This is a genomic window from Paenibacillus sp. YAE3 (assembly GCF_057546105.1).
Genome location: NZ_BAAIYF010000017.1, coordinates 57,672 through 115,342, shown reverse-complemented (window position 1 = coordinate 115,342; position 57,671 = coordinate 57,672). Strand labels below are relative to the sequence as shown.

Genomic DNA, 57,671 nt, shown 5'->3' with positions numbered 1-57,671 from the left:
ATGACCAGTCGTCCCGCTGCACGATCGAATCCATGTGCGTATGGCCGTTGAAATAAATGCCGATGCCTTTTTTGCGGTTCAGGATGTTCCACATGTCGATGCCCGGATGAATCGAGCCCTTTTCCCGCTCCGAACCGGCCGTCGTTCGGTATACCGGGTGATGGCCGAACACAAGCAGCGGCTTTTCCCCGGACGCTTCCACCTTGTCTTCCAGCCATGCCAGCTGTTCGAAATCAAGCCACCCTCCCCAGTCGTTGAAATCCAATTCTTTGGCCGTATCCAGAAAAACCAGCATAGCTTCCTCGGTATCGAGCACGTGATAACGCTGCTGTCCGGTAATCTTCAGCACGTCCTCCCTCGTTTGCCCGTAGAGGTCATGATTGCCGAGCACGTGGACGAATGGTTTATCGGGCCGGCGAAGCATCGCGTACACCTCCTCCAACTCCGACGTTAGTCCAAAGTTGGTCAGGTCTCCAAGCGAGACGTACAAATCCGCATCCAAATTCAAAAACTTATCCAGCACATGCCGATAAAACGCGTCCCGGGCCTCCGCAAGCCCCGGAATCGACCGGTCGATCTCGTGATAGTGCAAATCCCCAAGCAATGCCAATCTCATATGGATCGCTCCCTCCGTTGATCAGGTTCAAGTATTTCTTCCCACTATATTACCGGCCAAGTGTTATGGATCCATTAAGTTCACGCCCATGGTTTGTAAAAGACAACGGAAGCCTCCGCGAAACAAGTCATTAAATCGTAATCGTTACGTATAAATAAACGAACCTATTTTTTTGCATCCGATCCATGGATCCGTCATATTCATAGAATCGAAAGAGGTGGACGCTTATGCAAACGCCCGTCATCCTGCTCAGCGGTTTTCTCGGAAGCGGCAAAACGACCCTGCTGCTGTCCCTCATCCAAGAAAGCAAACGAAGGGGCCTTCGACCGGGCATCCTGATGAACGAACTGGGGAAACGCGACGTCGACGGCACCATCCTGGAAGAGCATGCCGACATACAAGTGGAGAAGCTTTTGGACGGATGCGTATGCTGCAGCCGCAAAAGCGAGCTTCCGGACAGCCTCGCTCTCCTGCTGGATCAGCAGCCGGACGTGATCTATATCGAACTTACCGGGGTCGCCGATCCGGACGAAATCAAGACGGCATTGCACGGCCCGGAATTTAGGAATTGCTTGAAGCTGCATCATACGATTACGCTGCTGGACGCAGAAAACGCCCTTGAATACGCCAGCCGGTTTTCGGCGGATAAACAGCTCGTTCGAACGCTTCGCAAACAGCTGGAAACGGCGGATCTCATTACGGTGAACAAAAGCGACCTGGTATCCCGGGACATGCTCGCCAAAATCGAAAACATGGTCCGAAAGCATAACATGACCGCCAAATTGACGTTTACGACGTACAGCCGGATTCCTCTGCCGGATCTTTTGCAAGGGATATCGCCCAAGAAATCGAATTCGCATGCCCCAACGGTCGCCGGCGCCGTCTCCAAGCCTGTGCAGGTTCACTCGGCGCATCCGGACGGACATCGCCATGGCTCCTCGGAAACCTCCGGATCGTTTTCGCGCGTCGGCACGGTCACGTTGACTTTTCCTCGGCAATACCCCGAGCGCAAGTTGTCCCGGGAGCGTTTGGAATCCTTTTTTCAAAGCTGGGGGGACAGCCTCATGAGAGCCAAAGGGCACGTCGCCTTGGATCAAGGCGGGCCGGTCCGGCTCGTTCAGTATGCGGGAGGCCGCACGTCGTGGGAGGATTCGCGTTATCCCGGTTCTCCCTATCTGGTATGCATCGGCATGGATTTAAACGAAACGCAGTTGAAAGAAACATGGGCCGCATTATTCCGTTAAAACTGACAGGAAGGAGCTTTGATCCATGACCGCACTCTCTCCCATGAAAATCATTCCCTTGCTTCTTCCTGCCGCCCTGCTGATCATCCTTGTCGTCATGTGGCTGCCGGAATATCAAGGACTGCTGAACAACGAATACGTCCATACGTTCAAAACGGGTTTCATCGGCATTTTATTGGAGGCCTTGCCGTTTATATTGGCCGGCGCGCTGTTGTCCTCCCTGCTTCAAGTTTTTGTTCCCGATGAGGTCATTTCCCGCTGGATTCCAAAAAGGGCGATTCCCGGCATCTTGTTCGCGTGCGCGCTCGGGATCGTGTTCCCGGTTTGCGAATGCGGCATGATTCCGCTCGTGCGCCGCTTGATCCAAAAAGGCATGCCCGTCTATGTCGCGATCGTGTTCATTTTGTCGGGGCCGATTCTAAACCCGGTCGTATACGGAGCAACCTTCATTGCTTTCCGCAATCACCCGGAATTGGCCTACGCCCGGATGGGACTGGCCTTCGCGGCAGCGTTTCTGATCGGGCTGATCGTCTATTGTACGATAAAAAAATCGCCCATGCGCTGGTCGGCACAACGCGAAACGGGCGATATGGCGCACTCCCATGCCGTACGGGGAGGCAGATTGACGTCGGTATTCGTGCATACGTCGGAAGAGTTTTTTGAAATGGGAAAATATCTTCTGATCGGCTGTTTGCTCACCGCGGCGTTGCAGACGTTTATGGTCAGGGACAGCCTTGCCGCCATCGGCGGGCAGCCGCTGGGTTCTTATCTGTTCATGATGGGACTGGCTTTTGCGCTTTCCCTCTGCTCGACTTCGGACGCTTTCGTCGCTTCCACCTTTTTGCATACGTTCCCGACGGGCTCCCTCGTTGCGTTTATGGTGTTCGGGCCGATGCTTGACTTTAAAAACGCGATGATGCTGATGGCGCTTTTCAAAACCAAATTTGCGCTGTACCTGTTTTTCCTCATCTTCGCCTGCGTGTTTATCGGCTCCGTTTTGTTATCGCCCTGGTTATAAGCTTCAAAAAAGGAGGTGGTCCCGTGAACGATTCCAAAAGCATCCGCCTGCATTACCTGTTTCGGGCAGCGGTTCTGCTGGCGTTCGCCTATTATATATGGCATTTGACGAACGAAAACGCGCTCTCTTATTACGTTGCCCCCGCGCTTGCGCGCTGGATCAAGCTGTGTCCGATCCCCCTGGGCTTGATGGCGCTTAGCCTGATCATCCAGGCCGTGCTGGGCAAAAGCGCCATGCTTTGCAATTGCGACCACCGGCTGCCGGCTTCGCCTCTTGCAAGCGGCGCTTTATACGGATTGTTCCTGTTCCCGCTCATCCTCGGATTCGTCCTTCCCGACCGGGCCTTGGGGAGCGCCGCCGCCGTAAAAAAGGGCATGTCCTTTTCCTATAGCGCCGTCGAGCCTGAAAAATCCGTTCGCTTCGAATCGAAGGATCCTTATGCCCAAGAATTTACGGAGCTTGCGAAAATTTTGTACGAACTGCCGGTTATCCCCGTTTATCCCGCCATTTTCTCCGAGACGTTCGGCGCCATCGACATGTACAAAAAACAGTTTGAAGGCAAGGAAATCGCCGTATCCGGCTTCGTGTACCGGGATCAAGCGGGCGAGGACACCGGTCCGTTCGCGGTGAGCCGTTTCCTCGTCCAATGCTGCACGGCGGATGCGACTCCCTTGGGCATTCTGGTCGATCCGGTTCGGCAGCAGCACCTCCCGGCAGATACTTGGGTGAAGGTGCAGGGGAAAATCCGCGTGGTTCCGCAGGACGGAAAAGAACTCATCCGGATCGAGGCTTCTTCCATCACGCCGATCGCCCAGCCGGACGCGCCTTATATCTACACCAGCGCCGATTCCGTCGAAACTTGGCACGAGCTGCAAAAGTTTGCGAATAAGGAGAAGTGACTCCGCTATTTCATGGCCTTTCATTCAAGATGGACAAAATAAAAAACGGCTTTCGCCGTTTTTTTAAGCTCTTAGAAGCGCATGCTGGCAAGCCGTCTGCAGATCCCGCCATGCGCGGTTGATTTCCGTGTCCTCCATGCAGGCCGCCAGTCCCAGCAGCGGGAACAGCCGCAGGCCGCAGCCAACCGAAGCTTTGGCCGCCGTGATGCACTCGATGGAGATTCGCTGTTCCATTTCGGGCGTCAGTTTGCCTTTTTGCCCCAGCTCTTCCCAAGATTTGTCCAGCACTCTGTAAAAGGCGTCCTTTTGATGGGCGAATTCCTCTTTCTGCTCCTCCAATTCGCTTAAGACGCGGTCATTGCCCCGCGCTTGCAGGTAGGATTCGGCCGCTTCCAGAAAATGATCCGCGAGCCCCATCGCAACCCCGGCAAACGACGTTTGCGCAAACGGCAAAAACGGATATTTGTACAAAAGCTCGTCCTCATGGGACCGGATCTCGGTGAACGAAAACGTCATTTCGTCCGGAACGAAAGCATCCTCCGCGATCATGCTGTGGCTGCCGGTCGCTTTCAGGCCGAACGTATTCCAATCCTTTTCGATTCGAACCTGGTCGGGACGCATGATCAGGGTAACGATCTCCGGCGCTTCGCCGGAATCCGCCGCCTGCTCCCGCTCAAGCACCGCATTCGCCGTAAAGGTCGTGGCGTACATGGAACCGCTGCAATATTTCCATCTCCCGTTCACGATGTAACCGCCATCCACCTTTCGTGCCGTCCCCGTCGTCGCGCCGCTGCCTGCAATGACGGCATCGGGTCTCGCGTACACGTTCCGGCCGATTTCGTCCGTCATGAACGGCACGAAATAACCGCCGCCCGCTCCGATCGTGACAAGCCAGCCGAAGCTGCCGTCAATGCGGGCGCATTCCTGAAAAATTCGGATCGCTTCCGGAAGCGGTGTCATTTTCCCCTCCAAATCATCCGCCACGAACAAATGAAACAGCTTTTTATCATATATGTACTGAAGCGCTTCCGGCGTCATGCCGCCTTCCTGCTCCATCCGGTACGATTGCTCGCGGATGCGGCTAATCTCCTGCTGTGTAAATCCCATGCTTCCACCACTTTCGTATGAATGATATCTATTCTATTTTACCATGAACTCCAATTTGAAGCTGTTAAAAAAAGACGGGGAGCCCCCGTCCTCAAAAACAGCCGAACTTCTCTTTTTTGGCCTTCGGCCATCGAAACTTCGGAACATGCCGTACCATCGAGTCAAAAACGATCCCCCATTGATGCTCGGATAAAGACGCCACCGGCAGGTCGCCTGTTGCCCCCAGACTCCGTTTGACATGCTTGATTTGGGGGGCCGTAAATAGGCCTCGCAATGCCAAATCGACGGATAATCCCGGGTTTTTCAGCACATGTTCCGCCATTCCCCAAAAGATTGGATAGTCCTTCATCGGCACGATCGGCTTTGCTTTCCTGCTGATCGCCACCAAAGCGGAATCCACCTTGGGAGGCGGAGCGAAACTTTGTCTTGGAATATCTTTCACGTACCGGATGTCAAACCACATTTTCCAAGCGACGTTATACGGATCTTTGGCCGTTTTTGCCGTAAATCTTTTGGCCGCGCCTTTTTCCATCACGATCACGCCTCTTTGGAATCCGCTCGAAGGTTTGCTGAGAAGTTTCTTCAAGATCGGCGTCGTAATGGAGTACGGAATATTCGAAACGACGATAAAGGGTTCCTTGGGCAGCCGCATGTTCAAAATGTCTTCATGAATGACTTTCGTATTTGGATAGGGGAGGGTTTTTCGCTTCAAAATTTCGACGAACCTGCGATCGATTTCCACGGCCAAAACTTTTCCGGCCTTTTGGTTCAACATAGCCGTCAAAGCTCCCTTTCCTGCGCCTAAATCCAATACCGTATCCTGTTTGCCGATCTTGGCTGCATCTACGATATCCTGAATCGTTTTTTTGTGATGCAGCAAATGCTGCCCGGAAAAATTAGGCGTCTCCCCACTGCATATGTTTATCCTGCTTTTATCGTTTTTCGAGATCATTAGGCATCTTCCCTTCTTCATGAAAATCACGGGCTTCCGCCTGCGATTCGAAGTAAAGGGATAACACCCGTCCTTTTTGGACGACGGATCCATTGAAGCCGTCAGCAAATAAGGCCTGCCTCTGGTTTCCAAAAAGAAGGAATGCATGCATAAAAAAAGAAAGGCAGAGCGACCCGCCTTTCTTTGCATTACATATTCAAGAATATGGAATGAAGATTATTAAAAAAGGACAGACTGATCCCGTTTACTCCGTTTCACAAAACAGAGCCTTTGAACGTATTTAATTAACGGTTCAAAGTTGGGATGCGAAGTCTCATGTAATGCGTCATTTTTTAATAATCCTCCTGATTTGTTAAAATTCTTCATTATCGTAACATTTCTTATGAAGTCCGGTCAAACCCGCGGGTTCGTAAAAAACGGTTTAAAAAATAAAATACGGCCGGTCCCCTCCCGATCAAGGGGGAAAGCGGCCGCGTTTCCAACGGAACAACATTCCGGACTTAAGCCAGCAATGCCGTTATTTCTTTAAAATGGTCGGCGAACCCGACAAACACCTGATCGTCGATCACGATCGTCGGGACCGTCTGCATCCCGGTGAGTCTCCGTACTTCCTCGGCATATTCTAGATTGTCTTCGCAGTTATATTCGATAAAATCGATCTGGTGATCCTTAAAATACCGCTTCGCTTGGTGGCAGTCGCTGCACGTGGAAATCGTATAAATTTGGACTGATTTTGCCATTTCCATTCACTCCTTGTCAGGCGTTTGGTGATACCGCAAATCCCGCGGCTTCCCGGATTTTTTCAAGCGTCATGCGGCGGACGAACTTGGCGAATTTTTCTTTTCCCTTGGCATTGGTCTTATAGAAGTCGATCACCTTCATGATCGCAGGGATGATCTGTTCTTCTTTCAGTCCTTCCGCTAACGGCTCGGCGATGGCGGTTTTGATTCCTTTCGGCTCTCCGCCCACATAAATGCTGAACGTGTCCTTCATTTTAACGACCCCGATGTCTTTCAGCAGCGGTTCGCTCGTGCCAAGGGCGCAGCCGGCATAAGCAACCTTGATCGGAACCGGCGCCGCCATTCCGGCGATCGCTTGATGAATGGCTTGGGCCGTCGCCAGCCCGGCGTCTTCGGCCCCTTTGCAAAATTGGCAGGCGATCAAACCCTTGACGACGGCTCCCGCGGGATACACTTGAAGTCCGGCCTGCTGCAGCTGCTCCGTCACCTTTTCTTTTTCCTCCGCCGCTATTTCAACGTAAATCTGCCGGAAAGGCGTGATTTCAATATGCGCTTCGGGGCCTGCAGCCGATGCAATCACCGTAAGCTGCTCCGGCGTAATGACGTTTCCGCCGACTTGGATCGGCGTGGATACGGCGATTTTCGTTTTCCCCGGCGTTTCTTTCGTCTCCATCATATTTGCTGCTCTCCCTTGCTATCCGCTTCGTTTTTATTTTGCTTCCACGACAAAAGGGACCGTCAAAACTTCGCCTTTGTGTTGAAATTGCCCCCAGATTTTATAGATGCCCGGATGCGGGAACATCGTTTTGAATTCGGCCGCCGGTCCCGTCGCTCCTTCATCCACGGGATGGACGTGAAGGTACTGTTCCGCATCGGCCGATAAGATGACCACGTGCCCGGCTGCGCCGAGGTATGGTTCCAGATCGTCGATGCCCTTCTTTGTATTCGCGTCGCGGACCGTGTAGGTTAACACGGTGTCGCTTTGCGCAAGATCGCTGCTGAGCGAAAGCTCAAACTCCCTGCCGTTCACTTCCCGTACCCTTTCGCTGTCCGGCACTAGCTTGCGGTGACCGGCAGGCGCGCCGTCCACCTCTACCCAGTCGCTCAAATTAACGGCAGCGTCGTCCTCCGTAACAAAATCGACGATCCATTTATATTTGCCGCCATCCGGGAAAGTCGTTCTGACCCTGAATATCCCATGGCCTTCATACTCGGGATGGACATGGGCAAAAAACGACAGGTCCTGGTTGACGATGATCAAATGGATCCGTTTTTCATGGCTTACTTTAAAGCGGCTTACCGGATTCCCGTCCCGATCCGTCGTTACGATTTGGATCTCCGTCTCCTCGCTGGCGTTTGGCGCGCCGTTCGGAAACTCCAAGCGCGCCTTATAATGCCCCGCCATGTTTTGGTGATGGCCGTGACCGCCGTGCTGATGGCCATGGGCTCCATGACTTTTATGCGCCCCGTTGCCGTGATGGTCATGCTGCTGATGCCGGCTGTTTTCATGATTCATGGCATGTTGTTCGCTCATCTTCAATCGCTCCTTTGTATTCGGATGGTTTGCATCATGGGAACTCGCTGCGAATCACGATTTATGCTTATCAGTGGCGGATTTTCACCCGCTGCAGCCGGAGCGCGTTCAGCACGACCGACACGGAACTAAGCGCCATCGCCGCACCCGCAATCCAAGGAGCAAGCAGGCCGAGAGCAGCCACCGGAATGCCCAGCGTATTGTACCCGAGTGCCCAGAACAGATTTTGCTTGATGTTGCCCATCGTTTTGCGGCTCATATAAATCGCGTCCGGAATGCTGGACAAATCTCCGCGCATCAGCGTGACGTCCGCGGCTTCCATGGCAACGTCGGTGCCTGTGCCGATCGCCATGCCGATATCCGCCGTCGCAAGCGCCGGAGCGTCATTGATGCCGTCGCCGACCATCGCCACTTTTTTGCCTTGGGCTTGCAGCTTTTTGACCTCTTCGGCTTTTCCTTCCGGAAGGACTTCGGCACGGACGTGATCGATGCCGACTTCCGCCGCGATGGCTTTGGCTGTCCGTTCGTTGTCGCCGGTGATCATGATGACTTCGATCCCCATGTCTTTCAAGCGCTGTACCGCTGCTTTGGATGTTTCCTTAATGGTATCCGCAACCGCGACCAAACCTGCATAGCGGTTGTCGATCGCGGCCAGCATCGCGGTTTTGCCGGATTCCTCCAGGCGGGACATCAACGCGTAAGCATGGGAAGCCTCTACGCCGTGTTTTTCCATCAATCTGCGCGTACCGACCAGCAGTTTTTTGCCTTCGACCTCCGCTTCGATGCCGTACCCCGGAATGGCCGCAAACGATTGCGTATCCGGCAGCTGAATGCCGCGTTCCTGAATTCCTGCGACGATCGCTTCTGCCAATGGATGCTCCGAGTTTTTCTCGGCGGCGCCGACGAGCCGGAGAAATTCCTGTTCGTCGCCTTCGGCCGCAACGTCGGTCAATTCCGGTTTGCCTTTGGTTACCGTACCGGTTTTATCCAGGATAATGGCGTCGATTTTATGCGTTTGCTCCAAATGTTCGCCGCCCTTGAAGAGAATGCCCAGCTCTGCGGCACGTCCCGAACCGGCCATAATCGATGTCGGCGTTGCGAGACCAAGGGCGCAAGGACATGCGATGACCAGGATCGCGATCGCTTTTTCCAGCGCTTCGGCGAAATTGCCGGGCGTCACGAAGAAATACCAGACAAGGAACGCCGCAATGGCGATGCCGACGACGATCGGAACGAAAATGCCGGATATGACGTCCACCACCCGCTGGATCGGCGCTTTCGATCCTTGGGCTTCTTCCACGACCTTAATGATCTGGGCCAGAGCCGTTTCTTTCCCGACCTTGGTGGCTTGAACGCGCAGGACGCCGTTTTTGTTCAGGGTCGCGCCGATGACGGCGTCCCCGGATTTTTTCTCGACAGGCAGGCTTTCGCCCGTCAGCATCGATTCGTCCACGGACGATTCGCCTTCGATGACGTTGCCGTCGACGGGGATTTTTTCGCCCGGACGGACCATTACGATATCGCCTGCGATCACTTCTTCCACCGGGAGAGTCATCTCCTGACCGTCGCGGATGACCCGGGCGGTTTTGGCCTGAAGCCCCATCAGCGATTTGATCGCTTCGGACGTCCGGCCTTTGGCAAGCACCTCGAACAGCTTACCCATGATGACGAGCGTGATCAAAATGGCGCTTGTTTCGTAATACATGTTCGGACCGTGGTGCAGGTTGGCGCCTTTTGCGTACCAGTCGATCGTCAGGTACAAGCTGTAGAAGTAGGCGGCCGATGTTCCCAAAGCAACGAGGACGTCCATGTTGGCACTGCCGTTGCGCAGCGCTTTATACGCCCCGACGTAAAACGGCCATCCGATGTAAAACTGTACCGGCGTCGCCAAAACCAATTGAAACCACGGATTCATGAACAGGTCCGGCAGGTAGATCCAAGAGGTAAACGAAAAGTGCGCAACCATCGCCCACAACAGCGGGATCGACAGAATGGCCGAAACGATCAATTTTCGTTTTTGCTTCCGGACCACCTGGTCCCGGGTATCCGCATGTTCTTCCTCATCGCTTTGCGCGACCGCTTTGTAGCCGAGCTGCTTCACTTTCGACTGCATATCCGCGACCGAAACCTCTGCCGGCGAATATTCTACCGTAGCGGTCTCCAGCGCAAAATTGACGGAAGCGTTCGATACGCCGGGCATCTTGTTCAGCCCTTTCTCGATCCGGTTGGCGCAAGCGGCGCAGGTCATGCCTTCGAGCTTGAACCGGGTGACTTCCTTGACGGTTCCGTAGCCCAGCTTTTTGATCGTCGCTTCGATGGCCTCATCGTTCACCTTATCCGAATCGTAGGTTACGGTTGCCCGTTCCAACGCAAAATTGACGTTGGCGGAGTCTACGCCCTCCATTTTGTTTAAGCCTTTTTCAATCCGGTTGGCGCAGGCTGCGCAGGTCATGCCGGTTATTTGTACGGTTTTCTGTTTTTGCTTTTTAAGAGCTGCTTCCAAAACCATCACTCCCTTACGTGCATCACGTTTAGTGTAACCATTTGAAAATCGTTGATTTACATTCGTTGTCGTTTCCCTTTCTTGACCTTAGTATACCCCACCACCCTATATTGAGTCAATACATTTTTACAATACCCCCCTAGCCTATTTTTGAAACATGTAAAAAGCCGCCTTGCGGCGGCTTGCGCTTTTTTACTTGATTAATTTATTCATCGTCGTCATCAATTCCGTGAGCACATCCTGATCGCCTTCCTGTATCCGCTGAACCACGCAGCTTTTCATGTGATGTTCGAGCAGCAATTTTCCAACGCCGTTCAAAGCGGATTGTACGGAGGCAATTTGGTTCAAAACGTCATCGCAATACGTATCTTTTTCAATCAACCCTTTAATGCCGCGGACCTGGCCTTCAATGCGGTTCAGGCGGCTGATCAAGCTGTTTTTCACCTTATCCGAATGATGGCTTTTCCGCTCCGAATGGTCTCCGGAGCACGCTTCGGCTTTTTCGTTCGTGTTTGGATCCATCATTTCCGGTACCGTATTCATGCATTCGCCTCCTTTACCCTAATAATACTATTATACTCGGCATGCCGCCGGATACAAACCGTTTCATGACGAAATATTGGCCTGCTCTTGCGTGAGAGCTCGTTTTGCTGCAAATAGGGCGGAAATCGCGTGACAAAAAGCAAAGAACCCTGAATCTCGTTTCAGAGTTCTTTGCCGTGACCGCAATAATCCTCCGGTTTACCGCCTGACCTCCCGGATGGCCCGGTTGATCCATAAAATTTCGGCTTTCGGATCCGAATGTCGGATGGCCGCTTTAAAACGGGGAATATCCAAAACATGGACGCTGTATTTCAAAACGAATCTCCGGTCCTCATCCCCATATCGTTCTTCGGATAGAACTTCTCCATCCATATTGATTCTCCGGCACACCTCATGGCGAAGTCGATCCGGCTTTGAAGCCATGACCCAGGCCGTTTTCCGAAAGCCCCACAACATCAAGGCCGATGTTTCGTAAGCCGCGATGCAGGCAAGGGCCGAATACAAGGTTCGTTCCCATCCCATCATCGCTCCTGCCAAGACAAGAACGGCTCCATGGCACAAAACAAACAAGCGCTTCGGGCCGAACGAAGCAGACGATCCGAATATCCTTGGCCGGATCCGGTCGCCTTTCTCCAGTCCAAGCGAATCCAGCAGCCCCCCGGATTTGACCGCAAGCCCGGCGCCGATGCCGAGACAAAACCCGCCCGCAAGCGCAGCAACGACCGGTTCGCCGCTAACCGCGGGGAAGGGCGCAAGCAGAAGCGCAGAACCCGAAAACGCAAGCAATCCGGGCAACACGCGGCGAAGCGCGGACGTTTTTCCCATGAACGCATACACCAGCAAAAGCGGAAGGTTGAACAGCAGCAGCAATACTCCGAAATGTCCTTCGGTTTGGAACGAAACGAGTGCCGAAATGCCCGTCATCCCGCCTGCAATCATGTCATGGGGATGCAAAAACAATTCCAGGCCGACCGATGCGACAATGCCGCCGACGACGGACTGCATCACCGCATTCCTGCGTAAACCGAAACAAAAGGAATTCTTCGAACGCATCATCTTCCCTCCTTCAAGACTGGGAACATCACGATCCGGTGGCATCCGCAAAGCTTAGAGCGCTTCTTCCTTCGGCGCCCGCCTGTCTTTGAATTTGAACCAACGATTCATAAACGCATAGACATGCGGCGATTGCTTGGTGAGAATCGGGCCGAGGATGGCCAAAATCAGGACGTAGATCGCAGAAAACGGCTGCAAAATATCCATCAGTCCACCGTCTTTCCCCAAATTGGCCAAAATGATGGAAAACTCCCCTCTCGATAAAATCGTGAGTCCGATATTCGCGGAGGCTTTCGGCGACAAATTCGCCGTACGGCCCGCAAGCATGCCTGCGCTGAAATTTCCGGCGAACGTAATGACGACGGCAGCCAGCGCAAGCCATACCGCATTTCCTCCCAGCGACATCGGATCGATGGATAAGCCGAAGCTGAAGAAAAAGACGGCTCCGAAAAAGTCGCGGAACGGCATGATCAAATGCTCGATCCGCTTGGCGTGCTCCGTCTCGGCAAGGACCAGACCGACGAGCAGCGCCCCGATCGCTTCCGCGACGTGAATGGTTTCGGAAAAACCGGCAATCAGAAACAACGCCCCGAAAATGACGAGCCCAAACAATTCATTCGAGCGGATGCGCAGCCACTTGTTCAGCAGCGGGACCGCTTTTCTTCCCAAAATGATGATCGTCAGCATAAAGCCAAGCGACACGAGGGCCGATAACAGGACGCCGCCGATCGAGCTGGAATCGCTTAACACAAAACCGGAAAGAATGGAAATGTATACCGCGAGGAAAATATCTTCGAACATCGTAATGCCCAGAATCATTTCCGTTTCCGGGTTGGCCGTCCTTTTCAGGTCGACCAGCACTTTCGCCACGATGGCGCTCGACGAAATCGTCGTAATGCCGGCAATGACAAGCGCTTCCGCCACAGGGAAACCGCCCAGAAATCCAAGCAGCAGCCCGAGCGTAAAGTTGATGCCGATATAAATCGAACCGCCGACCACGATCGACCGCCCCGACTTGACCAACCGTCCGACCGAAAATTCAAGCCCCAGATAAAAGAGCAGGAACAACACGCCGATTCTTCCCATAAAATCGATAAACGGCGCGCTGTCGATAAAGCGGAAATCGAAATGCCACAGTTCCGTCGCATGGGGGCCAACCGCCATGCCGATCAATATATAAAACGGAATGACCGAAAAACGGAGCTTCGCCGAGATCAGTCCTCCAAGCGCGATAAGTCCGAGCGCCAAACCGATTTCAAAGATCAAATGGTCCATCCGATCACCCGCTTCCGTTCATCAGGATTTGTTTGAACCGCTTCTGCTGCTCCCTTTCCCCTACCGCCACGACCGTGGCGTCGGCGCTGAGCACCGCGCCCGGACCGGGATTGACCAGCTTCCCTTTATTCTTATCGATCAGCGCGATCACCGACGCGCCGGAGTTTTGCCGGATATGGAGCTCGCCGATGGTTTTGCCGATGCAGCCGAAATGGGATTCGATCCGGTACCATTCGATCGTCAGATCGTCAAATGCCATTTCCACGCTTTCCAGCTGCTTCGGCTTATACACCATGCCTCCGATTAACGCAGCAAGCTGCCTGGCTTCCTGATCCTCCAGCGTCGCCACGAGCTTGCTCTGATCGTCATCCTCCCGCGAAAAATGGTACAGCTCCCGCCTTCCGTCGTCATGGATCACGATGACGATCCGGTCGCCGCTGGCCGTATCCATCTGATATTTCATCCCGATTCCAGGCAAAATAGATTCACGAATTTCCATCATATCATAGCCTCCTGAACGTTCGATATTTAGTTTGAGAAAATATTCACATAATTCGTAACCGAGCAAAATGTCTAGGATGCGGTTCTTTTTTTCAGCCGGAAAAATTCGTGGCGTAATCAAAGAAACGCATGAAAAACAGGATCATGCTTGCTATTGAGGGTATAGGAAATAAACCGTTCAATGGAAGGCGTGTTAACCCACGTAACTCGAGGTAAATTTGACGGGTAATAGCAGAAGGTATCTTTTGCGAATGGAAATGGTCGGACGAAAAGGCAGACGGGGTCTAGGAAAACGCAGCAGCAAAAGCAGCGGGATCACGAAAACGACCGGCAGTGCCGAGGCCAGCATGATCAATCGTTGCATCAAAGAGGGATTTTTGCGCAGGACGGGTTTCGTTTGCGGATCGACTCGGCCGTGGACCGTCTCGGTCTCGCTGTTGTAAGCAGTGGATACTTCTTCTTCGAAGGAAACGGGAAAGGCGAGCATCTGAATGCAGCCAAGCAGAACGATAAGCAGCATGCGAAGTCTTTTGGTCAGTGCCGGCATCCTATCCCTCCCTCTTGTGAAAATTTCATATATATCGATTTTACCATAAAAGACAGTGCCGTTTCAAACCACGGGAGCAAAAAGTCGCCAGAAATTTTCTAGGGTTTGTCCATCCGCGGCGACAGAAAAAAACCAATGACCCAAACGCGGAGCCATTGGTTGAATTGGTTATCATGTTACGCGACCCATTAGATCGTGACGCTGTTTTGCTCATGGAATTCCTGCCCGTCGCGGACCTCCTGCACGTAGCCGGCGCGAATGACAAAATCTCCAAAATGCTCCCCAGGCTCCCGATTTTCGGCGTATTGGGCCAGGATCGGACGGAGCGAATCGAGGATTTCCTTTTCCCCGATGTTTTCTTTGTACAGCTTGTTTAAACGGTCTCCGGCGAATCCGCCGCCCAGATACATGTTGTATTTGCCGGGAGCTTTGCCGATAAACGCGATTTCGGCCAAAGCCGGGCGGGCACAGCCGTTCGGACAGCCGGTCATGCGGATGACGATCTCTTCTTCGCCAAGTCCCGTTTCCGCAAGGATCTCTTCGATTTTGCCAAGCAGCGTAGGAAAATACCGTTCGGACTCGGACATAGCCAAGCCGCATGTCGGAAGGGCCACGCAAGCCATTGAGTTGCGGCGCAGCGCCGAAAAACGAACGCCGTCCATTAAACGGTACTGCTCGATCAAGGCATCGATTTTTTTCTTGCTTTGCGTTTTGACGTTGGCAATGATCAGGTTTTGGTTCGGCGTAATCCGGAAATCCCCGTTATGAACTTTGGCGATTTCCCGCAGGCCCGTCATCAGCGGGTAGTCTTCTTCGTCCTTCACGCGCCCGTTTTGGATAAACAACGTAAAATGCCAGCTGCCACCGCTGCCTTTCACCCAGCCGTACCGGTCCCCGTTGCTGTCGAAGCGGAACGGTCTGGCCTCTTCCAGCTTCCAGCCGAGGCGCGAAGTCAGCTCATCGATGAACCAGCCGATGCCGCGGTCATCGATCGTATATTTGAACCGGGCATGCTTCCGGACGGACCGGTCGCCATAATCGCGCTGGATCGTCACCGTTTTTTCGGCCACGTCGATCACCTGCTCCGGCGTGCAGAAGCCGATGACCTTGGAAACTTGCGGGTACGTCTTCGGATCGCCGTGCGTCATCCCCATCCCGCCGCCGACGGCGACGTTAAAGCCCGTCAAGCGGCCGTTTTCCACGATCGCGATAAAGCCCAGATCCTGCGAAAAGACGTCCACGTCATTGGAAGGCGGCACGGCGATGCCGATTTTGAATTTCCGCGGCAAATACACGCGTCCGTATATCGGTTCCTGCTCTTCCTCGTTCTGGCTTGAAGCGACCTTCTCACCGTCCAGCCAAATTTCGTGGTACGCCGTTGTTTTCGGATCCAGGTGGCGGCTGATGCGGCAAGCCCAGTCGTAAACTTCGGCATGGATTTCCGATTGGTGCGGATTCGGATTGCACATGACGTTGCGGTTGACGTCGCCGCAGGCGGCAAGCGTCGTCAGCAGCGTTTCGTTCACTTCGCGGATCGTGTTTTTCAAGTTCCATTTAAGGATGCCGTGAAACTGGATCGACTGGCGCGTCGTCAGGCGAATCGAACCGCTGGTATATTGCTGGGCGATGCGGTCCAGCACAAGCCATTGCTCCGGCGTGACCACGCCGCCCGAAGCCCGTACCCGCAGCATGAACTGGTAAGCGGGTTCGAGCTTTTGTTTCTGGCGTTCGTTGCGCAAATCCCGGTCGTCCTGCATATAACTGCCGTGGTGCTTCATCAGGCGGTTGTCATCCTCGGGAATCGATCCGGTAATCGGATCATTTAACGTTTCGGTCAGGCTGCCCCGCAAATAGTTGCTGCGGCGCTTAATATCTTCCACGTCGCTGTGCGGGGCGCTGTTTTTCGACAACAGATTATTTTCAGACATCTATCTCGCATCTCCTCTCACGTCTTGTCGTACTGGCTAGCAGGAGCCAAATCGCGCTCCCTGTCAGTACACATCCCTCTGATAACGTTTCTCCTGCTGCATCCGATGCAAATAGTCCGCTGCCTCCTCCTGGCTCAGGCCGCCCTCTTTCTCCAGGATTGCCGCGAGGGTGGCATGAACGTCATGAGCCATTTTCTTTTCGTCGCCGCAGACATACACGTATGCCCCTTCTTGAAGCCATTCGTAAAGCTCCCGGCTTTTTTCGAGCATGCGGTGCTGCACGTAGACTTTTTGATCGGTGTCCCGCGAGAAAGCCACGTCCATGCGGGTAAGCACCCCGTCTTTCAGCCAGCGCTGCCACTCGATTTGGTACAGGAAATCCGTGGCGAAATGCTGATCTCCATAGAAGAGCCAGGTTTTCCCCTCCGCGCCGGTCTCTTCGCGTTCGCTCAGAAAGGCCCGGAACGGAGCCACGCCCGTGCCCGGCCCGATCATGATGACCGGTGCGCCTGGATCCGCCGGAAGCTTGAAGTTCGGATTATGCTGAATGTAAACCGGCAGCGTATCACCGGGCTGAAGTCTTTCCGCAAGCTGCGTGGAGCATACCCCGTACCGGTCGCGGCCATACGCTTCATATTGAACCGCGCGCACCGTGATATGCACTTCGTCCGGCGTTGCCTTCGGGCTGCTGGAGATGGAGTACAGGCGTGCCGGCAGCTTGCGCAGTACGCTTGTAAAGCTGGCGGCCGGGATGCCCTTCAGCTGGTAATCCTGCACCAAATCAAGCAAATCCCTTTCCTCGATATATCGTTTGAGTTCTTGCTCATGCCCCGGTTCGACCAGCTCCTGAAGTCCCGGATTGGAGGTCAGTTCGGCGAACTGTTTGATCAAAGGTTTCGTCAGCACCGTAATTTCGTAATGCTGCAAAAGCGCTTTCCGCAGCGCAAGCAAATCCCCCTGCTTGTTGACCGTAATGGATTCTTCCGAGTTCCAGCCCATCGCCTCGATCAGATCATCGACTAGCTGGGGATGGTTTTCCGGATAGATGCCGAGACTGTCGCCCGGTTCATATTGGAGCCCGGAACCTTCCAGCGATATTTCCAGGTGCCGGGTTTCGCGGTCGGAGCCGCGTCCGTTCAGGTTGATGTTTTCGAGAATTTCGGCATGGAACGGATTGGTTCTCGAATATTCCGATTCGGTCTCGGTGAGAGCCGTGCCCGCGAGAGACGCGGCGGCGGAAGCCTGGGCGCTTCCCTCGCTCAATTTGCGGACGACGTCATCGATCCACCCGGCGGCCGCTTCATCGAAATCGACGTCGCAATCGACGCGCGGAACGATCCTGGTGCCGCCAAGCTCCTCCAGGCGCTGATCGAAATCTTTTCCCGTTTGGCAAAAAAATTCGTAAGAGGTGTCTCCGAGCGCCAGAACGGAAAACGAGACGCCTTCCAGCTTCGGCGCGCGTTTGCCAAGCAAAAATTCATGGAAGGAAATGGCGTTGTCCGGCGGCTCTCCTTCGCCGTGCGTGCTGACCACGATGAGCAGGTTCTGGACCTTTTTCAAATTAGCGGGTTTAAAATCGCTCATGGATGACAGCGTGACGTTCACTCCCTGCTCGGACAGCTTTTTGGACAATTTTTTGGCAAGTCCGCTGCAATTGCCCGTCTGCGAACCAAAAAGGATGGTTGCTTCCTTGGCGGGGATCGCCGCGCCGGGCGCCCCGGTCTGCGGCTGCGCCGCCAGCGCGATGCCTCCCGTGCCCTGCAGCGCCGTCAAATAACCGCTCAGCCAGCTGGCCTGCGCCCCTGTAAGCGTCGGCAGCAGCTGGTTCAATAGCTTTGTCTGCTCTTCATTAAATGGACTGTTTGATACTTGAAGCTCCAACCCTATCCCACCTCGCGTCGTTATCAATGCTTGAATTAATTCCGAGTAAATCTATCCACTTAATTCATACTTCCTTGAATCTATCACAGGCCGGGCATGAGGTCAACGAAGAATTTTCAGCTTTTTGCCAAAATTTCAGGATCATGGCGCGGAGCGTCTGACAGATGCTTTTCGTGGAAATAATGATACGACGAACGAGAAAACAAAAGGGGTTTATAGCGATGAATCTCAACCATGCCAAGCCGAACGGATCGAATGGCGCTTCGGCTGCCTTCCGCTTCCGCAGCATCGGCTCCGGCGCTTTGTTCGGTCTCGGTTTCGTCGCTTTTATCGACGAAACCGTATTTCATCAGCTGCTGCATTGGCATCATTTTTACGATAAATCGACGACGGGAGTCGGGCTCGTATCGGACGGGCTGTTCCACGCGTTTAGCTGGTTCGCGACGCTGGCCGCCTTTTTTATGCTCTCCGATCTTCGCCGCAAAAACGGGCTGTACGCCAAATCCTGGTGGGGCGGCATGCTCGCGGGCGGAGGCGCTTTCCAATTGTACGACGGCATCATCCAGCATAAGCTGATGGAGATTCACCAGATCCGCTACAACGTGGACGTGCTTCCCTATGACGTGGCTTGGAACGTAATCGCGGCGGCCATGATCGCGGCCGGCATCCTCTTGATCCGGAGCGGCAAACGATCCCGAGCCGCAAGGAACGGCGGAAAACGGCCATGAGCATGGACGGTCCCACGCTGAATCACGGGGCCGCCGGCGTTTGGGCTGCCTGCATTCTGGCGGCGGGGATGGCGGGCCTCGCCATCTTTTATGCCCTGGCCTTTATCCGGTCCCATCGACGGGGAAGGAGATGGCCGCCGTATCGGCTGATCCTCTGGTTGTCCGGCGCTTCCACCGCCATCGTCGGGATCTTCGCATCTTCTCCGGCGCACGCCCATTCCGGCTTCGTTGCCCATATGATCAGCCATCTCCTCTTCGGCATGCTGGCTCCGCTGCTGATGGCGCTGGCGCGGCCCGTCACGCTTTTGCTGCGTGCCCTTGACGTCACCCGTGCGCGGAAGCTTGCAATCTTGCTGAAAATGCCTCCGCTGCGATTCGTCACCCACCCCGCCGTTGCCGGAATTTTGAATATAGGCGGGCTTTGGCTGCTTTACGCGACGGATGTATTCGGCAAAATGCACGCCAACCTGTTTTGCTATTTGGCCGTTCATGGACATCTCTTTATCGCCGGGTATGTATTTTCCTCCGCCATCCTCAGCAACGAACCGAACCCGCATCCAAGCAGCCATGTTTTCAGGGCGTTGATCCTTATCCTGGCGCTGGCCGGGCACAGCATCCTGTCCAAATACGTTTATGCCCATCCCCCAGCAGGCGTTCCCGCGTCCGAAGCCGAAGCTGGCGCCATGCTGATGTATTACGGCGGGGATGCCGTCGAGGCGGTGCTCATCTTTTTCTTTTGCCGGACATGGTACGTTGCCGTGCGGCCCCGGCCCCGTCTTCCGCAGGTCAAAGGTTGAGGCAAACAAAAAGACAGCCGAACTGGTCGGCTGCCTTTTTTCTATTCTGCGCTTCAAACTAGCGGATGACCGAGCAGGCAATGCGCGCGCCGGAATTCCCCGACGGGTCCGTCACGTAGTCGTCCGCTTTTTCGTGAATCATCAAGGTAGTGCCCCCCGGTTTGAACAGCGAGTTCGGCGCGCCCTTTTTCAGCGTTACCGTCTTGCTCTCCAGGTCGGCCACGACGCTTCCGTCTTCATTGACGCGGATGTTCAGCAGGTCGCCCGCATGAAACCCTTGCGGGTTTTTGAAGCCATGCTGCTTGCCTTGCGGATTAAAATGCGCTCCCGCGGTCGTGAAGTCCGGCGGATCGCATTTTCCGTTTTCATGGAAGTGAATTCCGTGCTCCCCCGGGGGCAAGTTTTTCGCTTCGACGTGAATTTGCACCGCATCGGCTTTTTGCGTGATCACCGCCGTGCCCACTTCCGCCCCTTTGGAATCGATGATTTTCGTTTTCACTTGCATTTCTTCCGAGTGGGCCCATGCGGACGGGCTCATCGGCGCAGCCCCGAATACGAGTGTGCTCAGTACGCTCAGGCAGATCGCTTGTTTTTTCATTGTGCCTATTCTTCCTCCTGTAGATGTGTTTCGGTACCTGTTCACAGGTTGTCCTTTTTGCAGGAAAAAGATAACACCGATCCGCTCAAAAAATGGCGCGGACGTTTCCACGATCATCCACCGGCAATTTTACTCGGCAGGTTTGGGCTTGGGAAGAATGCGAAACAGCACGACATACAACGCAACGCTTGCCAGCGTGCAGAAAAAGATGAACCCGAAGACCCCAAGCGGCGGGAGCCAAGTCGAAAGGAAAATCGTCGCCGGAGCGATAAAACGGCCCAAGGAATACTGAAGGTTGGATGCTCCCATGTACCGGCCTCTTGCGTCCGCAGGCGCGTATTTGCTGATGAAGCTTTCCGTAACGGGCGATCGGGACACTTCCCCCACCGTCATGATGACGACAAAAACAAGCAGCAGCCATACGTTCGTGGTAAAACCCATGAGAAACATCCCGAGACCAAACAGCACCGAGGATAAAATGAACACGTTTCGATCGCTCCAATTCTCGAACACTTTGGTGACCGGCACCGCCAACAGCAAGAACAACAAACCGTTAAGCCCGATCATCAAACCGAAAATTCCGGTGCTGTCCAGGGAATGCGACCAGCTCCCGAACGAGAACAGCGGCTGTGCAGGCACGTATTCTTTGACGTACACCGCAAGATACATGTCCAGCTGCATAAAAGCGATGGTGACCATCACCCCCGCAATGATATACACCGCAAAGGGCAAATCCTTGAAAATAAGGCCGTAATTGCGGAACTGCCGTACGATCAGCGAGCCCATATTCCCTTTCTCGTTCGCGAGTTCCGCCGATTTCGGCAGCGTTTCGCGTATCTTCCAATAGATCGTCAAAAAGTACAGGAACGTGACCAGCGTGCAGGTCCACAGCAGTTCGGTGCGATGATGGATGAAAAAGACGGAACCGATCGCCGGGCCAAACACCGCGCCGATGTTCCTGCCGGTCACGAACGTCGCAAACACCATTCGCCGGTCCTTTTCCGGCGTGACGTCCGCAACCATTGCCGAGCTGGCCGGCGTAAAAATCGAACCCCCGAGCCCTACCCCGATATACGCAACATAATCGAGCCAGCGGGAAGGGGATAATGCAAAAATCGCAAACATCACGGATTGAAGGATCGATCCCAAAAGCATCGCGGGGCGCCGGCCCAGCCGATCGGCCAAAAACCCCCCGAAAAGCCCGGCGAACATCCCGACGAGCGGCGGCACCATCATCAGCATGCTGGCGACGGATTTGCCGAAAGCTTCGCTGAAGTAAAGCGCCATGAACGGAAAATACATCCAAAAGAGCATGTTAAACAGGGAATCCCCAATCAGCCTGATCTTCAGGTTGAGGTCCCATTTGAGCCAAAGCATTGGAAATGTCCTCCTGGAATACGATTTGGAGTGAGATGTTGGGAAATAAGGAAGGAGTTTAAATATACCATAAATTCTCAGGATGACAAGAACATTGGATAAAAAAAGTCCGCGAAACCTGATGGGTCAGGCTGCGGACTGCGGTTTCGGACGCCGGAATTAACCGATGTCCGGAATATGGATTTCGACTTCCCTTTTCGTTTGCGAAGACCGCAAAATGCCGTCCAGGATCGCCTGGTTGCGCAAAATCTGCTCGCCCGGGATCGGCGCCGGCCCTCCTTCGCGGAGCGCGCGTACGAAATCTTTGATTTTTTCCTCGAACACGCTTAGTTTATGGTCGATCAGCGGTATGATGCTTTCGGTATGATGGCCTTGGATATCATGGAATATGGATACCGCGCCGACGTTGCCGTCCCATACGCCTCCCCATGGGCCTCTGCTGCCCGGAAGCACCTTCATCCCCGCATCCGTTCCGAGGAACATGGTGGCGCCGAGCGTATCCATGTGCATCGCCCAGGAGGTTTTAAAGTTCAGCACGAGGTCGTTTTCAAACCGGACGATCGCAACGCCGAAGTCTTCGACGTCGAAGCGGGCCGCCTCCGGATGATATTTCGGGTTCGTGCCGAAATAGTTCGACGTGTAAGCCGACACCGTCAGCGGTTTGGGATACCCGAGCGTATTTAAAGCCAGATCGAGCGAATAACAGCCGATATCGGCCATGGCCCCGGCTCCCGCGATCTCCTGGCGGATGAACGTACCGCCCGGCATGCCGCGGCGGCGTCCACCGCCGGTTTCTACATAATAAACTTTGCCGAGCTGGCCCTTCTGCACCAAATCCTTGATCAGTCCCATATTCGGGTCGTAACGCGGCTGAAAACCGATGTTCAGCATATTTCCGGTTTGCTTTGCGACCTGCACCATTTCGACGGCCTGTTCGAGCGTGACCGACATCGGCTTTTCCAGCATGACATGTTTGCCGGCGCGCAGCGAATCGATCGTCGTCTGGTAATGGGCGACGTTCGGCGTGCAAATGCTTACGCCGTCAAGTTCCATTTCCAGCATCTTGCGGTGATCGTCAAAGCCTTTGGCCTGCTGCAAATCCCAGCGCTTGATGAACTCTTCCGCCCGTCCCGGCAAAATGTCGGCCACGCCGACGATTTCCACGTCTTCGATGCGTTTATAAGCGCGGACATGCTCGCCGGCAATGCCGCCGCTTCCGATAATCCCAATCCGATAAATCTTTCCCACGAAAGCCATCCCCCTATATTTTCGCGTGTGTCATCCGATATTCCGTCGGCGTCATCCCGAATCTTTTTTTGAATACCGTATGCAAGTAGCTGCCGCTCGAAAACCCTTCCAGGCCGGCAATGACGTCGATCGGATCCTTCGTTTCCGTCAGCCGTTTGCAGATCGATTTCAGACGAAAGTCCTCCAAAATCTCGCTGAACGAGCGGCCGTCGCCAAGATCCCTGAGGATCCGCTGCAGCTGTCTGCTGCTGATATGCAGCTTGTCGGCAACGTCGTCCAAGACGATCTCCCCCGCCGAATTGGCTTCGATGTATTCCATGGCCAGCTGGTACCGGTAAGCCTTCATGTCCCTTGCCGGCAGCAGCGCCTCCATCGGCTCCGATTCGTAAGCCCTGACCGCGCGCAGCAAAATTTGGATGACGCTGTGTTTGATCGTCGTATACAGCCCGGCATATTTCATATGGGCCGCCTGATAAGCCTCCAGGAAATAAGGCATGGCCCGATGAACGTCCATGACCGGTTTGAGCTGTAATGTTTTAAGCTTTTCCATGCAATCCTGGGCTTCGGAGATTTCCCACGGATCAGCGGCATGGCGGGTGCGTCTGCCCTGGCCCTTTTCTTTTTCCGCCAGGTTGACGATATCGACATGGAGGCAAAGCTCATCCATTGCTTCCTCGGCATCCGCCTCCTGGTAATGCATTACGCCCGGTCCCGTCAAATAAAACATGCCCTCGCGCAGCGTGAACGGCTCCTGTTCCAGGATGACCATCCCTTTGCCGCGCGGAATAAAATGAAACTCGTATTCGGCGTGCTTGTGAAAAGACACCATTTTCCCCGGGGGAAACGTAATGAGGTGAAATCGCAGGACGCGAATCTCATAGTTCCCCCAATACACTTTCAGATCCAGCCGTTCCAGAGCGTCTGCGCGCTCCGTCATCATTTCATACGGAAAGTTGTTCATCATGAAGCACAGTCCTTGATTCCATATATTTTATTTCGGCACCTGAAATTTAAGCTTGAAGATCGGATATACGAATGCCGCGATGCTCGCGCGCCGATTGGTTCGCCGCCTCCATCAGTTTCGTCAATTCAAGGGCATACGCCACGTTCTCGTCGGCCGTCGTGTCGTTCTGGATATGGCCGACCCATTGCTGGAACGCGCTTTCACGCGGCCCCGGCACCGGAAGCTCTACCCAACCGTCGCGGTATTCGCTTTTCTGCGTCGTACGGATGAGAAGCTTTTCCTCAGGCGTGCCGTAGAGCAGCGTGCCGTCCGTGCCGTGAATTTCGATGCAGAACGGAGAGAAGCTGTTCACGAAGCCCGCTTCCACGATCCCGACCGCCCCGGACGGCGTGGACAGCGTCGCTACCGCGTTATCCTCGACTTCTTTGCCCGTAACGTAACCGTATTCCGCTTTTACCTCGACAGGCTCCTGCTGCAGGAACAAACGCGTCAAATACATCGGATGGCAGCCCAGATCGATGAGCGCTCCGCCGTATGTATCTTCCAGCTTGTAAAAATGGTCCGGCAGCCAGCCCGCAGTAGACCCGTTGTGGGACAAACGGACGCGTACCAACGTCACTTTTCCGAGGAGCTCCTGGTCGAGAATTTCGCGGATCGCCAGCGTGTACCCGTCATTCAGACGCGGCAGCGAAACCGTCAGCTTCACGTTATGGCGCTTGACCGCCTCCAAAATCTCGTTTGCTTCATGCAGGGTCGGCGCCAGCACTTTTTCCGTGAAAATATGCTTGCCGGCGGCTGCCGCCTTGAGCATCACGTCGCGGTGCATCCGCGTCGGAGCGTCCACGATCACGCCGTCGATGTCGTCGCGGCCGAGCATTTCGTCGAGGGATTCATGGAAGTCCACGCCTTGCTTGTCTGCGGCTTCCTTGCCCCGCTGCGGGTTTTCGTCCCAAACCGCGACGATTTCCGTGTCAGGATGCTCCTGGGCTTGTTTCGTATAATCCCAAGCATGCACGTGCCAATAGCTAATTTTACCTATTCTGATCATGTTCAGCCACCCCAATGTTTAATTTAAGGACATCATGCCATTAATCTATCACAGGAAATACCGACAATACAGTGTAACATTGCGACAATAAGCTTCAATATTGCGACATTGCGACGCAACGGCCAGGCCGTCCCGACGACAAAAAGCCCACTCTCTCTTTGATAAAAGGGTGAGCTTTTCCTATGAACCTATTTAAAATAGACCGTTTTGCCCGTGCGCGCGGATTCGTAGATCGCTTCCAGCACCTCGGTGACGACCAATGCCTGCTCCGGTTTCACCATCGGTTCGGTATCGTTTAGGATGCTGTCGATCCAAAGCCGGCATTCCCTTGCGGCCTGGCTCTCCGACTTGCCGTCGAAATAAGCGACGCCGCCCGTGTTCAGCTCCGGCAGCTTGGTGTACAAATGGCCCATCTCTTCGCCGTTGATCCGCAGCCCGTCGCGCATGTCCGCGCCCGCTTCGGTCCCGCACAGCGTCGCCTTCGCTTCGCCGACGTCCAGCGTATTCAGCGCCCAGCTCGATTCGAGGATGACGGTGGCCCCGTTTTCCATCGTGATGAATCCGAATGCCGAATCTTCGACGGTAAACTGCTCGGGATCCCACGGACCAAACGCGTTGGCAGCGTCTTTTTTGCTGCCGAGCTTATGGTATACGTTTCCGACGACGCTTTTGACCTTGTAGTTATCCATCAGCCAAAGCGTCAAATCGAGCGCATGCGTCCCGATGTCGATGAGCGGGCCTCCGCCTTGCTCCTCTTCGTTCAGGAACACGCCCCATGTCGGAACGGCGCGTCTGCGGATGGCATGGGCCTTCGCGAAATAGACGTCGCCCAAATCTCCGCGTTCGCAGATTTTTTTGAGAAGCAGCGAATCCGGACGGTAACGGTTGTCATATCCGATCGTCAGCTTTTTGCCCGTGCGTTTGGCCGTTTCCAGCATCGCTCTGGCTTCCTCCGAAGTTTTCGCCATCGGCTTTTCGCACATCACGTGTTTGCCGGCTTCCAGCGCAGCGATGGTAATGAACGAGTGGGACTTGTTCGGCGTGCAGACATGGACCAGGTCGATGCTTTCGTCCTTTAACAGTTCCTTGTAATCCGTATAAATCGCGATGTCTTCCCTGCCGATTTTTTTGGCGGATTCGACCGCCCGCTCTTCGATGATGTCGCAGAACGCCACCAGTTCCACGTTTTTGTTCGCGTTCAAATTCGGTATATGTTTGCCGTTTGCGATGCCGCCGCAGCCGATCACGCCGACGCGGAGCGTTTTTTGTTCCTTAACCGCCATAACCCGAGTCATCTCCTTCTGATTCATAATTTATAATATTTGTCGAAGGTATGAGAGGCTCGCCTTGATGCTTTCAAGCTGAGGCATCTCGAACTCCTCTTGTTCCACCGTGTACCACTGCACGCCGTAACGTTTGCCCGTTTCGACGATCGCCTTGAAATCCATGATGCCGGACCCGATTTCCGTGTTCCGCTTGTCCTGCCGGCTTTTCATGTCCTTGATATGCAGCACCGAGCATCGTTCTTTCAGCGATTCGATCCAATCAACGGAACGGAATCCCGCCGCCTCCGCCCAATACGTATCCAGCTCGAAAAACAAATAGTCGGGATCCGTGTGCCGGGCAAGCAGTTCGATGCCGGTGAGTCCGTCGAACTTCTCGAATTCGACCGCGTGGTTATGGTAGCCGAACCGAAGTCCCTGCTCCTTGCAGCGCTCCCCGATCCGGTTGAAGGCTTCCGCTGTTCGTTTGTAGCTGTCGGCGCTGCTGCGCATCTCCTCGGGAAGGCCCGGGCAAATAATGTAAGGGCTTTCGATCGTCAGCGAGTATTCGATTGTCCGGTCAAGATCGTCCTGCAGGTCGGAAATGCCGATGTGGCTTCCGGCGGCCCGGAGACCGTGAGCATCCAGCGCTTTTTTCAGTTCCGAAGCAGAGGTGCCGAAATAACCCGCGAACTCGACGCCGTCATAACCGATTTCCGCCACTTTGGAAAGCGTTCCCAAAAAATCGGCGCTTGTCAGTTCTTTAATGGAATACAGTTGAAGTGCTATATTTTCCACCGTCTTGCCTCCTCTGTGTCTCAATTCAAGGTAAGGATACCAAAATCGGCAGATTCGTTATACAATGAACCTATTCAAAAATATAAAATTTTTGTCATGGTAAAAACGAGGTGCTGCAGCGATGACCGAACCGTATTTCGAGTCCAACCGTTCCCAAGACGGGTCTGTCCAATATCCTTACGAAAGCATGATCCATTCCAGCCAAAACGGAAGCATCGTCGTGGACCCCCACTGGCATATTTATATCGAAATACTGTACTTCCTTTCCGGCAAAGCCAAGGTGTTCCTGGGCGGGAAAAGCCATCGGCTCGAAACCGGCGATCTGGTTCTGATCCACTCGCACGAAACCCATTCGATTTATTCGACGGAGGAGCCCGTTTCATACATCGTCGTGAAATTCGATCCCGAAATTTTGTACTCGACCTCGCGCACCTTCCTGGAATCGAAATACATCCTCCCTTTTACGCTTGCGGACGCTGGAGGACAGCGGGTGTTTACGGCGGCCGAAATCCACGACACGCCCATTCCCGGCCTGATCCGGGAAATCTATGAGGAATTCACCTCCAAAGGGTTCGGCTTCGAGCTGGCCGTCCGTACGCTGATCTGCCGCGTTTTTCTATGGTTTCTGCGCCGCACGCATCCCCAGCATTGGGGGTGGGAGGTTTCGCGCTCGCTGAATGACAGCGATTACCGGATGCTGCAGCAGGTTTTCGAATACATCGACTACAACTATATGAACGACATCAATGCGCAAACGGCGGCCAAACTATGCAATATGAGCTACAGTTATTTTTCGAGGCGCTTCAAAGCGATCATGGGCAAAACCTTCACCAATTACCTCAGCTACATCCGGATCACCGAAGCCGAAAAACTGCTGCTCACGACCGATATGAGCATGACGGATATTGCGCTTGAGGTCGGCTTTTCCAGCTCCAGCTATTTCATCCAGCAATTCCGTCAGTACAAAAACATCTCCCCCCATCAATTCCGCAAAAAAGGAAAAGCCTGATTCCAAGGAATCAGGCTTTTTGGGTATTCATATGTAACATGAACCTGCGAGCAGCAAGTCCCGCGTCGGCCGAAGAATAAAATGCATTAATTCAATATCGTCTGAATCATCGTCTTCAAACCCTTCAGCATCGTATCATGCGAGAGGGATGGCAAACTCGGCTTGCTTGCGGCCATTTCTTCCGATGCAGGAAAATGGACAAAACCGCCGATCATGGATAGCCGGTTCGTCCGGATATAATCGAGAAGCGCATACATCGTATTGTTGCAAATGAAAGTGCCTGCGGAATACGAAATCGAAGCCGGAATTCCCTGCTCCTTCATCTTCTCCACCATCTCGCGGACCGGCAGCAGGCTGAACAAGCCGTCCGGGCCTTCCGGGTTCACGCGTTCGTCGTATGGACGGTTCCCTTTATTGTCCCCGACGGAGGATTCCTTGGGCACCTCTTTCAGATTGATCGCGATTTGCTCCGGCGTAATGGACGTTCGCCCGGAAGCCAAACCGCAGCAAATGACCGCGTCCGGCCGGATCGCTTCCACGGTTTCCAATAACTTGTCGGCGCATTCGTCAAATACGACCGGCAGCAGCCGGGTATGGATTTCCGCCCCGTCGAACCGTTCCTTCCCAATGTCCTTCAGCAGTTTTTCCGTCGGGTTGATCGAATCGCCACCGAACGGTTCGAACGCCGTCACGAGTATTTTCATGAATATTTCCCCCTGTATGTAAGTTGTTATAAGGCCGAGACCCTTATCCCTTCCCGTTCCAGCGCACACCGCAGGCTGCCGGCAAAAGACAGGGCATGTTCGCCGTCGCCGTGGATGCAGACCGTGTCCGCCTCGATCGGAATGATCCGGCCGCTCGCAGCCGAAACGGCGCCTTCTCTAACCATTTGCAGCACTTGATCTACCGCCCGGTCCGGATCGGCAATCAATGAACCCGGCATGTTTCTCGGCGTTAACGTCCCGTCGTCCCGATAAGTCCGGTCCGCAAAGACCTCCGATGCCGTGCGCAGCCCCATCGCCCTGCCCGCGGCAATCAACGCACTGCCGGCCAGCCCGTACAGGATCAAGGATGAATCCGTTTCGTGCACCGCCCGGGCGATCGCGTCGGCCAGCCGCCGATCGGCTGCGGCCATATTATATAAGGCCCCATGCGCCTTAACATGTTTCAGCGTGCCGCCTTCCTGCTTAACAAATGCTTGGAGCGCGCCAACCTGGTATGTCACCATGTCGTAAACTTCCTCGGCCGACACCTCCATGGGCCGTCTGCCGAATCCCGCCAAGTCGGGCAGCCCCGGGTGAGCGCCGATGGAAACGCCGCTTTGGACGGCCATCCGGACGGTACGCCGCATCACCGACGGATCGCCGGCGTGAAAACCGCAAGCGATGTTGGCGGACGTAATATACTCCATCATTTCGGCATCGTTGCCTAAGGCATAACGCCCGAAGCTTTCTCCCATATCGCAATTCAGGTCCACGCTTAACATCCGAACATTCCCTCCAATCTGACGTCGATCATGGTTTTGAGCCGGCGCAGGCCGCGTTCCCGTTCCAGGTACAATTGTTCCGCTTCGTCAAGGGAAACTTCGCGGAAGCGGATCGCGTCACCCGGGGACAACTGCGCGACTTTAGGCAAATCGGCGGAAACGACCTGCGCGATTTTCGGATAGCCGCCAAGCGTTTGCCTGTCGGCCATGAGGATGATCGGCTGCCCGTCGGCCGGCACCTGCACGGTGCCGTCGGCGACGCCTTCGGACAGATACTCCCGGGGAGTCCGCAGCTCGAGCCGGGGTCCCGACAACCGGTAGCCCATCCGGTCGGACTCCGGCTTGACGCGGTAGGAATCTTCGAAGAATCGCCGAAGATCAGCTGCCCGAAAATCATCGTATTGCCGCCCCCTCGTGACCCGAACGGCTTGATTCCCGCGGATATAACCTGGCCGGGGGGCCGCCGACCACCGCGCCGCCCGAAAAGAACCATGCTCCGCGAAATCGCGGGAACTCGCGGCGGGGCTGCCGAATCGGCCCGAATCTTTGTTATGCAGAACATCTCCCGTCTGCAGCGCCCTTCCGTTCAGGCCGCCGATGCCGGCTCGCAGATGCGTGCTGCGGCTGCCGAGAACTTGAGGCGCATCCACGCCGCCGGCAACCGCAACATAAGCGCGGCACCCGGATACGGGGCGTTTGAACGCCAGCTCGCTTCCCTGACGAAACCATACCGGCCGCCACATCGGAACGGGCGTGCCGCCGGATTCCGGCGATAAATCGGCGCCCGTGATCGAAACAAGCATGCTTTGACGGAAACGCACCAAAAAACCGGACCAAGTAACTTCGAGCGCCGCCTCGCCTTCGGCATTGCCGACAAGCCAGTTGGCGATCCGGTGGGCAAACCCGTCCATCGCCCCGGACCGGCCGAGGCCGTATTTGCCGTAACCTGTCCGCCCTAGATCCTGCACGGTAACGAGTAGCCCCGGTTTCAATACCTCGATGCTCATCTCCGTTCACCTGCCAGTCTGTCGTATTCGGAAACGCCGATCGGCCGAAAACGGATATACTGTCCGCTGTTCAACAAAACCGGCGGGTCCTGCCCGGGCCGAAACAAGGCGAGCGGCGTTCTGCCGATGATTTGCCAGCCGCCGGGCGTGTCCAACGGATAGATGCCGGTCTGGGTTCCGCCGATCCCTACCGACCCGGCAGGAATGGACAACCGGGGCGTCCCTTTCCGCGGTGCGGATATGCTTGCCGGCATGCCGCCCAAGTACGGGAAACCCGGGGCAAAACCGAGCGCATACACCAAATAGTCCCGGCCCGAATGGATGCTGACGACCTCGGCTTCATCCAGCCCGTTCAATTCCGCCACATAGGCCAAATCCGGCCCGTGTTCGCCGCCGTAACAGACCGGAATGTCGATCACGTCCCGCTTCCGCTCCGCAAGAACACCGATCTGGTTCAACCGGTTCTGCACGAGGGATCTGACATGCTCGAATGCCGTTCCTTCTCCCGGGGAGCGGTCTAACCTGAACGGGTCATAATAAACCGCAACCGCCGCAAACGAAGGAATGCATTCCACGAATCCGGGAAACGGATCGGCCTCCAGCAGGGACACCGCCGCTTGAACCTGCCGGTTCACGCCTTCGTCGATCGTTTCGCCGAATTGGATCAGCAGCGCAGTTTCGCCCAGCGGCTCGATCGCCATATTGCCCATGCCTTCCCTCCTCCTTTACATCAACGTTCATGAATCTATTTTAGAGGCAACCCGCGGAAATGCGCAATCATTGCCGAATAAAAACAAAAAAGGCTGCCTGCCGCAGCCCTTTCCCTTGTACGTGCCTGATTTATTTTTTATTTCGCCAAGTCGATAAAACCTTCACCGAACACGTCCCTGACGTCGTGAATGGTGATGAAGGCATCCTTGTCGACGGACTTGACGATTTTTTTCAACGTCGGGACCTCCTGTTTGTTAATGACGACGTACAGCACTTCCTTCGGCTGTTTCGTATAGTAGCCGTATCCGGGAAACACCGTTACGCCGCGCTCCATCACGGTATTGATCTCCTGAGCGATATGGTCGTATTCCTTGGAGATAATCGTGATCGCTTTCCGCGGGTTCAAACCTTCGATGATGAATTCCATCACTTTCGTGCCGACGAACAACATTACGATGGTAAGCATGAGGCTCTGTGCCCCGATGATGAAATAGGACGAAAACGCCACGATCAGGTCAAAAAAGAGCAGCGCGTAGCTGATGTTCCAATCCCAATATTTATGGGCGATCCGCGCCAAAATGACGCTTCCTGCCGTCGTGCCGCCCGCGCGCACGATGAGTCCGATGCCCACGCCCGCAAATACGCCGCCGAAAATGGCGTTAAGAAGCACGTCGTCCGATTGAATCGTCCATCCTTCCGTCAAATGCAGGAACAAGGAGTTGCACACGATGGCGATGATGGTGTATACCGTCGTTTGCTTGTCCAAAAATTTATAGCCGACGATCAGCAAGATCGCGTTTAATATCAAATTCACCAGGCCCGGAGACCATTTGAACAAATAGTAAAGAATGATCGTGATCCCCGTGACGCCGCCTTCGGACAGGTCGTGAGGAATGACGAACAGATTAATGTCGAGCGCAAAAATGAATGAACCGATGATAAGCAAAAAAATGTCCGCGAGTTTTCTATTCATGCAACTGCCTTCCCTTGATCAATATCCGAAATTTTCAAATGTTCAAAACGCAACTCCCCTATTTTATAAGGGACGCCTGAGATACGTCAACAGAAAAAGGCCGGCCTCAGCAAAAAAAAATCCCGCAGCAGGCTGCAGGATGAAAAAAAGTTTCATAAACGGATCGGATCTTGGACATGGCTAGGCATAAAATAAAAAAAATCCGCGAAAAACGCGGATGAATGGGGGCATACCCGATCCTTATTTCGGCGATCGGATGGAAACCGTATTGGTCGTACCGTCCCATTGGACGGAATAACCCGACAGTTCCGAAAAATCTCTCAGCGGAAGCATCAGGGAGTTATCCCTGTACCTTGAGGCGGTTATCTTGACGGTTTTCCCGTTGACCGTCGCTTGACCCGTCAGCGCCTGATGCACGATCGTGCGGCTGCCGATTCGAAGGGTCGCCGTTTTCGTTTGGTTGTTCCAGAGCACCTCCCCGCCTAACAATTCGATGCAAGCCCTGAGCGGAATATAAATCCGGGAATCGTACAGGATCATATCGTTACGCAAATCCGCTTCCTTGTTGTCGATCAACAGCCTCCCCTCAAATTTCTGCTCGCCTAAGCGGTAACCTGAGTTTCGAGCGATCTCCTCAAACGAAAGCTTAGACGATGTTATAATGGCCATGGTGTGGAGCCGTATTTTGGGAAACAGCCAGTGAATATCGTCGTTATACATGCGGATGCATCCCGCGCTGACATACTTTCCGATGGAATTTTTGTTGTTGTTTCCATGGATCGCGTATGTCGTTCCTCGCGTTCCGTTGACGTCCAGCCCGATCCAGCGGTCGCCGAGCGGATTTCTTGGATCTCCTCCCGGAATTTTTTCTTTGTAATACGGACGGTTTTTGATTTTGTTCACGATTTCAAAATGCCCTTCCGGCGTAAGCGATGACGTTTTGCCGGTGGCTACGCGAAATTCCCTGACGAGGGAACCGTTTTGGAAAAATGCCAGTTTATTCGTTTTTTTGTTGACGATGATCAGATCGTTGCCCACGCTTTGTGCGTCCGCTTGCACTGGCGGGGGAATGATCCAACCCAGTATCATGATAAGAATGATTGCTGCGAATGAGCGGTGATAAGTACGCAGAATCCGCAAGCCTCCTTTCATCCGGTGATTAATGCCATTATATGGGAGGTAAAGGGTGTCCTATCACTCTTAGATGGATTTTAATCCGGAATTGTTGCAGCGCGCTCGAAAAAGCTTGTCTATGAAAGTTCAAGTTGAATCTTTCATGAAAATGATAGATTTTCCTTGTCACGGCGCAACGGGAGGAATACAATATATAATTGTCCACTTCAAGAATGGAGGAAAAAAGATGTCACCGATTCGTTCGATTCCGGGACGCCCTTCAAACAAAAAAACGGTTTGGATGGTGGGCCTGTTCATACTCATAGCCGTCATCGGATTGCTTTACGTCAAATGGTGGCCTTATTATCACAAGGCGTTTTCGGCTGCCGACAAGCATTCCATCGGCTCTTCGATCTTAAATATGGAAGGAAACAGCCCATCCTGGGGCTCCGCCTTGCAATACGCACAAGCTTATTTCAAATCCGTATGGAAAGCAGCGGTGCTCGGCATTTTGCTCGGTTCCCTCGTACAGGTGCTGCTGCCTACCGGTTGGCTCTACGAAAAGCTCGGGAAAGCGGGATTCAAAAGCACGCTGATCGCGGGCGTATCCTCCCTGCCCGGCATGATGTGCACCTGCTGCGCCGCACCGATCGCCAGCGGTCTTCGCAAACGCAACGTATCGGTCGGAGCCGCGCTGGCCTTTTGGCTCGGGAATCCGCTGCTTAACCCGGCGACGCTGATTTTTATGGCATTCGTCCTGTCCTGGAAATTCATGCTCATGCGCATCGTGTTCGGAATCCTGCTTACGTTCGGCGTGAGCTATTTTGCCAACCGGTTCGCGGGTGAAGCCAAGGTGCCCGAATCGATGGCGGCCCTGCCCGAAGACAAGGGGGATCAGGATCCGTTCCTAGTCCGCTGGCTCAAAAGCCTCGGCATGATGCTCGTCAGCGTCGTTCCGGCTTATCTGATCGCCGTACTGCTGCTCGGCGCCTTTCAGTCCACGATGTTTCCGGTCTGGGTCGGCGGCGGCATCGCAGCCGTTATCGTGTTTGCGGTCGTCGGCACGCTGTTCGTCATTCCGACGGCGGCGGAAATTCCGATCATCCAATCCTTTCTGGCATTGGGCATGGGTACCGGACCAGCGGCGGCGCTTCTCGTGACCCTGCCGGCCATCAGTCTGCCGTCGGTGCTGATCGCATGGAAGGCTTTTCCGAAAAAAGTGCTGGCCTTCGTCTCCGTGTCGGTCGTAGTTGCCGGCATCGTCAGCGGTTTGATCGGCGCATGGATCCTGTAACCCGCAAACGGCAGCATATCCGAGCCTAAAGTAAAAGGACCTTCGATGGAGGGTCCTTTTGTTTTTGATTCCGATCCACTTCTTGACAACGTTTTCATTAGGATTTATATTGAATTCAAAGTTAATACGATGTGAAGAGACGCGGAGACCACGAAATGCTTTTGTTTTTCAAAAGGTATTTTGTGCGTCTTTTTTTGTTTCTTCCATCGGCATAGATTCTTCAACCAATCCAAATATGAGGTGATTGATCATGGCCATTCATGAACTGAGTTTCAAATCATTTAATCAAAAGGACGACATTCGAGCCTGGATCTACACCCCGATCCGCAAACCGCGCGGAATCGTTCAGCTGGTGCATGGTTTCGGCGAGCATTCCCGCCGGTATCTCCACATGATTTTGAAGCTGAATGAAGAAGGCTTCGTGGTTGCGGCGGACGATCATGTGGGACACGGCAAAACGGCATACGATTCAGGCAACTGGAGCGATTGGGGCGCACACGGCTACATGACGATGGCGGAAGATGAGCACTCGCTCCGTCAACGGGTACAGGAGAAATATCCCGGCCTGCCCTATGTCATGTTTGGCCACAGCATGGGTTCCATGATCGCCAGATGTTATGCCGCCGCTTACGGAGAAGGGATCGACGGTTTGATTCTTTGCGGGACTTCGGGCGTGTTTCCGAATGCGGGCGAACTTGCGAAGATGTTGAAAGAACAGGTGGACCGGGGCAATGGAGAAGAAATCGATCCATCTTATTTGCAAAAGCTTCTGGGCTGGATGACGGAGCGCTGCGAAAATGCCTCCACCCCGAATGACTGGATCTGCGGCGATCCGGACGTCGTTGCCGACCATGCCCATGATCCGTTCAACAACTTTACGACGCCGCCCAATATCCGTTCGTTGTATTATTTTGTGATGATGATGGAAACGATCGTCGGTACGCAGTGGGCGGAAATAGTGCCGGCATCCATTCCCGTTTACAATATCGCCGGGGATCAGGATCCTGTCGGCCAATACGGGGAAGGGGTCTACGCCGTCTCGAACTGGCTCGCGGAAACGGGTCATCGGGTGGAAACCAAGGTATATTCGGGTTATCGCCATGAAATCCACAACTATCGCGACATCCGGGACGACGTCGAAGATGGAATCATCGATTTTATCCATCGCGTGATCGGGAACAAATAGACCCTGCTCCAAAAAGAAGAAGCCTATGGCAATTGCCATGGGCTCTTTCTTTTTGGGACATCTTAAAATTTATCCGGCGGCAGAGGAGCACCGGTTTAGGACACGGTCGAATAGCCGTAGTCTGTTTTCTCTTCCTTACGATCCGGTTCGGCTTGAACCTCCGGCGCGGCGCTTGCATCAAGCTTGGCTTTGCCCATCAGCAGCGAGGCTGCGCATGCCAGGAGCACCGGGAGCAGCGCCCAACCAAAGGTGGCGGCGATCGACGAGGACAACGCCTCCGATATCGAATCCAAAAGCGCAGCCGGAATGCCGGCACGCGTCTGCTCCGACAACAACACGTGCGGATCGTTGACGGAAAGCGCATCCGGAACCCGTGCTCCTCCGCCGAACATCTGTCCCATCTTCGCCGAAAACGCATGGGCCTGGATCATCCCGAACGTCGTGATGCCCAGCGTCATGCCCAAGGAACGGAGAAAATTAAACGTGGAGCTGGCCGATCCCCGCTGGCGGTACGACAAGCCGTGAATGCACGCGTTGCTCAGCACCGAAAATGAAGCGCCGATGCCAAGGCCGATCAGGATCATGTAAAACGTGACTTGAAGCCGGGATGAGTCCGGGCCAAGCGTCGTCAGCAGCGCCGTGCCGGCCGTTAACACCAGCAGCGAGGAGACCATGATCGTACGGTAGGAAATCCGGTTCATCAGGCTGCCGCCCAATGTAGCCGTAATGACCGAAGATACCATCATCGGGAGCAGCACCATGCCGGAGCTGGTGGCCGAACCGCCGAGCACCCCCTGAATGAAGATCGGGATGTACACAGAGGCGGCAATAAACGCCGCGCCGCAAAAAAATCCGGTCAGGATGCCGGACGTATAGATCCGATTTTTGAACAAGCCGAACGTGATGATCGGTTCCTTCGCCTTCGTTTCTACGAACAGGAACGCCGCCGACAGCAGCACGAACCCTCCAAGCAGGCTTAACATCTCGGGCGAACTCCATGCCAGCTGCTTGCCGCCGAGCTCCAGCGCAAACATGAGGCAAACGACGGCTCCCAGGAAGGTGAACGCGCCGGCCCAATCGATCGGCTGCTTGGAATGCTCATGGGATTCCTTGTAGCATAACGCGATCATCAGCAGCGCCGCCAAACCGAGCGGCAAATTAATGTAGAAATTCCACTGCCACGCGATATATTCGGTAATATAAGCTCCGACCAACGGGCCGAAGATGCTGGAGATGCCGAACACGGCCCCGAACAATCCGCCGAGCTTCCCTCTTTTCTCCAGCGGGACGGCATCGTACATGATGGTAAAAGCGATAGGCACAAGCGCCCCGCCGCCAATGCCTTGAACGGCCCGGTACAGCGCCAATTGGGTAATGGACTGGGCCGTGCCGCACAGGGCCGATCCGATCATAAACAATATGATCCCGAACACAAAAAACCTCTTTCGTCCATACATGTCGGACAGCTTCCCGAAAATCGGCATGCCGGCCATTTCCGCCACCATGTAGGCCGACGTGACCCAAACGAACTTATCCATCCCTCCGATTTCGCCCACGATGCTGCCCATCGCCGTCGCCACGATCGAATTGTCCATCGATGCCATGAGAATGCCGAGCAGTAACGCGGCGATGACGACCGGCAGCCTGCTTTTTTCTTGATGCTCCATATTCAGAACCACTCCTTCTTTTCTATTACGGTTTCGTTCTTGGCCTGAATAGAGCATACAAAAAGAAGTATGACAACGGCGTGTCATACTTCCCGATATTTTTCGAGCATATTTTGCAATTGCTCCTTCACCGCTTTTCGGATTTCCGGCGGACTGACGACTTCCGCGCCAACCCCGAAGCTCAGCATGATCGGAATGAGCCAACGCAAGCTGCTGCGATGCTGGTTCGTCAAAATGATGTCCAGGCATCCGTCTTCTCCAAAGCGCTTTTCCGCGCCGACGAAAAAATCGAGCGCCCTCGCCATGGCAGGCGGCGCGATTCGGAGCACGACATCGAATACGTCCGCATCGGCCGGTCCGCTTTTTCGCTCACCGGATTCGATCTTCGGTTCATGGCGGTGATGCTGGAAATGTTCTCCCGTGACAGCCATGGACACGATGCGAGGCAGCTTGAATTCCCGATAGTCGCTTCGCAGCCGGCAATAACCGTACAAGTACCAGGAGTCGTATTTGTACAAAAGATTGACCGGTTCGACGGCCCGTTGGACCCGCTCCCCTTTGGTGCTCACATATTCGAATTTCACCACAAGCTGCCGCCGAATCGCGTCATGAATCATCCGAAGCGTCTCGTTGTATGGGCGCCAGCTGCCGATATCGAGCGACATGCTTGGTTTTTTGGCGTCCTGGTGGACGGTTTGGAGCTTATGGATCGTCTCCTCGGCTTTCTCATCCTCAAATACCGTGGACATGCTGCGCAAAAGAGTCACGAGCGAGTTCACGTCGTAGGAACCGAGCAGGCTTTTGTCCATTTTATATTCTTCCATGATCCCGTAACCGCCGTTCACGCCTTGATAGGAAACCACCGGAATGCCCGCCGCGCAGATGGTTTCGATGTCGCGGTAGATCGTCCGTTGGGACACGTTGTATTTTTCCGCAAGGGCCGAAGCCGACAATATTTCGTGATTAAGCAGCATGTAGATCATGGAAATGAGACGCTCAAGCTTCATGAAAGACCACCTTTTTTGATATGGATATACGATCCCCATGATCAGTCTAGCGTCCCGAGCCGCTTTTGTATAGAACAGAAGCAAAAAACGGTGGTGTCCGACTCCAAACTTCCCTTTAAAGACAGGCGCTCCGAGCAAGAAAATGCTGCTTGCAAAATGGCGGTAAGTTTTTTAGCGTTTGCTTTATTCAAACTAAATCCGCAGAAATGATGAGTACGGTGGATATGAACTAGGTATGTGCGGGTTTTTCTTTTGTGAATTTTTCATATGTTGTTTTTTTAACATATTAAGCGTCGCTATTCGGAATTCGAAGTCCTTCGCGTTCATGTGGTTGATCTAAATCAGGGTTGCCTGCTCCAGCCGGATTTTCAATCGCGTAATCATATGTCTGGAAACATTTTGGTGGGGGGCTATTTTCGTTGGGATCTCGGGAAGCTTTCGTGGAAGATTCTCTGGGGGCAGTTTTGGTGATACCGGCTGCTTCAGTCCGTTCACTTTTTCCTTTTTCTATTTCTTGTCTTTGAAGAAATCGTACTTGATCACAAAATCGAAGAGAGCCATAATTGCAATTGCTCCAAGCGGAATCATGAAGTATGCCCATCGCGGATGATTCGGAATTTCACCAGGGGGTGCTTCAATTAAAAAACCATAAAGAACAAGGCTATAAATGACGACCAGAACCATACCTGTTACGTTTCTATTTTTCATAGCTGCTTTTCACCTCGGACTCACAAAAATTCAAAGTATTGTATTTTTTACCTAAGCATATTATAACATGGCGCAACAACAAGTGGAGAAATTCTCCTGTCACGCCCCGTTTTATTGAAGGATCGTGCCCTTTTGCTCATTCGTTTTCAATTGCGATGCTCAAACAGTTAATTAAAAGCTTTAAGAGGTCCGCTTTGTAAAATCTTATCTACTTCCTCGTATCCAGATGGGAAGGCGAAATTGTAACGTGCAGGAATTGCAAAAACATATCTATCGTTTTGACCCAATTCGGTCGGTTTGATAGCTGCTGCACCAATAAAAAATTCTTCTCGTAGAAGAGAGTCCCACTGACTCAACGTAAATACCATAATGGGTATATCCTGCCTTGGCGTTTGCGCGGTCCATCGAGGATCTCGAATCGAAAGGATTGGACCGGTTTCTGAAGTCTTTTTACTTGCGTTTTTGTCCATTGTGTTGCCTTCCCAATGACTCTTTACAATAGAATAACCTTTCCAGCTTTCGGGTAAAGAAAACTGAAACCCGTATTGTTTATTAGTATACACGATAGAGTCTGAATCCGAGGATGAAGGGTCTCGATCAGGGCTTTGAGTCGGCGTTTTTGTTGGTTGACTTGTGGCTTGCGTTGGTTGGGATTGAAAATGTTCATCATCTATATTCGTGCAACCAACGAATAAAATAATGGTGAAAAGAAATAGAACAAGCAATTTATTCAAAAAGTCACCGTCCTTATTGGCTCATGATTTCTAAAATTACAGACGATAATGAAAGCGTTAAAGTTTGACCACGTTTAAGATTATTTTTATGGTGCATATGTACAACACAAGATTTACTTTTTCCGCATTACTGCACCCGCAACCCGTACGCAACTTGATCGCGGCATATGAGTAAAAACAGGGACACCCGGGAGAGCGGATGTTCCTGTTTTCATGAATGCAGATACCGAAACGTTGATCATCATTGGTAGATGCGCAGTCAATCCCCGGAGATGAAGGAAAGAATGGGATCGACCGTGCGAACAAATCCAATCATTTCATGCCATCGTTTCGCAACCCCCATGCGGCGATCCAGGCGACAGCCGCGACCGCAGTCGTGATGAAAAACGCGTCGGAATAAGCTCCGGCCCCCTCCCCGTACCAAGGATTAAAGGGATGCGCCGCGTCCCGCCGCGCCGATAAAACGGCTCCGATGAGCCCCGCTCCCGTTCCGGCCCCAAGGTAGAGCGAACCTTGGAAGATCCCGACTCCCGCGCCGACCTGATCTTTCGCCACAGCGCTGACGGCTGCGCTATTCGCCGGGGAGTTCAACAGCGCAAAAGCAATTCCCGCCCCTAATACGCCTACCGAAACAAGGACAGGAGATTTTCCTGCAGCATAGGTCGACAAAAAGAATGTTGATATGCCCATCATACTTGCACCGGCAACGATCAACCGTTTCGTCCCTACCCGATCCGACATGCGGCCAATGACCGGAGAAAAGGCCGCGACTGCCGCTCCTCCCGGCAGCAACACCAGCCCTGCCTGGCCGGGGGAAAGCCCGTTCACCTCCACGACCAGCAGCGGAACGAATACAAGCACGGCGAAATAGGCAAACATCGAGCACATTGAAACGATCAGTGCGCATACATAAACTCGGTTCGCAAACAGAACAGGCGGGACGAACGGATCATCCGCGGCATGGATACGCCAGACGAAGCAAATCAAAGCAGCAACCGATCCTGCTAAACTTCCCAACGACGATACTGAAGCAAACCCGGCTGCTTCCCCTTGAGTCACGCCAAAAAGCAGAAGCCCGGCGGTCAGCCCAAGCAGCGCGCCGCCAAGAACATCAAACGGCCGCCGCTTTCCTTGTTGGGCGGCAGGCAGAAGGGACGGCAGCGCATACATCGTGCCGACAATAACAAGCACCGAAAGCAGCAGCGTGCCCCAGAACAATGCCTGCCATCCCCACAGTTCTCCGACGGCGCCTCCAAAAATCGGTCCGCTTGCGGTTCCGATCCCGATGCTGCCTGCAATGATGCCGAAGGCACCGCCCCGTTTGCCAGGCGGCAGCACCTTCGAAACGACGACGACCGAAAGGACGGGAATTGCCGCCATCCCGGCCCCCTGGATCATTCTCCCCGCAACAAGAACGATAAGATTCGGGGCGAGAGCGCAAATCAGGCTCCCGGACGCCAGAATGCCGACCGCAATGATAAATAGCTTTTTCAGATCGAAAAAATCCGACATTCTTCCGTACAAAGGAACCCCGATCGCCAAAATAAGCGCGACGCCGCTGACCACCCAGCTAATCCGGGCTTTTGAAGCTCCCAGTTGTTCGCCGATGACCGCGAGCGCGGGATTTACCATATCCACCGTAATCGCCGCCACAAGAACGGATAATGCCAATGTCATGACGATGAGTGTTATTTTTCCTTGGCTGAGTCGTGAGAAAAGTGCTTCATCTGAATTGTTTTTAACCATTGGATTGCCTCCTAAAAAAGAATTTTGTTTTTTAGGAGGCTGCATCCACTGCTTTCTTCGTCAATCTTTCTCACTCCTTCCTCTTGGCTCGCGATGAACCTGTCGGTTCAAACGAAACTTGCGAATCTTCATTTTCACGCCAAAAAGAAAAAAAAGACACCGAAGTTTCGGTGTCTTTTTTACGTTTTACGTTTTTCGCTCAACATTTCACATGAACCAGCTGCAGCTTGAATTCACGCATCAGGTTAACACGAGAGAGGCAAAAAACGTACAGACACCGTATTCGCAGATTTTATTGCAGCGCAGCTTAAAAATGGGCAGACGTATCCCGTCGAATGCAAATTTCCCGATTTTTTTACGGATAAAACGATCCAAGCTGGTGCGAATACAGATCTCATCGCTTTTTGCCTCCTTTCAACATAATTAAAGTCATTGTATCCGAAAGCGGTTAGGTACACAACCTTTGGAAAACGGTTTGCTGAAGGTCAGATTCCGGTTCATCTATTTTGACTTTCTAATTAGGACGAAAATTCGAGCCCTGCCCGGATCCATTTTTCAATGACCCCTTCTTCCAAAAATGGTGCGATCGGCTTCAGGGCCCCCATACCTTCTTTTTCAAATGCTTGGCGAGCGCACGCTTCCAAAACCTCATCGCTTATGAACGGCGCAACAGGCAGAAGCACTCGGATACCGTGGATTTCAAACGCCTTTTTTGCGTACTCGTCCAGCGTCTTATCGCTCATAAACGGTGCAAGGGGCGTTAACGCTCCGATTCCATCGTTCTCAAACGCTTTTTCCGCAATTTCGTCCATTGCCTCTTCGCTCATAAACGGCGCGATGGGCGTTAATGCTCCGATTCCCTCGTTCCCGAACGCTTTTTTCGCGCATTCATCAACCGCCTCGTCCGTCATAAACGGCGCGATGAACTTTAACGCCTCGATCCCTTCTGTCTCCAACGCTTTTTTGGCAAACTCGTCAATTGCTTCATCGCTCATAAACGGCGCAAGCTCCTTTATTGCTCCGATTCCTTCCGAAGCCGCCGCCTTTCTCGCGCATTCATCGATAAATTCCGTGCTGACGAACGGGGCGATCGCGGACAGATCATGAAGTTTAAACTTATGTTTCATATGGCTGAACACTTCATCGGCTTGTTCCGTTTTCAAGAGGGGCATCACGGCAGAGAAATCTTCGACGGAAATTTCGTTTTCCCGCAAAAATTCGGTCGTTTTGTTCTGGGCAATGTTTTGGACGATGTCCGCCCCCTTTTGATTGTCCAAAATTTGATCGATGCTGACCTCGAATATGTCCGCCAGCTCCGGCAGCTTCGAAATATCCGGCAACGTTTCGCCGCGTTCCCAATTGCTGACGGCCTGATAGCTGATCCCCATCCGGTCCGCCATCTCCATTTGCGTCATCCCTTTTTCTTTTCTCAGCCGGGCGATGTTCCTGCCGATTTTGACCATGTTAAACATGCGCTCACTCCTTTAAGGTTTTTACAACGTTAGTGTACCTGCGAAAAGCGGCTGGATATATAAAGCAGTGCTTGAGTGATCATTTTCGCGGGTTTCCAGCTTCCTTCCGACGGAGCTATAAGAAAAAAAGGAAAACCCGGCTTGACGGACTTTCCCATGGATGCATAACTTGACGCTTCTATTTTTTTCATCGCTCCAACACTTCGCTCAAGCCCTGCTTGAGTCCTTCGACGTCAAGCCCGTCGACCGCAAAAGCCATGCGTACCAGCTCAGGCGAAACGAATTCGTCGTATTTTCCCAAATAGGGTGCTTCATCAGGCCCGAGCAGCAGCAACGGATCCGTGCAGGACGCGCATTCCTGTAGAATCTGCTCCAATAACGTCCGGCTGTCCGCTTGTCCGGCAACGACAAAATAATAAGGCTCCATCGGCACGATTGAACGCAGCGACAGGCGCTCGGCAAGATTGTTTTTGAGCAGCCGTTCCAACGTCCTGAATTGCTTGCTGCCGATCCACGGCAATACGAACAGCGAGTCGCCGCCGGCCGGGATGACGGGCGACTTCAGCAGCCCGCTTTCTTTCGCCAGCCTGCGCGCCCGTTCCAACCGGTTTACGGCCTGCGGCGACAGGTACGAATAAATGGCGGTGTCCGCCAGCACTTCGCGCATTTTCCGCACGACCAGCGTATGAATATCCCCTCCGCCGCCAAGCCACAGCGTATCGACCTTGCCCAGCGCCGCTTTGACATAGACGGCTTTATGCTTCGTATCGACTTCGGTTACTTTCCACAATTTTCCCGCCAATGAAAAACAATACCCCGGCGGCGGCACCGTCGTAATCGAGCCGATTTCCTCCGTGCCGTTGTAGACCGCATGCTCCTCGTCATCCTTGAATACGGCATAAAAACGGAAATTGTTGACGATTTTTTCTCCCGTCAGGCCGATGATCAAACTTTGCTGTTCCGTCCACTGCACATGGTCGGTTTGCAGCAAATAATTCAAAAACGTTTTATACGCAGCGGCCGGAATTTGCTTGAACGATGGCAGCGAAAGCACGTATGCCGCCAGTTCGGCCGGCGTTGCTTCCCCCATGCTTTTCAGGACGCTCATCGTCTGGTGGTATAAAAGCCCGATCGGCATTTTCCGGATGTCCAGCGGCTCCACCCACCGGTCGCGGACATACAGCTCGATCACGGCGATGGCGCGCAGCAGCGTCCAAGGCATTCGGGCCGGCAGCGGCGCGTCTTCGTCTTCCTCTTCCGGGCATACAAACAACATCTCCGATGGCGCGTCGTTCCGGCGGCCGGAGCGCCCCAGCCGCTGCACGAAGCTCGAAGCGCTGTAAGGAGCGCCAAGCTGCACCACGCGCTCGAGTTCGCCGAGGTCGATGCCCAGCTCCAACGTCAGCGTGGCTGCGGCCACGGCCGGACCTGGCCCGTTTTTCAGCGCGGCTTCCGCTTCCTCGCGCAGCATGGCGGAGATGCTGCCGTGATGCACGTGGAAGACGTCCGGCTGATGGCGCTGGGCTGCCACCCTTCGCAGCTCCAGCGTCGTGAGTTCAGCATCCGATCGGCTGTTCGTAAAAATGAGCGCTTTTTTCAAATGGGTGCTGTCGTAGACGAAGTTATAGTAGGCTTTGCGCGCGTTTTGCAAATGCTCTGCCTGCTCCTCGTCCCGGGCGTCCGGAAACGAAAAATGCTCCACGCGCAGCCGAAGCTTGCGTCCGCCAGGCACCGAAACGGCCTCCACCGGCCGGCTCCCGCCTGCCCCAAGCCATGCCTTCGCCGCCTCGTAGTCGCTTAACGTCGCAGACAAACCTACGCGTCTTGGCGAGCAGCCGGTCATTTTTTCGATCCGGGCGATTTGGCTGAGCACCTGAATCCCGCGGTCCGCTCCCATAAAAGCATGAACCTCGTCAATGATGATATACCGAAGATCATGGAACAAGGCGGGGATCGCGTTCGGTCGGTTCATCAGCAATCCTTCCAGCGATTCGGGCGTAATTTGCAGCACTCCCGAAGGATTCCGCATCAGTTTGGTTTTCTCCGTCTGCGACACGTCGCCGTGCCAATGCCATACCGGAATGTTGCCGTCCCTTAGCAGCTCCTTGATCCGTTCAAACTGGTCGTTGATCAGCGCTTTGAGGGGACCTATGTACAAAATCCCGACGGAAGCGGACGGGCGTTCGTGCAGCTCGGTCAAAGCCGGAAAAAAAGCCGCTTCCGTTTTGCCCGACGCCGTCCCGGCGGCGATCAGCATATGATGGTCGGAATTCATGCAGATGTTAAGCGCTTCAACCTGCGCCGGCCGCAGCGTGTCCCATCGTTTCCGGTAGATGAACTCCTGAATGAACGGAGCCAAACGGTAGAAGATATGGCTCGCGCCGCCGCTCATAATTCAAACTCCGCCAAAAAATCGTCCAAATCGTCTTGTTCCCGGCCCGCCGCCGCAGGCGCGGCCATCCGCTCGCCCAGCAGCCGGCTGAACGAGGCATCCGGATTTTGATGCAGCGTATGCAGCAAATCCATGAAGTCGCGCACCACTTCGCGCGGGGTCAGCAGCTCGTCCGCCCCCAGCCGCCCCACGGCCGTTTCCATGAATTGAATCAAATCCGCGTCGGTCAAAACCCGGGCATAACCGAAATGCAGCCCGTGAATTCGCAGCAGCTTTTGCAGCAAAATCAAAATCTCCTCATGCGACAGCATTTCCAGCTTCAAAATCGGCCCGGTGTAGTTCCGGTACCCGTTTCCGGCAAACCTTCCTTCCACCAAGCGCGAACGCAGCGCCTCATAACTGAATAATCCGCGGCGTTCGTCCTCGACGAATTGCGGCGTCCCTCCCAGGAAGATGCCCAAATGCTCGGCTTTGCCCTGCATCGTGTCATTAAACATCGTCAGCAGCTTCTCATAATTGCTTGTCCGGGAAACGCTGTTCGATATTTTATACAGATTGACGCCTTCGTCAATGAACAGCAGCAGCCCTTTGTAGCCGATTTTCGCCACAAATTCCGACCACAGCTTGATATAATCGTACCAGGTATCGTCATCGATGATCACGGCCACGTCGAGTTCTTTTCTCGCCTCGGTTTTGTTCGGGTACTCTCCCCGAAGCCAGCGCAGCGCCGCCTGCTTTTTCTCGTCCTCCCCAAGCTTGTATCCGTTCCAATAAGCCGCAAGCACTTTGGCAAAATCGAAACCGTGCACCAAATTGTGCATGTGTGATGTCACCGCAAAAATCCGCTGCTCCACCTCTTGGGCAAGCGCCGGATCGTCCGCGCGCAAACCGCCGGCCTGCATCGCCTCCTGTTGAATCGCCAAAATCCATTTTTGGAGTATCGCTTCGAGCGCTCCGCCGTCCGGCCGGGTCTTCGTGGACAAGTGGGTCATCAGCTCGCGGTACGTTGCAAGCCCTTGCCCTTTCGTGCCGACGAGTCTGCGCTCCGGAGACAAATCCGCGTCCGCCGTCACGAATTCCCGGTCCAGCGCGTAGTTGCGGATCGTTTGCAGCAAAAAGCTTTTCCCGCTTCCGTAACGCCCGGTAATCAGCTTCATGGCGGCGCCGCCTTCGGCAATGTTGTCCATATCCCGCAGCAGCGCCTCTACTTCCGGCTTCCTTCCCACCGCGATATGCTCCAGCCCGACACGCGGCACGACGCCCGCCGTCAAGGAATTGACGAGCGCGGTCGTCAGCCTTTTTGGTATTTTCAAATCCATCATGTTTCCACCCCTTAAACAATTACGCTTTCTTCAACGCTTCCAGATATCCGTTATATTCTTCCGCAACGTCGTCGCCGTCGATCACGAGATCGCCGATCGTTTCCATCGCGGCTTGGTTTATTTCGTCGATCAGCAGCGCCGGCATCGATCCGTAAGTTTCAGCGATCCGCTCAAGCTCGCTGTATGGCATTCGAGATTTTAATGCATATAGGACCTCCAAATGGGCTGGTCCCAGTTGCTCCGAAAACGAGGTCCATTCCTCGTCCAATAAAGACGTATCCCATGCAAATCGTTGTTGATCCATTGCAGGTCTCTCGGGGACTCGTTCGCTGCTGCTTTCCCGTTCAAAACCTTCCTCTGGCCCGCTATGTTCGGCATGATCATGTTCGGCAAGATCCGTTGGCGGCACGGGAATATTTTCTTCCTCATTCCGTTCATGCGCCGGTTCGTCCCATTCCTCGATCGTCAGCATGCTCCGCACTTCTTCGCTGTCTTTTTGCAGCATGGCCAGTTTCTGCGTATCAATGGATACGGCCGGGACGGAAAGCTTTTTGGCGGCAAATTCCTTGTCCAAAAACCGCCGGATCAACGTCTCCGTTTCGCTTTTTAACGTGACTCCCCGCAAGCGTCCTTTAAAACCCGTCAGCTCCCGCAGCTTGTTTTCGGCGCACCTCACCAGCTGCGTGACGTAGTAGCGTAACGGCGGGCATTTTCGGATCTCAAGGATCCGCATCGGAAATGTCCTTCCGTACGTTTCGGCATCGTACACGCTGCTGCGGAACAAATACCGCTCGATCTTTTTGCCCGTCCCCTTATAAAAGGTGTCCACGAGGCCTTTTCCCGTCGTTTTTTGCAGATAGGAGTGGACCAGCGCGATGACCTGAGGCGTGTATTCCTCCAACAATCCGCGGCCCTCTTCCGCATAAAATTTGCTTCGCCGCGCATCGTAATCCGACAGCGTCAAAATCTGGTCCAACGTCAGTAAAGCGGGATTTTCGCCCATCAACCTTTCCAGTTCCAGGTCAAACAGTTCTCCGGCCCAAGCCTGACCGGACCTTGCGAGAATGTCGATCAGCGGGACGTCCAGCCGATGCACCAGCACGAAGTCGCATACCCACTCGGCCAGATACTGATTCAGCTTCGGATATCGGTTTCCATAGGCATCCCAAAGGTTCATCATCTGCTCATATCCCTGCCGCGGCCGCTCCCATCCGACGCCATGAATCAGCTCGTACAGGCAGACGAAAATATAGGACAGGTCCGTGTAAGGAAAACGTCCGCTGCGGACTTCGCTCCTCCAGTAAAAATACCAGCGCCGCTGCGATTCGTTCATCTGCTCGTACGTCGGCCAGTAGCTCATGAACGGGACAAAAGGCGCCTGCTCCCCCGTCCGCTCCGCCATCGCCTGAGCCTGCTGCACAAAACGTTTTTCCTTCGATAGAGCCGCAACAAAAGGGAGCTTCCCTTCCGCCGGTTGCTCCTTCCTCTCCGGAATGCTCAACTCGCGTATAGGGCCGTTTTCTCCATTCGCAGGCGCGCTCAAGTCGATTTCCGCAAAATCCAAAGGCTTTTGATTTGAATTCATGAAACCATGCATCACCATTTCACAGAATATTTGTTCTCTTTTTTCATTATATATGAAAATGGCTTGGGGTGTAATTTTTTTGCCATTCTGTGTATATTGTGCCGAACCTGTCCCTGGGAATAGATTATCTCCTTCAAGCAGGTGTTGTATCAGGAAAAAGAAAAAAGCGCCTTTCATCGGCGCCAATTTTTCATCATTTTTTATATGGAATGTTTGCATCCATCCGATCACTAGGAGCTTATCCTTCGTTTGTTTTTTCGAATTCGCAGGTATTCTTCTTGATAGGAATCATTAGAAATCTATCGTTACTCCTGAATGATTCGATCCGTATAAACAATGTCATTGCTGCTGTCCCATATACTGCCTTTATTTCACCGGAATCCTAAACTCCAGTTCAGAAATGTACTGCTTCTCCCCGTTCCGGTAAATATATGGCTTGACGGTAACGGATTCCGGGATCGATTCAAACGGTTCGTAGCTGGACGAAAATAAATAATGATCACCTTCTCCGGAGCCGTTTGCACCGAGGTTTTTTTGAAGCCGCCCCTTTTCGTCGGCCAGGTCGTAGGAAATATCGATAAAACCGGACACCTTGTACTGATCCGGAATGGACTCTGCAATTTCCTTGATATCCTGTCCCAGTTCTCCCTTAATCTCCATTTCCAGCCGGGTCGTCACCGGCGAAATTGCCAATTTGGCTACTTTCATATGAATATGATCAAACACCTTCGTCTCATCAGGCGTAAGCACGATGCTGTCGTTCGTTTTTTGGACCGGAACGTTAAACTCGTACGGCACGCTATCATTCAAAAAATGGATCACGAGTTTAAGTTCGAACTGATCCGGGATGTTCAAGCCGGGGGAATCCAGTCCATGCACCAGCAGCGAATTGGGAGCCTTCTCTCCCCCCGAGCCATATCCCATGCTGGTATTGATCAACGTGTCATTGACGTAAAAATCGATGAAGATATGGCCCGCCCCTCTGGATCGGACGATTTCTTCGTACCAACTGTCGGGCGATCCTTGGCTTCCGCCGCCCCCGGCCAATTCTCTCGTCAAGACGAAGTTCAGCCGGCTGCCGTCGTAGACCACTTCAGACAAACGGAGCGTCACCCCGTTATGCGTCACGCTTTGGTTGGCGTCGATGGCATACCCTGCTTCGCTGGCTTTTTGAAGGCCCTTGTCCCCGGCCAGCTTAAATACGCTTTCCAGAAAAGGGATCTGCTTCAAAGCCTGCGCCATAACGGGTGATACAAAACCGGAGCCGATAAGAATCAGGCCCGCAGCCGCCGTTCCGGCACAAATGACGGTGATTCTGCGGAGCAGGCTTTTCCTTTCCCCTGTACCCTGCTTCTCTTGCACGACGTCATCCAATCTCTCGTAAGCTTCATCCATCCGTACTCGAATGGACCGCGGCAATTCCTGTGCCCGATCTTCTTTCAACTGTTTCATCATTTCGTCCAGTCCGTTCAAAGCCGCACCTCCTTTGCTGCAGGTTCCTTCAATCGGCGGGATAACGCCATGCGCGCCCGGTAAAGCCTTGTTTTCACCGCTCCTGCCGACATGTCCAGCATGTCCGCAATTTGCTGAATCGTCATATCCTCAAAATAATATAAAATCACGATCATTCGCTGCGTTTCCTCCAACCGATCGACGGCATCGCGCAAATCCATGCGGAGATCCTCGACTGGAGGAACGTATGCGGCCTGCGGCGGCTCCGCCATCGAGACCGTCTTGCTTTTTTTGCGTAAAAGCGTGTTGCACTCATTGATTAGGATCCGGCAAACCCAAGTATTAAAGAACCGGGGATTTTGCAATGTCGGCAGCGCCCGGTAAGCCTTCAGGGCGGTTTCTTGCATGGCGTCCGCGCAGTCCTCGTCCTGTCTGACAATGGACTTGGCAATGTTGTACATTCGCAGCTCCACCCCCTTCATTATGGATATAAAAGCTTCCTTATCCCCTTTTTGCGCGCGAAGGACCTCGGATTCGTTCACATCTATGTTCAAACGGGGCGTCCCCCTTTCTTATTTTCATTCCGATAATTAGATGCGGCTTCCGATCGATCGGTCACAGCCTGATTCCGATTTTTTATGTTCCAACAAAAAAAGGCACAACCCTTAATAGGATTGTACCTTTCTATAACCACGGACGTCATGCGCCCATCGCCTGTTAGACCATCAATGAAACTCGACGTCGATCTTTTTGCGGGCATCCCCTTGTTTTTTCATGTGGATTTCCAGCACGCCGTTTTTGTAGGAAGCTTTGACGTCGTCGGAGGAAACGTTCGCCGGCAGCGTCACCATGCGGTGAAAACGGCCCACGTAACGTTCCTGGCGGTGCATATGCTCTTCCTTAATTTCGTTCGTCCGGTTGATCGTGCCGCTGATCGACAGCATATTCCGTTCAATGTCGATGTCTACGTCCTCTTTCTTTTCAAGACCCGGGATGTCGCATACGGCAACAACCTCGCTGCCGGTTTCGTACACGTCCACGCTCAAATTGCCGAGGTTTTGGCGCATGTTCCGGAAGGCCGGGAAATCCGCATTCAAAAAATGGTCCATCTCCCGTCTCATTTGATCGAGATGGCGGAAGGGCTCGTAAGGAACTAAAGGCATTTTTGCTGCATCCTCCTTCTTCATAGTCAAGCTTATTTTTACCGGAGAAGGAGAAATTATGCTCTAGATGGAACCCTATTTTCGGAATAAGTATATTCCAAAGCCCAGGGTATCCCGCCCCCACTGCAAATAGGTTCTCCTCCATGACCGGATTCGTTCCAGCATGGCATCCCGGTCGGGATCATCCGGGTGTTCATGGCAATAATTTTCGATCGATGAGGAATAGAGCCATTCGTATTCATCCCAATCATTTTCGTCCGCCACATAGGACCAAAGCGGAATCAATCCCAATTCCTCGGCAACCTTGACATTGTCTGCATGGCTTTTCAAATCCGTTTCCGATGCTCCACCCAGCGCCTGCAGATATTCCGCACTTGGACGCTGTTTCCAGTATCCCTCACCGATGAAGATGTACCCGTCTTTTTTCACAAGACGTTTCATGTGTTGCAGAGTGGATTCCAGTCCGCCCAAGGCATGCGTAGAACCAATGCAAACGGCTAATTTAAATTCCTCTTGTTCAAAATTTCCGACGGCTGCACCGGCGTCACCGATAATAAACTCTATGCTGCCATCAGGTATTCTGCTGCTCGCTTTCTTTTTTGCTTCGTCAATAGCTCCACCGTATAATTCAATAGCGACCCCTGAAATTTTGTAATTTTCCACCAGACGGATTAGCAGTTCACACTTCCCTGCCCCAATGTCCAGCACCTTATCTTGTGGATTCAGAGGTATCATTCGTATGACGTTCATCATCTTCGTTTCGTTGACTGGGTTACTAAATGCATGGTTTCTGTGGGCAATATTTGAAAATCGGTTTCGATCCAACGAGGGCATTCTCCTTTTACAATTGAATGTGGAATCCGTGATTTGTTCCTATGATTAAATGATAATAATAAATGGTATGAATGCAACTCGTTTTCTTAATGACGCTGGGCACGCCTCCGCATTGAAGGGAACCGGGATATTATCGTTATAAACATCCTAGCTGAAATTCAAATCCATACCGTACTGTCTTAATTTCAACTTACCCGCTACAGCTTGAGAAGCAAAATTATTCCAAGCCGTGCTGTATAAAGCCATCCGCCCCTCACTTTGGATCTCGGCCGCCCAGGCTGCCGCTGCCTCCATCCCGTAGGATCTGCCGCGAAAATCCGGAGCGGTGTGCAGACTCGCTTCAGCAGCAATCGATGAGCTTCTGGCGCTGCTGCACAAAGATACGACAGATTGATTTTGTACGACCGCGAAAGCAGGCCGTCCAAGGATCACATCATCGACGAAATCAGAAAAATACGGTTCTAAAAGTTCGATATTCCTCTGCGTGATTTTTATGGCTTGCGTTGAACGCCCTCTCATGTCAGGGAATACGTAAGCCGGTCCCAGGTAGACATGTTCCACGGGGCCGTCCTTACTTAAAATACGTATAATATCAGCTATATTAACCCGATTTGGAGCGTGCAACCACGGCGCTTTTTCGACAAACCGTTCCAGTTCGTTTGTAACGTCTTCATCCACTGTTTCATGGTACCTTACAACAAGACCTTGCTTGGTGATCCCCATGAAAAAACGGGGTGCGCTCTTCGCGCTTGGTTCGTTTATCGTGGTCATGCGGCCATCCTCATTGTGGTTAAAAAGGACGTTGGCCTGGACTTCCATAAGTTCATGGTCTGACTGCAGAAATCGATGATTCAACTCGGTACCCCTTTTTTGAGGGGAAAACGCTGGTTTTTGGGCTAGTAGGCGCGATCCCCTGCGATAAATTTTGCCCCAATCCTTGTGTTCTTCATCAGACCACCCCTATCAAAATGTAGAAACTTTCAATTAAAAATTCGCCGGAACGCATCGTCCAGAAATTTCCTCAACAGTATATATTTGAACTTCCTTGATGTCAACAGATGAAATCGTTGCGCGCGAACCACCGTTCCGACCAGAATCCCTCCGCAGGCGTTCGGAACGCCGGACAGCCCGCCGTCATTTTCTATATAGGAATGCTAGCCGCCTCAGGTTTAAACCGATGAACAACGCCGCAAACAAAAGCAGCACTCCAACATCCACCGCGATTTCGCCAAACCCGAGACCTTTGTACATCACGCTTTTCAGCGCATCGGCCGCGTAATAAAGCGGCATGATCCTGGCAACGGCTTGAACCCACGAGGCCATTCCGTCCAGCGGAAAGATGCCTGCAAAGAAAACCTGCGGAATGATGACGATCGGAATGAACTGCACCATCTGGAACTCCGAAGCCGCGAAAGCCGAGAGCAAGATGCCAAGCGAAAGCGCCACGAATGCCAGAAGCAGATTGACCAGCAGCACGTACCAGATGGAACCTGCCAGAGGGATGCCAAGCACCAGCGTACCGAACAAAACGACGATGACCGTTTGCAGAAACGCAAACATGCCATATCCCGCCAAATAACCGGCGATAACCTCACCCGGGCGCACCGGGGTGGCCATCAGGCGTTCCAAAGTTCCCGACGTGCGTTCCCGCAGCAGTCCGATACCCGCAATGAGAAACACAAAAAAGAAGACAAAAAATCCGATCAGGATGGGACTGAGCGTATCAAAATAGTTCGTATCCGCGCCGCCATAAACATATTCCGTCGTCATGGCTACATGCGGCGCCGCAGCCTTTCCTTTCTGCAAAGCGGCTTCGGCAAGCGAGACGGCCGCCTGACTGATTTTCATCCGGATCGCTTTGGAAACGGACGGATCGGTATTTTTCAAAATCAGGTGGATCGCCCGATCCTTCATCACCATCACGGCGTCCAGCTTATCTTTTTCCAACGTATCCTTATCGGTGTGATCATAAGAAATCACGGCCATGCCCTGATTTTTCATCGATTCGACGATTTGCGCATCCACGTTGACCGCGCCGATTTTTACGTCGGAGCCGCCCCCGGTATGCTGAAACAAATAATTCACCAAAGACAATACGAGCAACGGGGCCAAAAACAGCAGCGCGAGCGTTCGTTTATCCCGGAGCAGCTGCTCGCAGATTCTTCGGACAAGCGCCCGGATTCTCATGGACGGGCACCCCCTGCCAACAGAAACACGTCTTCCAAGCCGGCGGCGTTGTACTGCCGTTTAAGCTGCTCCGGCGTGCCTTCCGTCAAAATGCTGCCATTTCGCACCATCGCCAGCCGATCGCATTTTTCCGCTTCGTCCATGACATGCGTCGTCACGACGATCGTCTTCCGTTCGGAGGATCTCAGCCGAGTCAGCTCCTGCCAAATCGATTGTCTCAGTTCAGGATCGATCCCTACGGTCGGTTCATCCAGGATCAGGACCGAAGGGTCATGAACCAGGGCAATCGCCAGCGACAACCTGCGTTTCATCCCGCCGGAATAGGCCGATACTTTTTTGCCGAGCTCTTGGGACAGGTTCACGAGATCGGCCGCATAGCTTATCCGCTGCTTTTGCTCCGCTTTGCCCATCTTGAACATCGAAGCAAAAAACTTCAGGTTCTCTTCGCCCGTCAGTTCGCCGTACAGCGCATCCGATTGAGCCATATAGCCGATATGCTGAAGCATGGTAAGGTTGGGCATCTTCGTCCCGAGAATATTCACCGCCCCTTCGTCCGGCACATCCATGCCGACCATCATTTTGATCAGCGTCGTTTTTCCGGCCCCCGAAGGCCCGATCAGACCATAAATTTGCCCTTGCTCCATGTTCAAGTTCACTTCGGACAGGACGGTCTTTTTTCCGAAGCTTTTGCTGACCTGGCGTACACTTATAGTGGTTTCCATGGGGAAAAACCTCCCTCAGATAATGAACATCGCGTTGATTATCTTGCACGCCTTTATTATAATCAGGGCATACCGAACCCTCAATAAACAGAAATACGGAATGTGACCCTTAAACGGCAGGTTCGCTAAAAGTGTTCATTATAAAGGAGGGAATCGATTTGAACGAATCGACGGACCGGCGGGTCGTCCGCACGAAAGCGGTCATTCGCGACGCCCTGACGGCACTCATCGAGGAGAAAGGATTCGAAGCGTTAACCGTTAAAGACATCACGGCCCGGGCGAACATCAACCGCGGGACGTTTTATCTCCACTACCGCGACAAATACGACCTGCTGGAACAAAGCGAACAGGAACTGATTGAAGGCATGGTCGCGATCATTCGAACGATCCGCCCGTTTAATCTGGATGAGCTGCTTGCAAAGGATGAACCCGTCCCCCAAATCGTCGAATTGATCGAATACATGAACGGCCAGGCCGATTTTTTAAAGACGATCCTGGGGCCTAAAGGGGACCCGGCCTTCCATTCGCTAGTAAGGTCCATGATGTCGAAATATCTGTTCGAAAAAAACATCGTCCCCCTCATCAAAAAGGAAAACGCCCTCGTGCCGACGGAATATCTCGTGGCGTACATCAGTTCCGCGCATTTGGGCATCATCCAGGAATGGCTCGCGCAAGGGAGAAAGGAATCGCCGCGCGAATTGGCGCTCATCATGACGAAGCTTTCGATGAAAGGCCCGTTATATGCCGCAGGGGTCTTTCAGGCAATGAAAAAGGCCACGGACGGCACATAGGAGGCGTTGCTTTTGGAAAAGCAAAAATTAATCCGCAAGTTTGACAAGCAATCGGCGATGTACGAACAAAACACGCGGAAGCGGATGTTGGGCGAATGGCGGAAAAAGCTGCTGCAGGGCGTTTCGGGGAACGTGCTGGAAATCGCCGTCGGGGCCGGAGCCAATTTTCCATTTTACGATATGGATCATATGCGGCTGACGGCCGTCGATTTCAGTCCGATGATGCTGCAAAGGGCGCGCCGGATTGCGGAAGAGCTGCACATCGAAGTCGATTTGGCGGAAAGCGACATAGAAACCCTCGACTTTCCTCCGGATTCTTTTGACTGCATCGTCTCGACCCTGTCGTTATGCGGTTACGATGATCCTGCCAAGGTTCTGGGGAAAATGAGGAAATGGTGCAAACCTGACGGCAGGATTTATTTGATGGAACACGGGCTTGGAAACAATCCCTTCTTAAAATCGGCGCAGCGGCTGGTGAACCCCGTTGCCCGCCGCATGTCCGGGTGCCACTGGAACCGGGATATCGAACGGTTGGTGCTGGATTCGGGGCTCCGGGTCGAACGCATGGAGCGACATTGGGGCGGCATCATTCATTTGATATGGGCAAGAGCGTAAGCATCCAAAACAGCAAAAGCCGTCCATGATCCAATGGATCTGCTGGACGGCCCGGGGTCCTGCTTGAAATGGACCAGAATTAATGATGTTCCAAGAGTAATCAGATCATGCGCTCCAACGTCCCCATAAACCAATTCCGGAACGCTTCCTGGTCAATCCCCGTCGCTGCCTGAAGGTTCGGCTCGCCATGGACTTCCATCGTCATGCCGATGGCCGGCCCTTCGGTCACGACTTTTACGCATTTCGGCTCGACCTTGAATATTTCCGGGTTCGTGATGTAGGTAATGGCGCACATGTCATGCATCATGACCCCATGTTCCATATCGCCGTCCCGGTAATGACCGAAGGTAGCGGCGAACATTTCGGCCGATTTGTTGCTGTGTTTTGCCAGTTCGGTGCCTCCGATCAACGCTTTTTGGGTAACGTCCAAACCGATCATGACCAGGTCCAGTCCCGATTCGAATACGATTTTGGCGGCGTGCGGATCGGCCCAAATGTTGAATTCGGCCGCGCTGGTCACGTTCCCGCCGCATAGCGATCCGCCCATGAATACGATGCGTTCGATTTTGTTTTTTACCTGAGGGTACATCAGCAGCAGGACGGCCACGTTGGTCAAAGGCCCGATCGACACCAGCGTCATTTTTTCGTCCGAAGCTTCAAGCAAGGAGCGCATCGCTTCGACGGCATGCTCAGGCACGACCTGCTGCGTGCTTTCGGGAAAATCGTACCCGTCCATGCCGGACTCCCCGTGCACGTCGGTGCTGACCGGGGCGATGACGAGCGGCGTTTCCATGCCGCGGGCCACCGGTATCTGTTTTCCAAAAAAATCAAGGATCTTCAGCGTGTTTGCCGTCGTTTTGCCGATATCCACGTTTCCGTGCAGCGTGGTGATTAATCGGATATCCAATTCGTTTCGATAAAAGGCCACTCCGAGCGCCGCCGCATCGTCGATGCCCGGATCGGTGCTTAGGATCACAGGAATTTTTGCCATTTTGTTTCCCCCTAGAATTCGATGATTTCTCAATTGCATTCGATCTGGAACCTGTCCACACGGACGTGTTCAAGGTTAGCTCATATGTACGCAAAGGTCAACCGGGAATACGCTTACAAAGATAATGGTGAAAAAGGAGGAAAACCTCCCTGCGGGCGCTCTCCTCCTCCAAACCTTTATGCTGCGTTTATTCCTTCGTCACCAGTTTCAGCGGCGCCGGAATGGATTTTTCCACCGTTTTGCCTTGAAGCACGTCGTATGCGGCTTGAACGGCCATCTGGCCGATCAGATCCGGCTGCTGCGCCACCGTGGCGGTCAGTTTTCCGTCCTTGATCGATTTCAG

The 57,671-nt window shown here is 53.4% G+C and carries 56 protein-coding genes (2 of these 56 cut by a window edge); 10 read left to right on the top strand and 46 right to left on the bottom strand.

Annotation, left to right across the window (positions count from 1 at the left end):
• Nucleotides 1-616, bottom strand: the 5' portion of a protein-coding gene (locus AC27KL_RS25255) for a metallophosphoesterase family protein (RefSeq protein WP_487171513.1). Its footprint begins 221 nt before the window's first position; only the first 616 of its 837 coding nucleotides appear in the window; it begins with the start codon at nucleotides 614-616; its stop codon lies beyond the left edge, outside the window.
• A gap of 227 nt (nucleotides 617-843) precedes the next feature.
• Here AC27KL_RS25255 and AC27KL_RS25250 point away from each other — a divergent pair, with 227 nt between their 5' ends.
• From AC27KL_RS25250 to AC27KL_RS25240, 3 genes are read left to right on the top strand one after another with little or no spacing between them, the layout of a single operon-like run.
• The gene (locus AC27KL_RS25250; RefSeq protein WP_487171512.1) at nucleotides 844-1,860 is read left to right on the top strand and encodes a CobW family GTP-binding protein; all 1,017 of its coding nucleotides are present in this window, start codon (nucleotides 844-846) and stop codon (nucleotides 1,858-1,860) included.
• 25 nt (nucleotides 1,861-1,885) lie between these two features.
• Nucleotides 1,886-2,878: a permease gene (locus AC27KL_RS25245; RefSeq protein ID WP_487171511.1), complete on the top strand. Its 993-nt coding sequence runs from the start codon at nucleotides 1,886-1,888 to the stop codon at nucleotides 2,876-2,878.
• Nucleotides 2,879-2,901: 23 nt separating this feature from the next.
• Complete coding sequence (locus AC27KL_RS25240) at nucleotides 2,902-3,777, top strand: TIGR03943 family putative permease subunit (RefSeq protein WP_487171510.1); 876 nt, start codon at nucleotides 2,902-2,904, stop codon at nucleotides 3,775-3,777.
• Nucleotides 3,778-3,840: 63 nt separating this feature from the next.
• Here the strand turns inward: AC27KL_RS25240 and AC27KL_RS25235 are convergent, their stop codons facing one another.
• The 14 genes from AC27KL_RS25235 to AC27KL_RS25170 form a co-directional block, all read right to left on the bottom strand.
• Nucleotides 3,841-4,884, bottom strand: coding sequence for an acyl-CoA dehydrogenase family protein (locus AC27KL_RS25235; RefSeq protein ID WP_487171509.1), 1,044 nt, complete (start codon nucleotides 4,882-4,884; stop codon nucleotides 3,841-3,843).
• A 91-nt stretch (nucleotides 4,885-4,975) separates the two neighbouring features.
• Nucleotides 4,976-5,836: a 23S ribosomal RNA methyltransferase Erm gene (gene erm / locus AC27KL_RS25230; RefSeq protein ID WP_487171508.1), complete on the bottom strand. Its 861-nt coding sequence runs from the start codon at nucleotides 5,834-5,836 to the stop codon at nucleotides 4,976-4,978.
• A gap of 284 nt (nucleotides 5,837-6,120) precedes the next feature.
• Nucleotides 6,121-6,165 carry an erythromycin resistance leader peptide gene (locus AC27KL_RS25225; protein WP_445164803.1) on the bottom strand — a complete coding sequence of 15 codons (45 nt, stop codon included), beginning with the start codon at nucleotides 6,163-6,165 and terminating at the stop codon, nucleotides 6,121-6,123.
• A 171-nt stretch (nucleotides 6,166-6,336) separates the two neighbouring features.
• Nucleotides 6,337-6,576 (bottom strand): glutaredoxin family protein, encoded by a 240-nt coding sequence (locus tag AC27KL_RS25220; RefSeq protein ID WP_036709358.1) that lies wholly within the window; start codon nucleotides 6,574-6,576, stop codon nucleotides 6,337-6,339.
• A gap of 16 nt (nucleotides 6,577-6,592) precedes the next feature.
• Nucleotides 6,593-7,252 carry a nitrite reductase gene (locus tag AC27KL_RS25215; protein WP_487171507.1) on the bottom strand — a complete coding sequence of 220 codons (660 nt, stop codon included), beginning with the start codon at nucleotides 7,250-7,252 and terminating at the stop codon, nucleotides 6,593-6,595.
• Between the two features lie 33 nt (nucleotides 7,253-7,285).
• Nucleotides 7,286-8,110: a hypothetical protein gene (locus AC27KL_RS25210; RefSeq protein WP_487171506.1), complete on the bottom strand. Its 825-nt coding sequence runs from the start codon at nucleotides 8,108-8,110 to the stop codon at nucleotides 7,286-7,288.
• Nucleotides 8,111-8,180: 70 nt separating this feature from the next.
• Nucleotides 8,181-10,613 carry a heavy metal translocating P-type ATPase gene (locus AC27KL_RS25205; protein ID WP_487171505.1) on the bottom strand — a complete coding sequence of 811 codons (2,433 nt, stop codon included), beginning with the start codon at nucleotides 10,611-10,613 and terminating at the stop codon, nucleotides 8,181-8,183.
• A 192-nt stretch (nucleotides 10,614-10,805) separates the two neighbouring features.
• The gene (locus AC27KL_RS25200) at nucleotides 10,806-11,135 is read right to left on the bottom strand and encodes a metal-sensitive transcriptional regulator (protein WP_339325155.1); all 330 of its coding nucleotides are present in this window, start codon (nucleotides 11,133-11,135) and stop codon (nucleotides 10,806-10,808) included.
• Nucleotides 11,136-11,354: 219 nt separating this feature from the next.
• Nucleotides 11,355-12,209 (bottom strand): YitT family protein, encoded by an 855-nt coding sequence (locus AC27KL_RS25195; RefSeq protein WP_487171504.1) that lies wholly within the window; start codon nucleotides 12,207-12,209, stop codon nucleotides 11,355-11,357.
• Between the two features lie 54 nt (nucleotides 12,210-12,263).
• Complete coding sequence (locus tag AC27KL_RS25190) at nucleotides 12,264-13,484, bottom strand: cation:proton antiporter (RefSeq protein ID WP_339320866.1); 1,221 nt, start codon at nucleotides 13,482-13,484, stop codon at nucleotides 12,264-12,266.
• Nucleotides 13,485-13,488: 4 nt separating this feature from the next.
• On the bottom strand, nucleotides 13,489-13,983 hold the full coding sequence (locus tag AC27KL_RS25185) for a cation:proton antiporter regulatory subunit (RefSeq protein ID WP_339325156.1): 495 nt from the start codon (nucleotides 13,981-13,983) through the stop codon (nucleotides 13,489-13,491).
• Between the two features lie 195 nt (nucleotides 13,984-14,178).
• Nucleotides 14,179-14,532 carry a hypothetical protein gene (locus AC27KL_RS25180; RefSeq protein WP_487171503.1) on the bottom strand — a complete coding sequence of 118 codons (354 nt, stop codon included), beginning with the start codon at nucleotides 14,530-14,532 and terminating at the stop codon, nucleotides 14,179-14,181.
• 188 nt (nucleotides 14,533-14,720) lie between these two features.
• Complete coding sequence (gene cysI, locus AC27KL_RS25175) at nucleotides 14,721-16,460, bottom strand: assimilatory sulfite reductase (NADPH) hemoprotein subunit (RefSeq protein ID WP_487171502.1); 1,740 nt, start codon at nucleotides 16,458-16,460, stop codon at nucleotides 14,721-14,723.
• A 63-nt stretch (nucleotides 16,461-16,523) separates the two neighbouring features.
• Nucleotides 16,524-18,341 carry an assimilatory sulfite reductase (NADPH) flavoprotein subunit gene (locus AC27KL_RS25170; RefSeq protein ID WP_487171501.1) on the bottom strand — a complete coding sequence of 606 codons (1,818 nt, stop codon included), beginning with the start codon at nucleotides 18,339-18,341 and terminating at the stop codon, nucleotides 16,524-16,526.
• 221 nt (nucleotides 18,342-18,562) lie between these two features.
• On the opposite strand from AC27KL_RS25170, the gene AC27KL_RS25165 reads away from it, so the two are divergent.
• On the top strand, nucleotides 18,563-19,069 hold the full coding sequence (locus tag AC27KL_RS25165) for a DUF2243 domain-containing protein (protein ID WP_487171500.1): 507 nt from the start codon (nucleotides 18,563-18,565) through the stop codon (nucleotides 19,067-19,069).
• Nucleotides 19,066-19,866 carry a cytochrome c oxidase assembly protein gene (locus AC27KL_RS25160; RefSeq protein ID WP_487171499.1) on the top strand — a complete coding sequence of 267 codons (801 nt, stop codon included), beginning with the start codon at nucleotides 19,066-19,068 and terminating at the stop codon, nucleotides 19,864-19,866. Before AC27KL_RS25165 ends, AC27KL_RS25160 begins: the two co-directional genes overlap by 4 nt.
• Before the next feature lie 58 nt (nucleotides 19,867-19,924).
• On the opposite strand, the gene AC27KL_RS25155 is transcribed toward AC27KL_RS25160, so the two are convergent.
• The 7 genes from AC27KL_RS25155 to AC27KL_RS25125 form a co-directional block, all read right to left on the bottom strand.
• Nucleotides 19,925-20,464, bottom strand: coding sequence for a superoxide dismutase family protein (locus tag AC27KL_RS25155; protein ID WP_487171498.1), 540 nt, complete (start codon nucleotides 20,462-20,464; stop codon nucleotides 19,925-19,927).
• Between the two features lie 129 nt (nucleotides 20,465-20,593).
• On the bottom strand, nucleotides 20,594-21,841 hold the full coding sequence (locus AC27KL_RS25150; RefSeq protein ID WP_487171497.1) for an MDR family MFS transporter: 1,248 nt from the start codon (nucleotides 21,839-21,841) through the stop codon (nucleotides 20,594-20,596).
• Between the two features lie 159 nt (nucleotides 21,842-22,000).
• Nucleotides 22,001-23,089, bottom strand: a complete 1,089-nt coding sequence (locus AC27KL_RS25145) for a Gfo/Idh/MocA family protein (protein ID WP_487171496.1) — start codon at nucleotides 23,087-23,089, stop codon at nucleotides 22,001-22,003.
• A gap of 13 nt (nucleotides 23,090-23,102) precedes the next feature.
• Complete coding sequence (locus AC27KL_RS25140; RefSeq protein ID WP_487171495.1) at nucleotides 23,103-24,053, bottom strand: AraC family transcriptional regulator; 951 nt, start codon at nucleotides 24,051-24,053, stop codon at nucleotides 23,103-23,105.
• A 46-nt stretch (nucleotides 24,054-24,099) separates the two neighbouring features.
• The gene (locus tag AC27KL_RS25135; protein WP_487171494.1) at nucleotides 24,100-25,101 is read right to left on the bottom strand and encodes a Gfo/Idh/MocA family protein; all 1,002 of its coding nucleotides are present in this window, start codon (nucleotides 25,099-25,101) and stop codon (nucleotides 24,100-24,102) included.
• 188 nt (nucleotides 25,102-25,289) lie between these two features.
• Nucleotides 25,290-26,384, bottom strand: coding sequence for a Gfo/Idh/MocA family protein (locus AC27KL_RS25130; RefSeq protein ID WP_339320877.1), 1,095 nt, complete (start codon nucleotides 26,382-26,384; stop codon nucleotides 25,290-25,292).
• Nucleotides 26,385-26,414: 30 nt separating this feature from the next.
• Entirely contained in the window at nucleotides 26,415-27,161 is a 747-nt protein-coding gene (locus AC27KL_RS25125; RefSeq protein ID WP_487171493.1) for a sugar phosphate isomerase/epimerase family protein, read from the bottom strand.
• A 121-nt stretch (nucleotides 27,162-27,282) separates the two neighbouring features.
• Between AC27KL_RS25125 and AC27KL_RS25120 the strand changes: the two genes are divergently transcribed.
• On the top strand, nucleotides 27,283-28,170 hold the full coding sequence (locus tag AC27KL_RS25120; RefSeq protein WP_052146942.1) for an AraC family transcriptional regulator: 888 nt from the start codon (nucleotides 27,283-27,285) through the stop codon (nucleotides 28,168-28,170).
• Nucleotides 28,171-28,256: 86 nt separating this feature from the next.
• On the opposite strand, the gene pcp is transcribed toward AC27KL_RS25120, so the two are convergent.
• From pcp to AC27KL_RS25090, 6 genes are all read right to left on the bottom strand, one after another.
• The gene (pcp, locus tag AC27KL_RS25115; RefSeq protein WP_339320879.1) at nucleotides 28,257-28,874 is read right to left on the bottom strand and encodes a pyroglutamyl-peptidase I; all 618 of its coding nucleotides are present in this window, start codon (nucleotides 28,872-28,874) and stop codon (nucleotides 28,257-28,259) included.
• 26 nt (nucleotides 28,875-28,900) lie between these two features.
• On the bottom strand, nucleotides 28,901-29,656 hold the full coding sequence (locus tag AC27KL_RS25110; RefSeq protein WP_487171492.1) for a LamB/YcsF family protein: 756 nt from the start codon (nucleotides 29,654-29,656) through the stop codon (nucleotides 28,901-28,903).
• Nucleotides 29,650-30,663, bottom strand: a complete 1,014-nt coding sequence (locus AC27KL_RS25105) for a 5-oxoprolinase subunit C family protein (protein ID WP_487171491.1) — start codon at nucleotides 30,661-30,663, stop codon at nucleotides 29,650-29,652. Before AC27KL_RS25105 ends, AC27KL_RS25110 begins: the two co-directional genes overlap by 7 nt.
• Nucleotides 30,660-31,373, bottom strand: a complete 714-nt coding sequence (pxpB, locus tag AC27KL_RS25100) for a 5-oxoprolinase subunit PxpB (RefSeq protein WP_487171490.1) — start codon at nucleotides 31,371-31,373, stop codon at nucleotides 30,660-30,662. The genes AC27KL_RS25105 and pxpB overlap by 4 nt, the downstream gene beginning before the upstream one ends.
• A gap of 137 nt (nucleotides 31,374-31,510) precedes the next feature.
• Complete coding sequence (locus AC27KL_RS25095; protein WP_339320883.1) at nucleotides 31,511-32,347, bottom strand: YitT family protein; 837 nt, start codon at nucleotides 32,345-32,347, stop codon at nucleotides 31,511-31,513.
• A gap of 240 nt (nucleotides 32,348-32,587) precedes the next feature.
• Nucleotides 32,588-33,385, bottom strand: a complete 798-nt coding sequence (locus AC27KL_RS25090) for a L,D-transpeptidase family protein (protein ID WP_487171489.1) — start codon at nucleotides 33,383-33,385, stop codon at nucleotides 32,588-32,590.
• Nucleotides 33,386-33,707: 322 nt separating this feature from the next.
• On the opposite strand from AC27KL_RS25090, the gene AC27KL_RS25085 reads away from it, so the two are divergent.
• Nucleotides 33,708-34,754 (top strand): permease, encoded by a 1,047-nt coding sequence (locus AC27KL_RS25085; RefSeq protein ID WP_487171488.1) that lies wholly within the window; start codon nucleotides 33,708-33,710, stop codon nucleotides 34,752-34,754.
• Between the two features lie 250 nt (nucleotides 34,755-35,004).
• Entirely contained in the window at nucleotides 35,005-35,940 is a 936-nt protein-coding gene (locus AC27KL_RS25080) for an alpha/beta fold hydrolase (RefSeq protein ID WP_487171487.1), read from the top strand.
• 95 nt (nucleotides 35,941-36,035) lie between these two features.
• Here AC27KL_RS25080 and AC27KL_RS25075 read toward each other — a convergent pair whose 3' ends face one another.
• The 16 genes from AC27KL_RS25075 to AC27KL_RS25000 all read right to left on the bottom strand — a co-directional run bounded on the left by AC27KL_RS25075 (nucleotide 36,036) and on the right by AC27KL_RS25000 (nucleotide 54,931).
• A complete protein-coding gene (locus tag AC27KL_RS25075) occupies nucleotides 36,036-37,607 on the bottom strand; it encodes an MFS transporter (protein WP_487171486.1) in 1,572 nt (523 codons plus the stop codon).
• A gap of 83 nt (nucleotides 37,608-37,690) precedes the next feature.
• On the bottom strand, nucleotides 37,691-38,614 hold the full coding sequence (locus tag AC27KL_RS25070) for a helix-turn-helix transcriptional regulator (protein WP_487171485.1): 924 nt from the start codon (nucleotides 38,612-38,614) through the stop codon (nucleotides 37,691-37,693).
• Nucleotides 38,615-39,121: 507 nt separating this feature from the next.
• Complete coding sequence (locus tag AC27KL_RS25065) at nucleotides 39,122-39,322, bottom strand: hypothetical protein (RefSeq protein ID WP_487171484.1); 201 nt, start codon at nucleotides 39,320-39,322, stop codon at nucleotides 39,122-39,124.
• 167 nt (nucleotides 39,323-39,489) lie between these two features.
• The gene (locus AC27KL_RS25060) at nucleotides 39,490-40,056 is read right to left on the bottom strand and encodes a hypothetical protein (protein WP_487171483.1); all 567 of its coding nucleotides are present in this window, start codon (nucleotides 40,054-40,056) and stop codon (nucleotides 39,490-39,492) included.
• Between the two features lie 312 nt (nucleotides 40,057-40,368).
• On the bottom strand, nucleotides 40,369-41,802 hold the full coding sequence (locus tag AC27KL_RS25055; RefSeq protein WP_487171482.1) for an MFS transporter: 1,434 nt from the start codon (nucleotides 41,800-41,802) through the stop codon (nucleotides 40,369-40,371).
• 518 nt (nucleotides 41,803-42,320) lie between these two features.
• Complete coding sequence (locus AC27KL_RS25050) at nucleotides 42,321-43,274, bottom strand: helix-turn-helix domain-containing protein (RefSeq protein ID WP_487171481.1); 954 nt, start codon at nucleotides 43,272-43,274, stop codon at nucleotides 42,321-42,323.
• Nucleotides 43,275-43,461: 187 nt separating this feature from the next.
• Nucleotides 43,462-45,666 (bottom strand): DEAD/DEAH box helicase, encoded by a 2,205-nt coding sequence (locus tag AC27KL_RS25045; protein ID WP_339320892.1) that lies wholly within the window; start codon nucleotides 45,664-45,666, stop codon nucleotides 43,462-43,464.
• Nucleotides 45,663-46,988 carry an ATP-binding protein gene (locus tag AC27KL_RS25040; RefSeq protein WP_487171480.1) on the bottom strand — a complete coding sequence of 442 codons (1,326 nt, stop codon included), beginning with the start codon at nucleotides 46,986-46,988 and terminating at the stop codon, nucleotides 45,663-45,665. The genes AC27KL_RS25045 and AC27KL_RS25040 overlap by 4 nt, the downstream gene beginning before the upstream one ends.
• 19 nt (nucleotides 46,989-47,007) lie before the next feature.
• Complete coding sequence (locus tag AC27KL_RS25035) at nucleotides 47,008-48,573, bottom strand: TerB N-terminal domain-containing protein (protein ID WP_487171479.1); 1,566 nt, start codon at nucleotides 48,571-48,573, stop codon at nucleotides 47,008-47,010.
• Nucleotides 48,574-48,939: 366 nt separating this feature from the next.
• Nucleotides 48,940-50,046 (bottom strand): DUF4179 domain-containing protein, encoded by a 1,107-nt coding sequence (locus tag AC27KL_RS25030; RefSeq protein ID WP_487171478.1) that lies wholly within the window; start codon nucleotides 50,044-50,046, stop codon nucleotides 48,940-48,942.
• A complete protein-coding gene (locus AC27KL_RS25025) occupies nucleotides 50,043-50,579 on the bottom strand; it encodes a sigma-70 family RNA polymerase sigma factor (RefSeq protein WP_487171477.1) in 537 nt (178 codons plus the stop codon). The genes AC27KL_RS25030 and AC27KL_RS25025 overlap by 4 nt, the downstream gene beginning before the upstream one ends.
• A gap of 171 nt (nucleotides 50,580-50,750) precedes the next feature.
• Nucleotides 50,751-51,188 (bottom strand): Hsp20/alpha crystallin family protein, encoded by a 438-nt coding sequence (locus AC27KL_RS25020; protein ID WP_036709326.1) that lies wholly within the window; start codon nucleotides 51,186-51,188, stop codon nucleotides 50,751-50,753.
• A gap of 75 nt (nucleotides 51,189-51,263) precedes the next feature.
• Nucleotides 51,264-52,013: a class I SAM-dependent methyltransferase gene (locus AC27KL_RS25015; protein ID WP_487171476.1), complete on the bottom strand. Its 750-nt coding sequence runs from the start codon at nucleotides 52,011-52,013 to the stop codon at nucleotides 51,264-51,266.
• A 156-nt stretch (nucleotides 52,014-52,169) separates the two neighbouring features.
• Nucleotides 52,170-52,877: a GNAT family N-acetyltransferase gene (locus tag AC27KL_RS25010; protein WP_487171475.1), complete on the bottom strand. Its 708-nt coding sequence runs from the start codon at nucleotides 52,875-52,877 to the stop codon at nucleotides 52,170-52,172.
• 279 nt (nucleotides 52,878-53,156) lie between these two features.
• The gene (locus AC27KL_RS25005) at nucleotides 53,157-54,209 is read right to left on the bottom strand and encodes an ABC transporter permease (RefSeq protein WP_487171474.1); all 1,053 of its coding nucleotides are present in this window, start codon (nucleotides 54,207-54,209) and stop codon (nucleotides 53,157-53,159) included.
• On the bottom strand, nucleotides 54,206-54,931 hold the full coding sequence (locus AC27KL_RS25000; protein WP_339320900.1) for an ABC transporter ATP-binding protein: 726 nt from the start codon (nucleotides 54,929-54,931) through the stop codon (nucleotides 54,206-54,208). The genes AC27KL_RS25005 and AC27KL_RS25000 overlap by 4 nt, the downstream gene beginning before the upstream one ends.
• Before the next feature lie 158 nt (nucleotides 54,932-55,089).
• On the opposite strand from AC27KL_RS25000, the gene AC27KL_RS24995 reads away from it, so the two are divergent.
• Together AC27KL_RS24995 and AC27KL_RS24990 are read left to right on the top strand one after the other, a co-directional pair.
• Nucleotides 55,090-55,722: a TetR/AcrR family transcriptional regulator gene (locus tag AC27KL_RS24995; protein ID WP_339320901.1), complete on the top strand. Its 633-nt coding sequence runs from the start codon at nucleotides 55,090-55,092 to the stop codon at nucleotides 55,720-55,722.
• A gap of 12 nt (nucleotides 55,723-55,734) precedes the next feature.
• Nucleotides 55,735-56,337, top strand: coding sequence for a class I SAM-dependent methyltransferase (locus tag AC27KL_RS24990; RefSeq protein ID WP_487171473.1), 603 nt, complete (start codon nucleotides 55,735-55,737; stop codon nucleotides 56,335-56,337).
• A 100-nt stretch (nucleotides 56,338-56,437) separates the two neighbouring features.
• Here the strand turns inward: AC27KL_RS24990 and AC27KL_RS24985 are convergent, their stop codons facing one another.
• Together AC27KL_RS24985 and rbsB are read right to left on the bottom strand one after the other, a co-directional pair.
• A complete protein-coding gene (locus AC27KL_RS24985) occupies nucleotides 56,438-57,328 on the bottom strand; it encodes a nucleoside hydrolase (RefSeq protein WP_487171472.1) in 891 nt (296 codons plus the stop codon).
• 187 nt (nucleotides 57,329-57,515) lie between these two features.
• Nucleotides 57,516-57,671: the 3' portion of a ribose ABC transporter substrate-binding protein RbsB gene (gene rbsB, locus AC27KL_RS24980; protein WP_036709308.1), read on the bottom strand. It continues 762 nt past the right edge of the window; 156 of the gene's 918 nt are visible here — the last part of the coding sequence; its start codon lies off the right edge, out of view — the gene reads right to left on this strand; its stop codon occupies nucleotides 57,516-57,518.

Bases quoted from the DNA above. Each gene is read 5' to 3' on its own strand.
- AC27KL_RS25185 (WP_339325156.1), bottom strand. From the start codon at position 13,983: ATGGAAATTCGTGAATCTATTTTGCCTGGAATCGGGATGAAATATCAG.
- AC27KL_RS25250 (WP_487171512.1), top strand. From the start codon at position 844: ATGCAAACGCCCGTCATCCTGCTCAGCGGTTTTCTCGGAAGCGGCAAA.
- AC27KL_RS25120 (WP_052146942.1), top strand. From the start codon at position 27,283: ATGACCGAACCGTATTTCGAGTCCAACCGTTCCCAAGACGGGTCTGTC.
- AC27KL_RS25005 (WP_487171474.1), bottom strand. From the start codon at position 54,209: ATGAGAATCCGGGCGCTTGTCCGAAGAATCTGCGAGCAGCTGCTCCGG.
- AC27KL_RS25220 (WP_036709358.1), bottom strand. From the start codon at position 6,576: ATGGCAAAATCAGTCCAAATTTATACGATTTCCACGTGCAGCGACTGC.
- AC27KL_RS25050 (WP_487171481.1), bottom strand. From the start codon at position 43,274: ATGTTTAACATGGTCAAAATCGGCAGGAACATCGCCCGGCTGAGAAAA.
- AC27KL_RS25200 (WP_339325155.1), bottom strand. From the start codon at position 11,135: ATGGATCCAAACACGAACGAAAAAGCCGAAGCGTGCTCCGGAGACCAT.
- AC27KL_RS25150 (WP_487171497.1), bottom strand. From the start codon at position 21,841: ATGCTTTGGCTCAAATGGGACCTCAACCTGAAGATCAGGCTGATTGGG.
- AC27KL_RS25070 (WP_487171485.1), bottom strand. From the start codon at position 38,614: ATGAAGCTTGAGCGTCTCATTTCCATGATCTACATGCTGCTTAATCAC.
- AC27KL_RS25140 (WP_487171495.1), bottom strand. From the start codon at position 24,053: ATGATGAACAACTTTCCGTATGAAATGATGACGGAGCGCGCAGACGCT.
- AC27KL_RS25085 (WP_487171488.1), top strand. From the start codon at position 33,708: ATGTCACCGATTCGTTCGATTCCGGGACGCCCTTCAAACAAAAAAACG.
- AC27KL_RS25105 (WP_487171491.1), bottom strand. From the start codon at position 30,663: ATGAGCATCGAGGTATTGAAACCGGGGCTACTCGTTACCGTGCAGGAT.
- cysI (WP_487171502.1), bottom strand. From the start codon at position 16,460: ATGTCTGAAAATAATCTGTTGTCGAAAAACAGCGCCCCGCACAGCGAC.
- AC27KL_RS24985 (WP_487171472.1), bottom strand. From the start codon at position 57,328: ATGGCAAAAATTCCTGTGATCCTAAGCACCGATCCGGGCATCGACGAT.
- AC27KL_RS25165 (WP_487171500.1), top strand. From the start codon at position 18,563: ATGAATCTCAACCATGCCAAGCCGAACGGATCGAATGGCGCTTCGGCT.
- AC27KL_RS25210 (WP_487171506.1), bottom strand. From the start codon at position 8,110: ATGAGCGAACAACATGCCATGAATCATGAAAACAGCCGGCATCAGCAG.
- AC27KL_RS25020 (WP_036709326.1), bottom strand. From the start codon at position 51,188: ATGCCTTTAGTTCCTTACGAGCCCTTCCGCCATCTCGATCAAATGAGA.
- AC27KL_RS25235 (WP_487171509.1), bottom strand. From the start codon at position 4,884: ATGGGATTTACACAGCAGGAGATTAGCCGCATCCGCGAGCAATCGTAC.
- erm (WP_487171508.1), bottom strand. From the start codon at position 5,836: ATGATCTCGAAAAACGATAAAAGCAGGATAAACATATGCAGTGGGGAG.
- AC27KL_RS25195 (WP_487171504.1), bottom strand. From the start codon at position 12,209: ATGCGTTCGAAGAATTCCTTTTGTTTCGGTTTACGCAGGAATGCGGTG.
- AC27KL_RS25045 (WP_339320892.1), bottom strand. From the start codon at position 45,666: ATGAGCGGCGGCGCGAGCCATATCTTCTACCGTTTGGCTCCGTTCATT.
- pxpB (WP_487171490.1), bottom strand. From the start codon at position 31,373: ATGGGCAATATGGCGATCGAGCCGCTGGGCGAAACTGCGCTGCTGATC.
- AC27KL_RS25040 (WP_487171480.1), bottom strand. From the start codon at position 46,988: ATGATGGATTTGAAAATACCAAAAAGGCTGACGACCGCGCTCGTCAAT.
- AC27KL_RS25075 (WP_487171486.1), bottom strand. From the start codon at position 37,607: ATGGAGCATCAAGAAAAAAGCAGGCTGCCGGTCGTCATCGCCGCGTTA.
- AC27KL_RS25160 (WP_487171499.1), top strand. From the start codon at position 19,066: ATGAGCATGGACGGTCCCACGCTGAATCACGGGGCCGCCGGCGTTTGG.
- AC27KL_RS25000 (WP_339320900.1), bottom strand. From the start codon at position 54,931: ATGGAAACCACTATAAGTGTACGCCAGGTCAGCAAAAGCTTCGGAAAA.
- AC27KL_RS25245 (WP_487171511.1), top strand. From the start codon at position 1,886: ATGACCGCACTCTCTCCCATGAAAATCATTCCCTTGCTTCTTCCTGCC.
- AC27KL_RS25110 (WP_487171492.1), bottom strand. From the start codon at position 29,656: ATGTTAAGCGTGGACCTGAATTGCGATATGGGAGAAAGCTTCGGGCGT.
- AC27KL_RS25135 (WP_487171494.1), bottom strand. From the start codon at position 25,101: ATGATCAGAATAGGTAAAATTAGCTATTGGCACGTGCATGCTTGGGAT.
- pcp (WP_339320879.1), bottom strand. From the start codon at position 28,874: ATGAAAATACTCGTGACGGCGTTCGAACCGTTCGGTGGCGATTCGATC.
- AC27KL_RS25130 (WP_339320877.1), bottom strand. From the start codon at position 26,384: ATGGCGGTTAAGGAACAAAAAACGCTCCGCGTCGGCGTGATCGGCTGC.
- AC27KL_RS25080 (WP_487171487.1), top strand. From the start codon at position 35,005: ATGGCCATTCATGAACTGAGTTTCAAATCATTTAATCAAAAGGACGAC.
- AC27KL_RS25095 (WP_339320883.1), bottom strand. From the start codon at position 32,347: ATGAATAGAAAACTCGCGGACATTTTTTTGCTTATCATCGGTTCATTC.
- AC27KL_RS25035 (WP_487171479.1), bottom strand. From the start codon at position 48,573: ATGAATTCAAATCAAAAGCCTTTGGATTTTGCGGAAATCGACTTGAGC.
- AC27KL_RS25215 (WP_487171507.1), bottom strand. From the start codon at position 7,252: ATGATGGAGACGAAAGAAACGCCGGGGAAAACGAAAATCGCCGTATCC.
- AC27KL_RS25155 (WP_487171498.1), bottom strand. From the start codon at position 20,464: ATGAAAAAACAAGCGATCTGCCTGAGCGTACTGAGCACACTCGTATTC.
- AC27KL_RS25190 (WP_339320866.1), bottom strand. From the start codon at position 13,484: ATGGACCATTTGATCTTTGAAATCGGTTTGGCGCTCGGACTTATCGCG.
- AC27KL_RS25055 (WP_487171482.1), bottom strand. From the start codon at position 41,802: ATGGTTAAAAACAATTCAGATGAAGCACTTTTCTCACGACTCAGCCAA.
- AC27KL_RS25065 (WP_487171484.1), bottom strand. From the start codon at position 39,322: ATGAAAAATAGAAACGTAACAGGTATGGTTCTGGTCGTCATTTATAGC.
- AC27KL_RS25180 (WP_487171503.1), bottom strand. From the start codon at position 14,532: ATGCCGGCACTGACCAAAAGACTTCGCATGCTGCTTATCGTTCTGCTT.